The organism is Microbacterium sp. 2216-1, from assembly GCF_046507855.1.
Taxonomy (GTDB): Bacteria; Actinomycetota; Actinomycetes; order Actinomycetales; family Microbacteriaceae; genus Microbacterium; species Microbacterium esteraromaticum_C.
This window is the reverse complement of sequence record NZ_JBKFTM010000001.1, coordinates 1,540,752-1,597,441: the sequence shown is the minus strand read 5'-3', so window position 1 is coordinate 1,597,441 and position 56,690 is coordinate 1,540,752. Positions and strand designations below refer to the sequence as shown.

The window sequence follows — 56,690 nt, the reverse complement described above, 5'->3', positions numbered from 1 at the left end:
TCGGAGGCCCTGCGGAATCCGTCTCCGAGAACGCGCAGATCTCCGAAGTTGTGCAGCGAGAAGTCGTGCAGCGGGCTCAGCCATCCAGCCCGCGCCGCTTCAACAGCGGGCCGATCTCGGCATCCCTCCCGCGGAACTCGCGGTAGGCCTCCAACGGCTCCTTCGAACCGCCCACACCCAGCAGCAGGCGACGGAACCGATCACCGTTCTCGCGCGTCAGGCCGCCGTGCTCGCGGAACCACGCCACGGTGTCGGCATCGAGAACCTCGCTCCAGATGTACGAGTAGTATCCCGCGCTGTAGCCGCCGGAGAACACATGGGCGAAGTAGGTCGACGAGTACCGCGTCGGCACCACCGGGTTGAGCAGGCCGATGTCGGCGAGTGCCGCACGCTCGAACTCCGCGACCTCGGGGAGCTCGTCGCTCGTGCCCATGCGGTGCCAGGCCTGGTCCAGCCACGCCGCCGCGAGGTACTCGCTGGTGGCGTGTCCCTGGTCGAAGGTCGTCGACGCCTGCAGGCGCTCGACCACCGCACGGTCCAGCGGCTCATCGGTCTCGTGGTGCCGGGCGTAGTTGCTGAGCACCTCGTCCCACAGGATCCACATCTCGTTGACCTGGCTGGGGAACTCGACAAAATCGCGGAACACGTTCGTCCCCGAGAAATGGGGGTACGTCACGCGCGCGAACAGGCCGTGCAGGGCGTGCCCGAACTCGTGGAAGAGCGTGGTCACCTCATCCAGCGTGAGCAGAGTGGGCTGTCCGTCGCCCGGCCGGGACACGTTGAGGTTGTTCGCGACGACCGGTAGCTGGCCGCGCAGTGCGGACTCGCTCACGATCGGATTCATCCATGCGCCGCCGCGCTTGGAATCGCGCGTGTAGAGATCCAGTACGTAGAGTCCGACCGCGGAACCATCGGCGTCGTGCACCTCGAAGACGCGGGCATCGGGATGGTACGCCCGCAGATCGTCGCGCTCGGTGAAACGGATGCCATAGAGCTGCGACGCGGCGAAGAACACACCGTCGACGAGCACCCGCTCGGCCTCGAAGTACGGGCGCAGGGCGGCAACGTCGATATCGAACCGCTGCGCGCGCACCTTCTCGGTGTAGAAGGCCCAGTCGTGTGCCTCCAGAGCGAACGGCTCGGGTTCGACCGTGTCGATGATGCGCTGCAGCGCATCGCGCTCGCGTTCGGCGTTGCGTGCCGCCGGTACGGCGAGTTCGCGCAGCATCCGCTCGACCGCATCCGGTGACCCTGCGGTCTCATCTGCTGTGACGTACGCGGCGTGGGACTCGTAGCCCAGCAGGGTCGCGCGCTCGGCGCGCAACCCGACGATCTCGGCGAGCACCGCGCGGTTGTCGTGCGCGTTTCCGCGCGCACCCCGCGCGAGAGATGCGGTGAGGATGCGCCGGCGGCTCTCGCGCACGGTGAGGGCGGCGAGATACGGATGCCCGGTGAACAGCGGCAGCGTCACCAGGAAGCTGCCCTCCAGGCCCCGATCGGCGGCGGCGCGCGCGGTGGCGCTGAGTTCGCCATCCGAGAGGCCGTCGAGGTCGGCCGCGTCATCGAAGACGACGGCGAGGTCGTTCGTGTCGTTGAGCAGGTTCTTCTCGAACGCGGTGCTCAGCGAGGACAGGCGCTGATTCAGCGCGGTGAGCCGGGCCTTCGCATCGGCGTCGAGCGCGGCGCCGGCATGCGTCATCTCTCGGAAGTGGCGCTGCACGAGATAACGCTGCTCGGCGGTGAGGTCCGGCCGGGCGTCGAGTGCGTCGTGCACCCGGGCGACACGCCAGTACAGCTGCTCGTCGAGCAGGATCGCATCGTGATGAGCGGCCATCAGCGGGGCGAGCTCTTCGTCGATGGCCTGGATCTCGGGCGTGGCATCCGCCGAACTGACGGTGTAGAAGGCGTGGGCCACGCGGTCGAGCAGTTCACCGCTGCGCTCCAGCGGCTCGATCGTGTTCTCGAAGGTGGGCATCGATCGCACCACCGTCAGCGACCGGATCTCGCCGAGCTGTTCGTCGAAGCCCTGGCGGAACGCCGGCATGTAGTGCTCGGGCCGGATCGCGGCGTAGTCGGGAAGCCCATACGGCAGCGACGAAGGGGACAGGAGCGGGTTGGTGTCCACGGTCATCCGTCGAGTCTAGGTCGGGATGATGCTCCTGCCCCCTTCCGCCACTACCCGCGCCGTGTTGTCGCCGTGCGGCGCGTCGCGGGGCGCTGGCGGCGGCGCGTGGCGCCCGGCCAGTAGCGGCGCAGCAGACGACTCCAGTCGTTGTGGTGCAGGTGCGGGTAGAGCAGCGCCGCCCCGATGCAGTACTTGCTCACGGAGTGCGGGCGGATGCCGTGCTGCAGCAGCAGCCGGTCGAGGTCTCCGGCGCCGTCGGGGGACTTCGTCTCGACCAACACGTCCTGCGGGCCGGTGACCTTCTGCTCATCGTTCTCGCAGTCGAGATCGGTGTCGAGGGTGACCCGCTGCTCACCGAGGCTCAGTGTTGTGCGGTGGTAGTAGGTCTGCAGCACGGGCTTCAGATCACTGCCGTCCGAGCCGATCAATGACGACACGTACTCGCGGTCCGAGGCATCCAGAGCATCCGAGCGATCGACATCGTGCGGGCGGCGCTCCTTCAGCGTGCGACCGCGCAGTCCCTTCGACTTCACCTCGAGCATGCACGTGCCCGACTCGGTGTATGTGCGGGTGCGCACCTTGTAACGGTGGCGGCGCCGCTGCACGTGCTGGCGGAAGAACGTGAACTCGGGGGAGTCGAAGTACACGGTGCGGTACAGGAAGGTGCGCGCGCCGCCGATCTCCAACACTCGCAGCCCCTGCATCTCGCGCAGCAACGTTCCCAACAGCTCGCGTGGCACGAAGTACTTGCGGTCGACCCGATCCAGCAGCGCGGCCGCGCCGGAGAGCTCCTCCAGCGAGATCGGCTCGAGGTCGGCGATCACCTCGTCGAGGGCGTTCATGCGGGCATCCGATCAGCGGCGGTCTCGGCGACCAGTCGCTGGTCGGCCGTCGGGCGACCGGTGGGGCGAGCGGGGTCGCGGCGGTAGCGCACGTCGACGACGGTGGTCTCGCGCACCAGATCGAGCTCCAGCAGCTCCACGCGGACGGTCGAGGCTCCCAGCAGAGCTGCGACGGCGGCCTTCAGCTCGGTCTCATCGGTGTAGGCGCGGTCGAGGGTCAGCGTCTGACGGCGGTGGTTGCGTGCCAGCAGGGGGCTGTCGACGACGGCCATCACGATCAGCATCAGTGCCGACAGCAGGGGCATGAGCCACGCGGGTTCGGGCCGCAGACCGGCCAGAAGGCCGAGCGCCAGGGCGGTGAAGTAGTACGCGATCTCCTGCTGGGTGATCTGGTCCGAGCGCAGGCGGATGATCGACAGGATGCCGAACAAGCCCAGCCCGAGGCCGATGCCCGCCTCGACCGAGCTCAGCGCGATGGTCACGGCCATCACACCGGTGTTCAGGGCGACGTACGACAGCATCAGGTCGCGCCGGCGGTGGCGCCGGAAGTACAGCGCGTAGGCGAGCACGGTGATGGCTGCGACGTTGGTGGCGATGGCGATCGTGGTGATCATGGTGAACTCCTCGTGAACGGTGATGAATTCACGATGACGACTCGGGATGAGTTCAGAATGAGGCGTGAATGAGGACTCTCTCATTCACTCAGGCGCGCCATCACCTGCTGCAGTCCGTCGACCACGACGCGTACACTACGCCGCCGGAGCGTCTCGGGGCGTGCCAGTACATCGATGAGGCGATGGTTGCCGACGCCCCGCAACGGCAGTCGCACGATGTCGCGGTCGTCGACGCTGCGTGAGGTGAAACGCGGCAGCATGCCGATCGCGTCACCCGCGGCGACCACGGCGGCGACGGCGCCGTAGTCATTGATGCGGTGCTGCACCTGCGGGGATCGATTTGCGACGGCCGCGATCGCGCCGAGCACATCGTCGGGGGAGTATCCGACCCGGCTAGTGACCCAGCGTTCTCCGGCGATGTCGGCGGCGGTGACCGCCGCACGCCCCGCCAGCGGGTGGGTGACGGCGACGGCGATGTCGAGCGGCTCGCGCACGAGGGTGAGACTGCGGATGCCCTGTGTCGGCCAGGGCGGTGAATGCTCCATGCGGTGCGCGAGCACGAGGTCGTACCGGGCGGTGAGCGCGGGGAACTCGTTCTGCGCGACGTCCTCGTCGGTCAGCTGCACCGCCGGTGTGGCCTCGGCAGATGACAGTTCGCGCAACAGGGCGCCGAACAGCGCCTGCCCGACGCTGTGGAAGCCGCTGATGGTGACGGTTCCCGTGCTGTCCTGCTCGTACTCGTCGAGTGCGCTGCGTGCGGCGGCCATGGCATCGATGGCCTCAGCGCCGGCGGCGGCGAGCACCTCACCGGCTGCGGTGAGCGCCAGGGTGCGTCCCTGCTTGCGTGTCAGCGGCGTGCGGAAGCCCCGTTGCAGAGCGGTCAGCTGCTGTGACACGGCCGAGGGGGTCACGCGCAGTGCTTCGGCGACGGCGGTGACGCTGCCCAGGGTGCCGAGCTCGCGAAGGATCTGCAGCTGATGGAGTTCCATGCCCAAAGTTTAGTTCTTGCTTAATCCACAGTGCAGTGTTTGGTGATTGCTCTACAACGTCGGGTGGAGTGAGATCGAAGTATGAAGGCACTTTTCAAGAGCGGTCCGCATGAAGGACTGGAGATGGTCGATCGGCCGGATCCGGTGGCGGGTACCGGCGAGGTCGTGATTCGCGTGCTGCGCACCGGCATCTGCGGCACCGACCTGCACATCCGACGGTGGGACGATTGGGCGGCATCCGCCATCGAGGCACCGCTGATCCCCGGACACGAGTTCTACGGCGAGGTCGTCGAGGTCGGTCCGCTCGTGCACGACATCGCCGTCGGCGACCGCGTCTCGGGCGAGGGGCACATCGTCTGCGGCACCTGCCGCAACTGCCGTGCCGGACGTCGCCAGATGTGCATCCGCACCATCGGTCTGGGCTTGCAGCGCGACGGCGCATTCGCCGAGTACCTCTCGTTGCCGGCGACGAATGTCTGGGTGCACCACGACGACGTCACCCCCGAGCTCGGCGCGATCTTCGACCCGCTCGGCAACGCCGTGCACACCGCCCTGACCTATCGTGTCGTCGGCGAGGACGTGCTGGTCACCGGCTGCGGGCCGATCGGACTGATGTCGATCGCCGTGGCGCGCCACGCCGGTGCCCGCTACATCGTCGCGACCGACGTCAGCGCACCGCGCCTGGAGATGGCCAAGGTCATGGGGGCCGACGAGGTCATCGACGTCTCTCAGCGGGACATCCGCGAAGCCCAGCGCTCGCTGGGCATGCGCGAGGGCTTCGACATCGGCTTTGAGATGAGTGGTGCACCCACCGCGCTGCCCGCGATGATCGACAACATGAAGCACGGCGGTCAGATCGCCATGCTGGGGCTCCCCAGCAGCGGATTCGACATCGACTGGGGCAAGCTCGTCACCCATATGCTCACGATCAAGGGCATCTACGGTCGCGAGATGTTCGAGACCTGGAACGCGATGGGCGCCATGCTGCACACTAGCGCGACGCTGCGCGATTCGATCAGCCGTGTGATCGCGGACTGCATTCCCGCGCGCGACTGGGAGCGGGGCTTCGCCGCCGCCGAGGCCGCCGGCACGGGCAAGATCATCCTCGACTGGACTGAGCTGTAGGAGCCGACATGTACACCACCTTCAAGAACCACCTCGCCGATGAGCTCGCGGGTATCGAAGCAGCCGGGCTGACCAAGCGCGAGCGCGGCATCGCGGGTCCGCAGCAGGCAGAGATCACGACGGGCGGCGCGCAGGTGCTCAACTTCTGCGCGAACAACTACCTCGGTCTCGCCGACGACCCGCGCATCCTCGCGGCCGCGAAGGGCTCGCTCGACACCTGGGGCTACGGCCTCGCCAGCGTGCGATTCATCTGCGGTACCCAGGACCAGCACCTTGAGCTCGAACGTCGCCTCGCCGGCTTCCTCGGTACCGACGACGCGATCCTGTACTCGTCGTGCTTCGACGCCAACGGCGGTGTGTTCGAGACGCTGTTCACGGCCGAGGACGCCATCATCTCGGACGAGCTGAACCACGCGTCGATCATCGACGGCATCCGCCTGTCTAAGGCACGCCGTCTGCGCTACCGCAACCGCGACATGGCCGATCTCGAAGAGCAGCTGAAGGCGGCTTCGGATGCCCGCTTCCGCGTCATCGTCACCGATGGCGTGTTCTCGATGGACGGCTATATCGCCCCGCTGCAGGAGATCTGCGACCTCGCCGAGCGGTACGACGCGCTCGTCTTCGTCGACGACTCGCACGCCGTCGGGTTCGTCGGTGAGCACGGCCGTGGCACGCCCGAGCTGTGCGGCGTCGAAGGGCGGGTCGACATCTACACCGGTACCTTCGGCAAGGCGCTCGGCGGGGCCTCGGGTGGATACGTCGCCGCGCACCGCGAGATCGTCGCCCTGCTGCGCCAGCGCTCGCGCCCGTACCTGTTCTCGAACACGCTGGCGCCGTCGATCGTCGCCGGAACACTGACGGCGCTCGACCTCGTCGAGGGGTCGGCCGACCTTCGTGCCCGTCTGCGCGAGAACGCCGCGCTGTTCCGCGCCCGCATGACCGAAGAGGGCTTCGAGCTGCTGCCGGGAGAGCACCCGATCGTCCCGGTGATGTTCGGTGACGCCGCGCTGACGGCTCGCATCGCCGACGAGATGCAGAAGCAGGGCGTGTATGTCACGGCGTTCAGCTTCCCGGTCGTTCCGCGGGGGCTGGCGCGCATCCGCGTGCAGCTCTCGGCGGCGCACACGCCCGAGCAGGTCGAGCGCTGTGTGGCCGCGTTCGTCGCGGCACGCGCCGCCGTGAGCTGACGCTGTCGCTGCCATGAGGTGAGGCGCCCGCCGACACCCCGTGTTATCGCCGAGACCCCGTGCTGCAGACGTCTGCAGCACGGGGTCTCGGCGTGAAGTGGGGGTGTCGGTTCAGTCTTCGAACGGGCGTGCGATGACCTCGCCCGTCGAGCTGAGCAGAACCTCCCACCCGGCGTCGAGCTCGGCGATCGGCCGGCCCTCCAGCCAGGTGAGGGTCCAGTGCCCGGTCAGGCCCCGCGCCTCGACCTCGGTGATCGCGGGGTGCAGCTCGGCCGGCACGGACGCCGGCGGCTTCGCCCCGGTCGCCCAGCGCGTGCCGAGTTGCATCACGCCTCCACCGGGGCGAGCTCGATGGCCGTGACCGTCAGCTCGTCGGCATCCGCGAAGCTCAGCTCGGCGATGCGCCCGACCGCACGCAGATCATCGGCCGCGGCGCGCAGCGCCTCGACCTTCGCCGCCGGGGCGGCGATCGTGGCACTGGACACCGGAGTCTTCTGCGAGGCCTTGGCCTCGGTCTTCGCGCGGCGGATGCCGATCAGCGCCTCACTGGCGGCGTCGAGCACCGCGGTGTCACCGTCGATGCCCAGCGGGGACGGCCATGCGGCGGTGTGGATCGAGCCCTCTTCGAACCACGACCACGCCTCCTCGGTTGCGAACGACACGATCGGCGCCAGCAGGCGCAGCAGCGTCGACAGCGCCAGGCGCAGCGCCAGGGCGGCGGATGCCTGACCGACGTCCGTCTGGTCGTAGGCGCGCTCCTTCACCAGCTCCAGGTAGTCGTCGCAGAAGGTCCAGAAGAACGCCTCGGTGACCTCCAGCGCCTTGGCCTGGTCGTAGTTCTCGTAGGCCTTGGTCGCGTCGCGCACGACGGCGTCCAGTGCGGTGAGCATCGACGCATCGAGTGCGTGCGTGACCTCAGCGCCCTCGGGGACCGGGAACGACAGCACGAACTTCGCCGCGTTGAGGATCTTGATCGCCAGGCGGCGACCGATCTTCACCTGCGTGGGATTCTGCGGGTCGAACGCCGCGTCCATTCCGAGACGGCTCGACGCCGACCAGTAGCGCACCGCGTCGGAGCCGTGCTTGTCGAGGATGTCGGCCGGGGTGACGACGTTGCCCTTCGACTTGGACATCTTCTTGCGGTCGGGGTCGACGATGAAGCCCGAGATCGCCGCGTTGCGCCACGGCGACCGGTGGTCTTCAAGCGTCGAGCGCAGCATCGTCGAGAACAGCCAGGTGCGGATGATGTCCTGGCCCTGCGGACGCAGGTCGAACGGCGCCACGAGGTTCCAGAGGTCCTCATCGCGCTGCCAGCCACCGGCCAGCTGCGGCGTGAGCGAGGACGTCGCCCAGGTGTCGAAGATGTCCTTCTCAGCATCGAAACCGCCCGCGACGCCACGCTGCTGCTCGGTGTATCCGTCGGGCACATCGGTGGTCGGATCGATCGGCAGCTGAGCAGTCGTCGGAACGAGCACGCGGTCGTAGTCGCGCTCGCCGTTCTCGTCGAGCGCGTACCAGACCGGAATCGGAACGCCGAAGAATCGCTGACGCGAGACGAGCCAGTCGCCGGTCAGGCCGCCGACCCAGTTCTCGTAGCGCACCCGCATGAAGTCGGGGTGCCAGGCCAGCTCGCGCCCGTGCTCGACCAGCTGGTCGCGCAGTTCGGCGTCTCGTGCGCCGTTGCGGATGTACCACTGACGTGTCGAGACGATCTCGAGCGGGCGATCGCCCTTCTCGAAGAACTTCACGGCGTGGTTGAAGGGCTTGCCGACCGCCGTCATGTCGCCGGTCTCCTGCAGCTTCTCAACCAGCGCCTTGCGAGCGCTGAACACCGTCTTGCCTGCCATGCTCTCGGCATACCAGGTGCGTGCGTCGGCATCCGCCACGGTTTCGGGGGCTTCGGGAAGGAAGCGTCCGTCCAGCCCGATGGTGGTCATGTTCGGCAGCTCGGCGCCGGCCGTCGTGCGCAGCTCGCGCCACCACACGATGTCGGTCACGTCGCCGAACGTGCAGACCATCGCGGCCCCGGTGCCCTTGTCGGCCAGGGCGAGGTGGTGCCCGTGGATCTCGATCTCGGCGCCGAAGAACGGCGTGCGCACCTTCGTGCCGATGAGGTGCTTGTGCGGCCCCTCGGGGTGGGTGACGATCGCGATGCACGCCGGCAGCAGTTCAGGGCGCGTCGTGTCGACCGCGATCGAACCCGAGCCGTCGGCGAAGGGGAACTCGATGGTGTGGTAGGCGGCCTGCTGGTCGCGGTCCTCAAGCTCAGCCTGGGCGATCGCCGAACGGAAGTCGATGTCCCACAGCGTCGGCGCGAGCGACTGGTACGCCTCGCCCCGCTCCAGGTTGCGCAGGAACGCGAGCTGGCTCTGGCGGATCGTGTCGTCCGAGATGGTGCGGTACGACTGGGTCCAGTCGACGCTCAGGCCGAGTTGGCGGAACAGCGCCTCGAAGTGCTTCTCGTCCTCGACGGTCAGCTTCTCGCACAGCTCGATGAAGTTGCGGCGACTGATCGGCATCTGGTCGGCCGCGCGCGAGGACTTGCCGCCGCCCTCGAGCGGGGGAGTGAAGTCGGGGTCGTACGCGAGGGAGGGATCGCAGCGCACCCCGTAGTAGTTCTGCACGCGGCGCTCGGTGGGCAGGCCGTTGTCGTCCCATCCCATCGGGTAGAAGACGTTCTTGCCGCGCATGCGCTCGAAGCGCGCCTTGATGTCGGTGTGGGTGTACGAGAACACGTGGCCGATGTGCAGGCTGCCCGACGCCGTCGGCGGGGGAGTGTCGATCGAGTAGACGCCGTCGCGGCCGGATCCGGTCGCACGCGCGCGATCGAACAGGTAGGTGCCCTGCTCGGACCAGGCCTCGCCCCACTTCGCTTCGAGACCTTCGAGTGCGGGCTTATCGGGAATGCTGGACATGGAGGTCTCCTTCGAGCGATGTGTGCGGCACTGTGTGAGCGTGCCTGAGTGTGGGTTGTCGGGTCAGTCTACCGGGCGCGCTCGACGGGGCGACGCCGGCTACCAGCGGTGATATCTCGACGCCGTCCAAGAATCGACGGTAGACTTGGCCCAACCCGTCTCTTCTTCCTGAGGATCACTATGCCCGCATCCACCGTGCGCCGACTTCTTCCGCTCGCGGCGCTCGCCGCAGCATCCGCCCTTCTGCTCTCCGCCTGCGCCGGCCCAGCCTCGGACGGTCAGAACGACGCACAGGGCGCCGCCGACCCGAACGGCGAACTCGTCTGGGCCATCGAAGGGGCGAACCTCGCGGCCGGCCACATGGACCCCCAGATCAGTCAGCTCGACGTGTCGGGCATGGTGCAGCGCCAGGTGCTCGACTCCCTCGTCTTCCAAGAGGCCGACGGATCGTTTTCGCCGTGGCTCGCTACCGATTGGACGGTGTCCGAGGACGGCACCACCTACACCTTCCGCCTGCGTGACGACGTCACCTTCCACGACGGGGAGCCCTTCGATGCCGCCGCCGTCAAGGCGAACTTCGATCGCATCATCGATCCCGACACGGTCTCGGCGCAGGCGGCGAGCATGCTCGGTGGCGACTACTACGCGGGCACCGAGGTGCTGGGGGAGTACGAGGTCGCCGTCAGCTTCACGCAGCCCTACGCACCGTTCCTGCAGGCGGCGAGCACCGCGCAGCTCGGCTTCTGGTCGCCGAAGGTGCTCGAAGAGGCCGGCGATCAGCTCAAGGCCGGCGGACCCGGCATCAACGTCGGTACCGGTCCGTTCGTGCTGACGGAGTACACCCCCGACCAGGAGCTCGTCTACTCGCGCAACGACGACTACGCGTGGGGGCCGCACGGCGACGCCGCCGCCGCGTTCGAGACTCTGCGCGTGCAGATCCTCCCGGAGGCATCGGTGCGTGCAGGCGTGGTGGGCAGCGGCGAGGCCGACCTCGCCAGCAACATTCCGCCGAACCAGGTCGCAACACTCCCCGACGACGTCGAGGTAGAGGCGATCGAGTACCCCGGTCTGCCGTACTCGCTGTTCCTCAACGAGAAGCACGGCGTGTTCGCCGATGAGAAGGTGCGCCAGGCGTTCGCCAGGGCGATCGACATCGACACGGCCGTCGAGGAGATCTTCTACGGTCAGTTCCCGCGCGCGTGGAGCGTGCTGTCTGCCTCGACGCCGGGCTACGACGCCGCCGTCGAGGGCACCTGGGCATTCGATCAGGACGTCGCGAACACGCTGCTCGATGAGGCCGGCTGGACCGAACGCGGCGACGACGGCATTCGGATGAAGGACGGCGAGCGGCTGACCGCCGACTGGATCGCGTGGACGCCCGTTCCCGATGACCGCACCGCTCTGGCCAACGTCGTCCAGTCCGACCTCGCCGAGGTCGGGTTCGAGATCACCCGCGACGTGCTCGAGCCGGCCGCGTACAACGAGCGCTACGGTCCCAAGACGTTCGACATCACCGACTGGGGCTTCTCGGGTGTCGACGCCGACCTGCTGCGCAACCACCTGCACAGCGAAGGGTTCCAGAACGCCTCGCAGGTGAGCAACGCCGAGATCGATGCGCTGCTCGAAGAGGGGCTGGCTGCCCAGCAGCAGGCGGACCGCGACGCGGCCTACCAGCAGGTGCAGGAGTGGAACGCGGCATACACTGCCATCGTGCCGCTCTACACTCCTTCGCTCATCACCGCCGGGGGAGCCACCGTCGACGGGCTGACGTACGACCTCTACGGTCGTCCGCTGTTCTACGAAGCCACCGTCGCCACGCCGTGATCCGCCGGGTCGTCGAGCTCGTCGCATCCGCGGTCTTCGTACTGTGGGGTGCGGCGACGCTCGCGTTCCTGGCCTTCCGGGTGATTCCCGGTGACCCCGTCGATGTCATGCTCGGACCGCTCGCGCAGGTGTCCGAGGCGACGAAAGACGGCATCCGCGACGAACTCGGCCTCACCCGCCCACCGCTGCAGCAGTACCTCGACTACCTCGGCGGACTGCTGCGGGGCGACCTCGGGGAGTCATATCAATTGCGGATGCCGGTAGCCGAGGTGATCGGACGGAATCTCGCCCCGACCGTGCAGCTGACACTGCTGGCGCTCGTGATCGGCGTGGTACTCGCGCTGACGGTCGCGCTCCTGGCCCGCCGCGGCGTGCCGCGCGCCATCGCCAGCGCCGTCGAGCTCGTGGTGCTGTCATCGCCGGTGTTCTGGATCGGACTGATTCTGCTGTCGGTCTTCGCGTTCGGTCTCGGATGGTTCCCGGTCGCGGGCACGCGCAATCCGGCGACGATCGTGCTTCCTGCCATCACGCTTGCGCTGCCGGTGGCGGCACTGATCGGGCAGGTGCTGCGCGACGGCATCGAGCAGGCTGAGCGGCAGCCCTTCGCCGAGACGGTGCGCGCGCGAGGCGCTGGGCCGGTGCGGCTGACCCTCGTACACACTCTGCGGCACGGGGCATCCGGTGCCTTGACGCTGACCGCCTATCTCGTCGGGTCGCTGCTGGGCGGCGCGGTGCTCGTCGAGACGGTGTTCGCGCGCCCCGGCCTCGGCCGGGTCGCCCTCACCGCGATTCTTGATCGTGACCTGCCGGTCGTCACCGGCATCATCATGCTCAGCGCGCTGGTCTTCGTCGTCATCAACACGATCGTCGAACTCGTGCATCCACTGATCGACCCCCGATTGCGCGTCGCGCGACGCCGGAACGACGCGACGCCGACCGACGCGACGCCGGCCGGAGCGGGGGAGCCGCGATGACGGTCGCAGAGGTGACCACGCGGCACCGGATGCGCCCGACCGACGCGGTGCTGTGGGCGGCCCTCGCCTTTCTCGCGCTGATCGCCGTCGCGGCGCTGTTCCCGGCACTCTTCGCCACGCACGACCCGCTGGAGACCGAGGTGCGCGAAGCGCTGCGCCCACCGAGCGCTGCCCACCTGTTCGGCACTGATCAGAGCGGACGTGATGTCTTCTCTCGCGTCGTGTACGCGGCGGGCCCGTCGGTCGGGATCGGTGTGCTCGCCACGGGCCTGGCGCTCGTGGGCGGGCTGGTGCTCGGCTCGCTGGCCGGGGTGGCACCGCGGGGTGTCGACGCCGTCGCGATGCGGATCAACGACATCGTGCTGGCCTTTCCCGAGTTCCTCATCGCACTGATCATCGTGGCGCTGCTCGGGCCGGGGCACATCAATGTCGCGATCGCCGTGACCATCGCCGCCGTGCCGGTGTACATCCGCCTGGCCAGGACGAGTACGCGCACGTTGCGCATCGCCGAACACGTCGAGGCGGCGCGCATCCTCGGGGTCGGGCCCGCGCGCGCCTTCCTGCGTCATGTCGTTCCCGGCGTGCTCGGAACGCTGAGCGTTCTCGCCACGATCGGCATCGGATCCAGCATCCTCGCGGCCGCAGGCCTGAGCTTTCTCGGCTTGGGGCCCGTCGAACCGACTCCGGAGTGGGGCCTGATGCTCTCGGGTGGGCGGAACGTGCTCGGTACCGCATGGTGGGTCTCGGTGTTCCCCGGGCTCGCGATCTCACTCACGGTGATCGCCGCGACCATCGTGGGGCGGCGACTGCGCGCCCGAATGGACGGGGTCCTCTCATGAGCGTCCTTGATGTGCGCGGTCTGCGTATCTCTTTCGACGGCACCGTCGTCGTCGATGACGTCTCCGTCACCGTCGAGCCCGGTGAGTGCGTGGCGATCGTCGGCGAGTCCGGGGCCGGTAAATCCCTCACCGCCCGGGCCCTGCTCGGTGCGGCACCGGCGGGAGCATCCGTCGCGCTCGATGCGCTCACGATCGGAGACACGGATGCCACCGGCCTCGCCGAGTCGGCGTGGCGCCGACTACGCGGGCGCCGGATCGCTCTGGTCTCGCAGGACGCGCTCGCTGCGTTGGATCCGCTGCGGCGCGTCGGCGCCGAGGTCGCCGAGCCGCTGGAGATCCACGGGATCGCGCGGGGGGAGCGCCCGGCGCGTGTGCGCGAGCTGCTTGAGCGGGTGGCCATGCCGGATGCCGAGCGTCGCGCCCGCGCCTACCCCCATGAACTGTCTGGCGGGCTGCGGCAACGTGCGCTGATCGCCTCGGCGCTCGCCGCAGAACCCGACGTGCTGGTCGCCGACGAGGCGACAACGGCGCTCGACGCCACGGTCCAGGCCCGCGTGCTCGCGCTGCTCCGCGAGATCGCCGACTCTGGAACCGGTGTGCTGTTCATCAGTCACGACTTCGCCGCGGTGAGCCGGGTCGCCGATCGTGTCATCGTGATGCGCCACGGGCGGATCGTCGAACAGGGGACGGTGGCCGACATCTTCGCCGCCCCGCAGGAGGACTACACGCGTCGTCTGATCGCCGCGACGCGGCACGAGGTGCGTGAAGCCGGCGCGGCAGGGCCGACGCTGCTGGACGCTGTCGGGGTGTCGAAGACGTTCGACCGGCCCGTCCTGCGCGACGCGACGTTCCAGGTGCAGGCCGGTCGTACGCTCGGCATCGTCGGGGAGTCGGGATCGGGGAAGACGACGCTGGCGAGGATGCTGGTCGGCGTCGAGCGCCCCGACGCCGGTGCGCTGCGGTGGACTTCGCCCCAGCGCGTGCAGCTCGTGCACCAGAACCCCCTCGGTGCGTTCGACCCGCGATGGCGCACGGAGCGCTCGCTGCACGAGGCGCTTCAGGCGGCCGGAGTGCCGCGCGCGCAGCGTTCGTCGCGGGCGGCGGAGCTGATGCGGGAGGTCGGTCTCGACCCGGAGCTCGGTCGCCGCCGCCCGTCGCAGCTGTCCGGAGGGCAGCGGCAGCGGATGGCGATCGCACGCGCGCTCGCCGCGGACCCCCAGGTGCTCGTGCTGGATGAACCGGTGTCGGCGCTCGACCCGACGGTGCGTGAACGCGTGCTCGCTCTGCTGCGGCGTCTGCAGCGGGAGCGTGAACTGACCATGGTGTTCGTGTCGCACGACCTCGATGTGATCGCCGCGGTCAGCGACGATGTCCTTGTCATGAGAGACGGCGAGATCGTCGAACAGGGCCCGGTCGCACGCGTGTTCGCCGATCCTCAGCATCCGTTCACGGCCGAGCTGCTGGCAGCGGGCCGCCCCGTCTGAGACGGGCCGCGCGCGGATTATCAGCGACCTCCCAGCTTTGCTACCTTTGGGGCAATGGTGACGCCGAGGTCACCGCCGGAAAGGAAGCATCAACCATGTCTCCCGTTCTTCTGATGACGATCGGGCTCGCGGTCTTCGCCTGCGGATACTTCTTCTACTCACGGTATCTGGCCAACCGGGTGTATCGACTCGACCCATCATTCAAGACTCCCGCGCATGAACTCAATGACGGCGTCGACTATGTTCCGACGAACAAGTTCATCCTCTGGGGACACCACTTCACCTCTGTGGCGGGTGCGGCGCCCATTGTCGGGCCGGCCATCGCGGTGATCTGGGGGTGGGTGCCGGCCTTCCTGTGGGTCACCATCGGAACGGTTTTCTTCGCCGGTATGCACGACCTCGGCGCGCTCTGGGCGTCGAACCGCAACAAGGGCCGGTCGATCGGTGCCCTGTCGGCACGGTACATCGGCAAGCGCGGGGCGAGCCTGTTCCTGGTCGTCATCTTCCTGCTGCTGTTGATGGTCATCGCCGCGTTCGCCGTCGTGATCAAGAACCTGCTGATCAGCACGCCGACCGCGGTCATCCCCGTGTGGGGCGCGATCGTCGTGGCGCTGCTGGTGGGTGTCGCGGTGTACCGGCTGCGCTGGCCGCTGCTGTGGGTCACCATCGTCGGCGTCAGCGCGTTGTACGGTCTGATCGTGCTCGGCGACAGCATGCCCGTCGTACTTCCGGATGACTTCCTCGGCATGGGGCCGGCGACGTTCTGGATCGTCGCGCTGTTCGTCTATGGGGCGATCGCCTCGCTGCTGCCGGTGTGGGTGCTGCTGCAGCCGCGTGACTACATCAACGGCGTGCAGCTGTTCATCGGACTCGGTCTGTTGTTCGGCTCGGTGCTCATCGCGACACTCTTCTCTGCCGACGGGCTACAGATCGTGGCCCCCGCGATCAACACGGCCGTTCCCGAAGGGACACCGAGCATGGTGCCGCTGTTGTTCGTGACCATCGCCTGCGGCGCGATCTCGGGCTTCCACGGCATGGTCTCGTCGGGAACCACGTCGAAGCAGCTCGACAAGGAGACCGATGCACGCTTCGTCGGCTACTTCGGCGCCGTCGGTGAGGGTCTGCTCTCGCTCGGTACGATTCTGGCCGTGATCGCCGGGTTCCGCACGGTTGCGGAATGGGAAGAGGTGTACAGCTCCTTCGGTGCCGGCGGTGTCACCGCGTTCGTCAACGGCGGCGGCGCGATCATGAACGCCGGGCTCGGGCTGCCGGTGTCGCTCAGCGCGACGGTGCTGGCCACCATGGCCGTATTGTTCGCAGCGACCACCATGGACACCGGAATGCGACTGCTGCGCTTCGTCGTGCAAGAGATCGGCGACTCGATGAAGGTGCGCATCACCAAGGTGCCGGCGACTCTCATCGTCGTGGCCGTGGGGCTCGGTCTGACCTTCTCGCAGGGCCTCGGCGGCGACGGCGGTCTGCGCATCTGGCCGCTCTTTGGTACGACCAACCAGCTGATGGCATCCCTCACCCTGTCGATCGTCGCGGTCATGCTGCTGCGCAAGCGTCGAAACCCGCTGCCGGCATTGATTCCGCTGGTACTGGTGTTCGGGTTGTCGTTCTGGGCGGCGATCCAGCAGCTCACCGCGTTCGCCTCGCCGACCGACCCGGACTGGCTGTTGTTCACCTTGGATGTCATCATCATCGCCGCGAGCGTGTGGGTCGCCATCGAAGCGGTGCTCGCCATGCGACGTGCAGCCACCGGGCCCGCCGAGGATGAGGACGAGGACGCCCAACTCCAGGCGGTGCGTGAAGAGGTCTGATCCGTGTCGGATGTGAGCGCGGCCCGGCGCTGGCGACAGCGCTGGGCCGCCTTCCGGGAGGGGCTCGCGGAGTACTACGCGGGCCCCTACCGGCAGACCCTTGCCCGTGAGCAGAGGGATGAGGACGACCTGTTCGCCCTCATCGTGCTCGGTGAGGCTCTGGGCGTACCCGATCCCGCCGCGTACTACAGCGCTGAGCTGATGCCCTTGCTCGCGACGGACTTCCACGACTGGCACCGCCGCATGGGCATGCCCCGATCACCTCTGGACCACGTGGCATGTTGCTAGAAGGACTCCGCCGTCGGATGCTGTTCATCGGCGGCAAGGGGGGTGTGGGCAAGACTTCGCTGGCCTCGGCGCTCGGCTTGGCCAGGGCACGTGCGGGGGAGCGCGTGCTGGTGGTGTCGACAGACCCCGCCCACAACCTCGGGCACCTGTGGGAGCGCGAGGTGGGCGATGCCCCGGCGCAGCTGGCTGTGTTCGAGTCGGGCGAGCTGCACGGTGTGGAGATCGATCCGCACGCGATGATCGCGCGTCATCTGGCCGCTGTCGAACAGACGATGCTGCAGCTTCTGCCCGAGCAGCAGCACGGCGCTGCGCGGGCACATCTCGACCGGGCCCGTGAAGCTCCGGGCAGTCATGAAGCGGCGGTGCTGGAGCGCATCGCCGAGCTGTCAGAACTCGGGCGCACCGACTATGACGCCGTGATCTTCGACACCGCGCCGTCCGGGCACACTCTGCGTCTGCTGGCGCTGCCCGGGCAGCTGGCGGGATGGACCGAGACGCTGCTGCGCAACCGGGATCGTTCAGAACGTTTCTCGGCGGCGATGCGCGGTCTCACCGGGCGCAGCGACCCGCAGGCCGACGCGCAGGCAGAGTTGCGGCGCACCCTGCAGCGGCGACGGGACCGCTTCGACGCGTTGCAGAAGGCGATCGCCGACCCGGAGCGCGCGGGATTCGTCGTCGTGTTCACCGCTGAGACGCTTCCGGTCGCCGAGACGCTCGAGGTCGTAGACAGCCTGCGTGCGATGCACGTCGAGGTGACGGCGCTGATCGCCAACCGGCGCTCGCCAGCCGACGCCGGCGAGCTGTTGCGCATTCGACGCCGCGGTGAGGACGTGCACCTTGCCCGCGTTCGCGACCGGGTGCCCAGCGTGGCCCTTCTCGAGGTGCCTCTCGTCGCGGGCGAGTTGACCGGAGCGGATTCACTGGCGCGGATCGCCGATCTGCTCGAGGCCGCCGGCTGACGCGCTCGCGGGTCTGTCGGTGCCGTTCGCGGTCGAGCTGCTGGCAGCGGGCCGCCCCGTCTGAGAGGGCCTGCCGTGGTCAGTCGAGAACGCGGATGCCGGCCGCCGCGGCCAGTGCGGGCGCGAGCATCTGCACCTGGTGCCCGTCGAGGGTCGCGCCGCGCAGGGACGTCACGTCGATGTACGAGAGTGCGTCGAGGCCGCGCAGATCGACATCGGTGGCGCGCATGTCACGGGGGTCGACCTCATCGGATCGGGTGTTCTCGAACGCGACGCGCGACAGCACGGCCTGCGGCACGTCGAGTGTTGTGATGCTGCAGCCTGTGACCTGCAGATGGTCGACCCGGGCGGCCCCGAGATTGAGGTAGTCGATCCGCACGTCGCGCAGCTCGATCTCAGACAAGCGAGCGTCGGTGAGGTCAAGAGTGCCGATCCGGCCGCCGACGATGCGGATACGGCGGCCGTTCAACGCCCTGGCCTGGAGTGCTGCGACGCGGATGTCTGCGAGCTCGACGTCGAACATCGTGCTCCAGCGCATGTCGACGTCTGTCGCCTGCCCCTCGATGATGCACTGCTCGACGGTGGCGTGGGTGAGGTCCGTGGTGTCCTGCAGAGTGATGCGCGCGGCAACGATGTCCGCACGTGGGGCAGGGGCGGCATCGGCCAGCTGACGCGGCAGATCGGGGGCGGATACGACGGGGGGCTTCGGGGCGGGAGTGCGGGATGCCATGGGCCGACCCTATGCCGGACCGGCGACATGGTGTGCACCGCCGGAACGACGTAGAATGGGCGCACCAGCGCAGATCCGGCCATCACCGGGGAGCTCTCGGAAGAACGCTTCGACCAGCAACGCGACCGAAGTCAGTAGAACCGAGCGGGGCAGGCCCGTCATCGCCGCAGTGAGAGTGGTTCGCGCGTCCGCGTGCGAGCACGTGAGGTGGTACCGCGGTTCGCGCGACAGCGCGGGTCGTCCTCGCAGCAGCATCCGACACGATCCCTGCGAGATGACATGACCTACCCGCGCACCTCCGCCGCCTCTGGAGCGCAGAGCTCCTTCGGCCCGGCCGCCGTCACTCCGAGCCCGCGCTTCCCCGAGATCGAGCGCGACGTGCTCGACTTCTGGAAGTCCGATGACACCTTCCGCGCCTCGATTGAGCAGCGCGAGGGCGCCGACGAGTGGGTCTTCTACGACGGCCCGCCGTTCGCGAACGGACTGCCCCACTACGGCCACCTGCTGACGGGCTACGCCAAAGACCTGTTCCCGCGCTTCCAGACCATGCTCGGCAAGAAGGTCGACCGCGTCTTCGGGTGGGACACCCATGGCCTGCCCGCCGAGCTCGAGGCGATGAAGCAGCTCGGCATCACCGAGAAGAGCGAGATCGAGGCGATGGGCATCGATGTCTTCAACGCCAAGGCCCGTGATTCTGTGCTCGCCTACACGCACGAGTGGCAGGACTACGTCACCCGTCAGGCGCGCTGGGTCGACTTCGAGCGTGGGTACAAGACGCTCGACCTCGGCTACATGGAGAGCGTGCTGTGGGCGTTCAAGACGCTCTACGACAAGAACCTCGCCTATGAGGGCTACCGCGTGCTGCCGTACTGCTGGCGTGATGAGACGCCGCTGAGCGCCCACGAACTGCGCATGGACGACGACGTGTACCAGATGCGCCAGGATCCATCGGTGACCGCGACATTCCCGCTCACCGGCGCCAAGGCCGAATCGCTCGGGCTCACCGGAGTGCGCGCGCTCGCCTGGACGACAACGCCCTGGACTCTGCCCACCAACCTCGCGCTCGCCGTCGGCCCCGACATCGAGTACGTCGTCGTGCCGGCCGGCCCTCAGGGTGCTGCCGACATCGTGCCGGGCGACGACGTCGCCGAGAGCGCGGCGCACCGCTACCTGATCGCGCGCGAGCTGCTCGGCGGCTACGCCAAGGACCTCGGGTACGAGTCGGCCGACGAGGCGCACGCCGCGATCGAGGCAGCGCATCTCGGAGCGGCGTTGCAGGACGTCACCTACGACCGCCTGTTCGATTACTACGCGGATGCCGAGACCTGGGGTACCGAGAGCGCGTGGCGCCTGCTGGTGGACGACTACGTCACCGTGTCGGACGGTACCGGAATCGTGCACCAGGCTCCGGCGTACGGTGAGGATGACCAGCGCGTGGCGAACGCCGCCGGCATCCCCACGATCATCTCGCTCGACGACGGCGGGCGCTTCCTGTCCAGCGTCACCGACGTCGCCGGTGAGCTGTGGATGGACGCCAACACCCCACTGGTTCGCCTGATCCGTGCCGCCGGGCGCCTGCTGCGTCTGCAGAGCTACGAGCACTCGTACCCGCACTGCTGGCGCTGCCGCAACCCCCTCATCTACAAGGCGGTCTCGAGCTGGTTCATCCGCGTGACCGACATCAAGGACGACCTGCTGGCGAACAACGAGCAGATCACCTGGGTGCCCGAGAACGTCAAGCACGGTCAGTTCGGCAAGTGGCTCGAGGGCGCGCGCGACTGGTCGATCAGTCGCAACCGGTACTGGGGCTCGCCCATCCCGGTATGGAAGAGCGATGACCCCGAGTACCCGCGCGTCGACGTCTACGGGTCTCTGGAAGAGCTGGAGCGCGACTTCGGCGCGCTTCCGACCGGTCCGAACGGCGAGGTCGACCTGCACCGGCCGTACATCGACGACCTGACGCGGCCGAACCCCGACGACCCCACCGGCAAGAGCACGATGCGCCGCATCGAGGACGTCTTCGACGTGTGGTTCGACTCGGGCTCGATGCCGTTCGCGCAGGTGCACTACCCGTTCGAGAACCAGGACTGGTTCGACGCACACGCGCCGGCCGACTTCATCGTCGAGTACATCGGACAGACTCGCGGCTGGTTCTACGTCATGCACGTGCTCTCGACCGCGCTGTTCGAGCGTCCCGCCTTCACCGGTGTGAGCTGCCACGGCATCGTGCTCGGCAACGACGGGTACAAGATGTCGAAGTCGCTGCGCAACTACCCGGACGTCAGCGAGGTGCTCGACCGGGACGGGTCGGACGCCATGCGCTGGTTCCTGATGTCGAGCTCGGTGCTGCGCGGAGGCAACCTGGCCGTCACCGAGGAGGGCATCCGAGCGGGCGTGCGCGAGTTCCTGCTGCCGCTGTGGAGCTCGTGGTACTTCTTCGCGACCTACGCCAACGCGTCGGGCGGCTACGAGGCCTCGTGGCGCACCGATTCGACCGACGTGCTCGACCGGTACATCCTGGCGCGTCTCGGTGATCTGGTGAGCGAGGTGCGGGCCGATCTGGAAGGGCTCGATTCGACCACGGCCGCGGCGCGGCTGCGCGAGTTCGTCGAGGTGCTCACCAACTGGTACATCCGTCGTTCGCGCGATCGGTTCTGGGAGGGGGTGAACGACGATCCGGCCAGCCGCGAGGCCTTCGACACGCTCTACACCGTGCTCGAGACCCTCACCCGCGTCGCGGCCCCGATGGTCCCGCTGATCAGCGAGCGCATCTGGCAGGGTCTGACGGGCGGGCGCAGCGTGCACCTGACCGACTGGCCCGACGCCGACGCGTTCCCCGCCGCGGATGATGTGCGTGACGCGATGGATGCCGTCCGCGAGCTGTCGAGCGTGGGCAACGCCCTGCGCAAGCGCGAGAAGCTGCGTGTGCGCCTGCCCCTCGCACGGTTGACCGTCGTCTCGCCGCTGGCCGCTGATCTGGCGCAGTTCGAGGGCATCCTGCGCGAAGAGCTCAACGTCAAGGCCGTCGAGCTGGTCGCACAGCAAGAGGGCACTGCCGGCGAGTACGGCATCAGCCACCGCCTCAGCGTGAACGCCCGCGTCGCCGGCCCGCGCCTGGGCAAGGAGGTGCAACGGATCATCCGCGCCGCGAAGGACGGCTTCTGGACCGAGCAGGACGGCGTGGTCACCGTCGACGGCATCGCGCTGGAGCCCGCCGAGTACGAGCTGGCGCTGGAGACCTCCGGACGCCCCGAGGGCGAGGCCCTGGCGATCGTCCCCGGCGGGGGGTTCATGCTGCTCGACACCGTGACGACGCCCGAGCTGGAGGCCGAGGGGCTTGCACGTGACGCGATCCGGGTCGTGCAGGAGGCGCGCAAGAACGCCGGCCTCGACGTCAGCGATCGCATCGCGCTCGCTCTGAACGTCGCCCCGGCCGACGCTGCCGCGCTCCAGGCGCACGCCGCGCTGATCGCCGCTGAGACTCTGGCGGTCGGATTCGCGGTGCAGGCGACCGAAGACATCGACCAGCTCGTCGACGACGTCGAGAGCTCCGGCGACGGCGTCTTCCGCAGCGGAGCACGCGCGCTCGGCTCGGCGAAGTCGCCGATCGTCGTCACGATCGACCGCACCGTCTCCGAGGAGGACGCATGAGCGACACGCAACGAGCGGATGCTGTCTACGAGGCGCTGCTGAGCCGGGCGGGGGAGCGCTGGGTGCAGCCGCGCAAGGAGCGTGTCGAGCGCATCCTGACGTTGCTCGATGACCCGCAGCGCACGTACCGGGTGGTGCACATCACCGGCACGAACGGCAAGACGTCCACGGCGCGCATGATCGAGAGCCTGCTGCGTTCGCACGGCCTGCGCACCGGCCTGTTCACCAGCCCGCACCTGAAGCGGTTCACGGAACGCATCATGATCGACGGCGAGCCGATCGCCGACGCCGCGATCGCCGATGCCTGGGACGAGATCGAGCCTTTCATCGGGATCGTCGACGCCGAACTGCAGACGGGCGGCGAAGAGCCGCTGACGTTCTTCGAACTGCTCACGGTGCTGGCATTCGTGGCGGCATCGGATGCCCCTGTCGATGTGCTGGTGCTGGAAGTCGGCATGGGCGGGTCATGGGACTCGACGAACACCGCGGATGGTGATGTCGCCGTGTTCACGCCGATCGACCTCGATCACGCCGATCGTCTCGGCGCGACCATCGCCGAGATCGCCGAGGTGAAGGCGGGCATCATCAAGGATGGCGCCGCGGTCGTCTCGGCCGCGCAGCCCTCCGAGGCCGCCGAGGTGCTGAGGCGGGTCGCCGCCGAACGTCAGGCGAGCATCGCCTTCGACGGCCAGGAGTTCGGTCTCGCGGCGCAGAAGCTCGCCGTCGGCGGGCAGCTGCTGACGATCAAGGGCATCGCCGGTGAGTACGTCGATGAGTACCTGCCGCAGTACGGCGCACACCAGGGGCACAACGCCGCGCTGGCTGTCGCTGCGGTGGAGTCGCTGATCGGCGGCGCGGAGCGCGCCATTCCCGGTGAGATCCTCACCGACGGCCTGCAAGCGGCTACTTCGCCCGGGCGCCTGCAGCTGGTGGGCATCGCGCCGACCGTGGTCGTGGATGCTGCGCACAACCCGCACGGTGCGGCCGCGCTCGCGCAGTCGCTGGACGACAGCTTCGACTTCGACGAGTGGGGCCTGGTGCTCGGTGTTCTCGACGACAAGGATGCCGGAGGCATCATCGACCGGCTGCTGCCGGCCGTCGCCGAGGTGTTCGCGACTGCACCCGAGTCGGCGCGCGCTGAGGAGGGCGACGCCATCGCCGACCTGGTCGAGGCACGGGGGCGTCGCGCCACCGTGCATGCGACTCTGGCGGATGCCGCGGATGCCGCGCGCGAGTGGGCGGCGTCGTCGGAGCGCCGCGCGGTCGTGATCGCCGGATCCATCGTGCTGGCCGGTGAGGCGTTGCTGCTGTCCGAGGAAGAGGACTGGAAGTCGGGGTGGCGGGCGTGAGCGCACGTCAGGCGCGGCCGCCGCGCACCCTTGTGCAGAAGCTCGGCGCGATCGTGCTCGGCTCCGAGGCCATCGTCGTCATCCTGGCAGGGCTCACAGTATTCGGTCTGCGCGCAGTGCCCGGTGACATCCCGCAGTGGTGGGGCATCGCCGGCGGCTTCATCGTGGCCGTGGCGCTGATCGTGGTCGCCGGCGCCATCACGCGCCCCTGGGCGATCCCGGCAGGCTGGGCGCTGCAGGTCGTCATCGCCCTCGCAGGCCTGCTGGTACCGGCGATCGTCGTGGTCGCTCTGATTTTCGGCGGCATGTGGGGGTATGCGACGATCGGTGGGGCCCGCATCGACCGACAGCGTCCGTCGGGCCCGCCGGCAGAACCTCACACAGAGAGCGAATGACATGGCCACTGAAGAAACCCTCGTCCTCGTCAAGCCCGACGGCGTCGCCCGCGGCCTGACGGGAGAGATCCTCGCGCGCATCGAGGCGAAGGGCTACGCGCTCGTCGACCTGCGACTCGTCGAGCCCGACCGTGACCGGCTCGCCGCTCACTACGCCGAGCATGAGGGCAAGCCGTTCTACGAGCCGCTTATGGAGTTCATGATGTCGGGTCCGTCGGTGGCGATCCGTCTCGCCGGCAACCGCGTCATCGAGGGCTTCCGTTCGCTCGCCGGCACCACCGACCCGACCACGGCCGCTCCCGGCACGATCCGCGGCGACCTCGGCCGCGACTGGGGCCTGGCCGTGCAGCAGAACCTCGTGCACGGTTCCGACAGCCCCGAATCGGCGGCTCGCGAGCTCAGCATCTGGTTCTGACGCAGAACACGAAGAAGGGGACGTCCTGCGGGACGTCCCCTTCTTCGTGCCCGGGGGCGGCTCAGTCGGCCCGGGTCAGAACAGCATTCCCACGACCTCGCCGAGCAGGTCGAGGCCGGCCAGCTGCGCCATCGCGATGACGATCGCATAGGCGACGATGGTCATCAGCGGAACCCAGGCCATCAAGCGCTCGGCGAGAGCTCGCGTCTGCGCGTTGCGGGTGAGCGTGCCGTTGCGCAGCAGATGCACCACGGTCGCGAGGAAGGTCGGGATGGTGACCGCCCAGGTCGCCATGCACCAGGGGCAGAGCACCGAGAGGTTGTAGATGCTCTGGTAGATCAACCAGCCGACGAACACGACGGCGCCGGTGACACCGGCACCGAACAGTGCCCAGAACCAGCGGGGGAAGCGGATGCCAGCGATGACGGCGACGCCCATGACCAGCACGGCCATCCACCCGGTGAGGCCGATGATCGGGTTCGAGAAGCCGAACACCTCTCCCTGCCACGAGCTGAGGTTCTTGTCGCACTGCAGCATGACGCTGACATAGCAGCTGGTCTGCTCACCGGGATTCTCGAGCAGGAAGAGCTTCTCGACGGTGAGCTGAAATGCGGCCCACCACCCCAGGACAGCCGCGACGATGAGCCAGATTCCGTATCCGAGATAGCGGGGACGCTGCGTGGTCATGCCGCGATTATCCCAGCGTCTCCTATGTACCCGCGGCGAGGCGCGACGCGCGCCGTGAACCGGGGTGCGACGTGCGAGCCCACGTAGTGCGATAGAGACGGATCGGCCTGAATCGTCCCGCTATTTCTGAGATTCAGCGGAACTCTCAGGCCAACAGTAGCAAGGTGGACGTAGATCACGGCCCACCTCACGGTCCACCAGTACTGTCAGCTCATGGGATACACACCTCCGCTGACTCAGGCGATGTACGACGCACAGCAACGGAACGCTCATCGCCGGGAATCCGCGCGAGCTGCTGATGCCGCGGAGTCCACTGACCAGCGCATGGCCAACCTCGTGGAAGCGATGGAGGCTCAGCTCGAACTGGCGAAGGCAGCACAGGCCTCCGCGGATGCGGCTCAGCGCTTCTCGAAGTGGATCTCGATTAGCTCGCTCATCGTCGCGGTGGCCTCGCTGGGTGCCGCAGTCGCGGCGGTGGTCGTCACGCTCCAGTGAGTGCCAGCGTGGTTAGCGCCCGACGTGGGCTAAATAATCCCAGTTCGGCAGAGATATCTTCTGCCCGTCGTGCGCTAACCTGGATGCAGCGCCCTCCTCGGTCATCGGTTTGTCACTGAACTCTGAGGAGGGCGCTTCACTATTTCCAGAATCAGCCGCTAGTGCGTACTCAGCACTTATTGACGCATCGCACAAAGGGAATTGTGCACACTACGCCCGATCCGCGGCAGAGCTTGCACATGGGCTCCGCTCTGACGTGCGATGTCATCGACAAGCCGGTGGCATCAGTGACCATCCGGCGAGGTCCCCGAGATCCCGGTGTAGTACCCAGGCCGGACGCCAGTGTCAGACATCCCAAGACGAGCTGGCCGTCGCGAAGTCGGTGCCGGGCCACAACTCGCCACGTCTCCATCCTGGATGCGGGCTACTCGTCGTGGCCTCTCACTCATGGTCTGAGGGACAAGCGCTGGAACCCGGCATGCGCGCGTCCCGGTGAGTGAAACGAACCGAGCGCGCACTATGCCCTCTTCTGGAGACCCGTCATGGCTGAAATCGACTGGACCGCCGAGTTCGCGGCTCTCGCCGCGGACCGGCTTGAAGCCGAGAAGGCCTCCGCAGCCATGTGGCAGCGCAGGCGCAGCATCGAGCGTGAGCATCAGCAGCGTGGGCGAGATCTGGCAGAGCATGAACGTCGCCGACAAGCAGCCGTGCGATTCTGCCGGAAGGCAGGCGTCAAGGGCGTGGGCAAGGATGCCTTCCGGGACCGCACCAAGAACCAGCTCCTGATTCTCATCCGTGAGGCTGAAGCGGTCGTTTCTGGATCTCAGCGTTAGCGCGAATCGACATCAAGACCCGAGGTTGCCGGAGGTCGCCAGAAAACGCATCTCAGAGATGTGTTGATACTTTGGATATGGCCGCAGAGATCACCCCAGCACCCGTTCGACGGGGGCATCGCTGTGGAGTGTGCGTACTCAGCTCCGAAGCCCGCACCCGGCTGGAGACGCAGCTCGCCTCCGGCCGGAGCATTTCCCGCATTTCTCGTCAGACGTGGGCACTCGGGCGCGACTCGATCCGCTTCCACGTCCGCGCGCGCCACCTCCCCGCACAGACCCAGGGAGCCGTGGAGCGCGTCACCGGCCTGGACACAACCACCGTGTTGGACAGGGCCAGCGACATCGCCACACGAGCCCGCACGGCCTCTCTGGAGGCCGAGGAGGCTGGAGCCGTGCAGCCGTTCTGAAGGCTGGAGACGCCGAGCTGAGGGCGCTGGTGATGCTCTCCGCACACGGGGAGACCAGCGAGGCCGACATCGAACTCCGCGACGCCTTCGCAGCCATCTCCGGTGCCGTCTACCTCTCCGCCCGACGCGGCGAGCGCAACATTGTCGAGACCATCGCCGCCGAGCTGCACGACATGGGCCGCGGCGAGATCGCCGAGGACATCTTGGACCAGATCCCCAATTCCAGAAATGAGATCAGCGCGTCAAGCCTCAGGTGCGACCACGACGTCGTGGTGTTCGTCCACAGGAAGCGGTGACCACATGACGTTGATCCCCATCGGCAGGCGCTTGGTCTCCGCCGATGCTCGACCTCTTGGCCGTGACGCTGTGGTGGATGCCGTGCTCGCGGTGAAGCACGCACGCGAGACCCCGACGCCGGATCTGCTTGATGCCCTGCGCAGCGTCGGCCCGGTGCCCGCGGATCTCGTCGTCACGGGGCGGGAGTGGATCGACGGTCGCCCGGTGCTCACCTTCGCTGTCGAAGACTACGCGCCCCCGGATGACGTGCCAGGTTGCCATTACCGCTACGCAGAGACCGCCGCGGGTGTGTGGTGGAGCGGATCACGGTTCGATGCTTGGCGCGAGGGCTCCGGACGTCACGAGGACCCAGCATCTGGATGTCCGACTCTGTCCAGCTCGCCGTGCTGGACAGCTTCCGGTGCAGGTTCGGACGCCAGTACGCGCCCTGGAGTACGTCGCCCTGGCGCACCTCTGAGATACGTCTCACTTAGCAACTAGGTGAGACAGTGCCGAGCCCCCTCGATTGTGTTTCAACGGGACGAGCAAACACAGCATCTGAGATGAATCTCATCTATTGCGTCACAAATGCAGTAGCTAGTGACGCTTGTGTCATGGCGACCAGTAGCGAGACACTATCCACCGGCTACACCTGGGAATACCGGCGGGTGTCCTCCGTGCAGCAGTCGTATGAACGGCAGACCAAGGCGCTGCACGACGAGGGTATCCGCGAGGATCGAATCTACGAGGACAAGCTCAGCGGCAAGACGATGGACCGCCCCGGGCTGACCGCTCTCCTCCGTGTTGCGCGTCCCGGCGACACGGTCGTCGTCTCCTCGCGCGACTGCCTGGGCCGCACAGTGCTTGGCACACTCCAAACGTCCGAAGAGTTGGAAGAAGCGGGCATCCATGTACGCAGCCTGAAGCCCGGCGAGCAGTTCGAAGGCATCACCGGCAAGCTCCTGCGCAAGATCATGCTGTCCATCGCAGAATGGGAGCGCGAGAACATCAAGGAACGCGCAGCCGATGGCCGCGCAGCACTTGCCGCGAAGGGCGAACGGAAGCCCCGCCCCAAGACCGCCCTGCGCCCCGAGAAGGTGGCCGTTGTGCGGGCTCTCCGAGCACCGGGCTGGACGATTGACCGCATCGTGAAGAAGGAAGAGATCTCGCGCGCGAGCGTCTACCGCGCCCTCGCCGATTAGTGGCGCTGGTCACGCTCCCATGCGTATGGATAGGATTCCGGAAATGGCTTGAATGCGAGGGGGAGACATGCCGGAGCGGGTAACTATCGACTGGGCGGACCTTGCGGATCTGGATCTGGACCCGGATAACCCGCGTCACGAACCGGGCATGTCTAGGCGTGACATCATCCGCTACCTGGTCGACAAGGAAAGCGTCCTCGGGCTCGCCCGCGACATCGCCAAAGTCGGTCTGAGCCCGCTGGACATGTTTGGAGCAATCGCAGCCCCTGAGGGCGGCTACGTCATCTTGGAGGGCAACCGTCGCCTCTGCGCGCTTATCCTCTTGCATGACCCGACCCTGGCTCCGCCCAAAGAACGCAAGATCTTCGAACGCCTGAGCCGCGATCTCGACCCCGACGAGATCGTCATCGAACTGACTGTCTTCGATGACGAGGACGAAGCGGACGTCTGGATCGACCGGAAACACGCCGGTCCCGGCAACGGCAATGGCCCGAAGCCATGGAACCCCGTTCAACTGGCCAGGCGCTACGGTGACCGAACCGGCAACGCCCTTGCCCTCGCTCTCCTGGAGTACGGACAGAGCCACGGGATGCTCACCAAGGCGCAATCCACGGACATCCTGACCACGATCACCCGTTTCATCTCCAACCCGTTCGTTCGTAAGCACGGTCTCGGAATCACGACAAGCGCCTCCGAACCCGAGTTCAAGATCTTGGGCACCCAGTCGCTCTTCGATCTCCGCCTGCAACGCCTCCTCAGTGACATCGTCGCCCGGGCAAACGGAGCGACATCCCGAACGAACAGCGCTGATCGCGCGAAATACGCGCAAGAGAACCTCGTGAACATCACGGAGCCGGTCGGCCCGACTCCCGATGACGCCGAGGAGAGCGCGGACGACACAGAGCCGTCCGCGGGATCTGGCGAGAAGACTGCCGACAACGGCGATGACGCGGCATCAGACGAACCGTCCGCCGACGACGGAGCGGACGACTCCGAGGGGAGTTCAACGTCCGGCAGCGGGACTCACCCCGACAAGCGCCTGAAACTTGTGCCGGAAGCGTTCGCGCCGAGCCTTCGCGATGAGCGCCTGAAGCGAATCCTTGCGGAGCTGAAGTCGGTTCGCCGGTTCAGCCCGTTGGCCGCGGCGCTGATCGTGCGAGTGTTCCTGGAGTCCGTCACCGTCAAGTATCTAGAGACTCGTGGCACACAGATTGGACAGAACGACAAGCTGCACCTTCTGGTTCACAACGTGCTGACCCACATCGAGAAGGAAAAGAAGAGCGGTGCGATCCACCTCACCAAAGCTGAGGCGGGAGCGCTTGGCCTTCTGAAGGGGCAGGTCTCGAATCAGACCTACGTCTACAGCGCCTTCTACCTGGGCCTCATCGCCCACGGCTCGGCCTTCCCCGACTGGGCGACGCTAACTAAGAAGTGGGATGAGGTCGAGCCGATCCTTGGTTTCATCGCGTCGAACGCTGAGCCGCCCATTGAGCCCGCGCAAGCGTAACGGAGGCGGGCTGGCCAACGTCGCCGAGACGCTGTAACGTTCGAGAGACCCCGCTAGCAAAACGAAGTGAACCCATGCCCATCACACCCTCACCTCTTCGGTATCCGGGCGGCAAGACCGCGTTGTTCAAGCTCGCGTCACCGCTCCTTGAATGGAACGGTCTGCGCAAGACGACCTACGCCGAGCCGTTCGCTGGGGGCGGCGGGCTCGCACTGTCCCTCCTCTTCGAAGGAGTTGTTCGCCGGATCGTTCTCAACGACATCGACCCCGGCATCTACTCTCTCTGGGACGCGATGCTCAACGAGACCGACGAGCTGGTTCGCCTCGTTTCCGACACACCGGTGACGATGGATGAGTGGTACACGCAGCGCGAGACCTATCGGGCAATGAAGGATGAACCATCGCTCGAACTCGCATTCGCCACCCTCTTTCTCAACCGGACGAATCGCTCCGGAGTCATCAAAGGCGGTGTTATCGGGGGGATAGACCAGACGGGCAACTACAAGTTGGACTGCCGGTTCCCCAAGGACGTCATCGTGGACAAGATCGAGCGCATCGCGCGCTACAAGCGCTCCATCTCGATCATGCGGGAGGACGGCAAGGACTTCCTGCGCGGCATGTCCGAGCGGTCAGATCGAGTTGTGCACTTCATCGACCCGCCTTACTACGGCAAGGGATCGGGCCTCTACACGAACTTCTACACACCCACCGACCACGCCGAGTTGGCCACGGTTGTGCGCGGGCTAGAGCAGCCCTGGGTGCTCACGTACGATCTCGTACCCCAGATCCAGGAACTCTACGAGGGATACCCGCAATACGCCTTTGACCTCAACTACACCGCCGCAGTGAAGCGGGTAGGTACCGAACTCATGGTCACGAGCCCTGACATCTCCGTTGCTGGGATACCTCAGCTCAGGACCGCCTCAGCTGCCTGATCGCGTTCTAGAGGTTTCGCTCGCAGCAGCGGCCCTCTCAGCCTTCCGTGCGTGCCATCGCCGCCGATCCGCTTCTCGTCGCCGGGCGGTGCGCTCGTCCACCACATCATCCTCATGCGGAGAGCGCGGCAGCGGTGGCAACGTCTCGCCACGAGCAGCAGCTCCGGCAGCCTTGTCCAGCTCGATTACGAGCCCAACGTCCGAGCGGATGGCCGCGTCCGCCTCAGCCCACAAAGCGGCGAACCTAGCACTCATCTCGTCGGCGGTCGGACGGTGGGGAGTGCGTAGGGTCTCGTCGTCGTTCACGTGGCATTTCGCTCTCCGGCGAGCGCGGTGGTCAGGTGCTCGCACTGCCGTCCCATCATCACGGAATCATCTCCGCCATCTTGTGCATCAGCGCACGATTCCGATCACGAGAAGCGTGCTGGTAGCGGCGCGGTTCGGAAGTCGCTGTGGCCGCCCCTCGCCATGATCTCGGAGAGGGTGGCTCCGGTCTTGCCGAAGGCGGTCAAGCTGAGGTGGCGGAGATCGTGGATCAGGAGGTCATCCAGCCCTCGGGAGGAGCGGGTGCTGTCGAACGTCCTGCGGGCTCGGTCGTAGCCCAGACGGCCTCCTCGCGTGCTCACGAAAGCACCGGCCCGGAGTTGCTCGCCTGCGTCTGGAGAGCCTTCAGGGCCTGGGGAGTGATCGTCAGATAGCGGACCTGATCCGGGTGAGCCTTGGTGCCCTCCAGCCTCTCGGTATTCACCATATGGTGAGAGACGGTGATCTCGGAGTGCTCGAAGTCGATGTCCTCGACGTTGAGCGCGAGGGCTTCTCCGATGCGGCGCCCAGAGCCAGCGGGCACCCAGAGGAGCGCTCGTTCCGGATCGGTCGCCGCGGCGTCCAGGAGGACGTGGAAGTCGCTCCCAGCTCCACGTGGGCCTGCGCTTCGTCTTCGTCGCGGCGACGCCCTCCACGATGCAGGGGTTAGACGCGATCTCCTGCATCTTCACCGCGCGGATCATCACCATGGAGAGGATGCTGTAGCGCTGACCGTTCGAGGGTGAGCCCTTGGGGGAGTACCTCGTTGAACCATCGATCCACGTCGCGGGGCGTGATGTCGCGGAGCTTCATCTCTCCGAAGGTGGGCACCACCCACTTCTGGAGCATGTTGTTGTAGTTCTGCCAGGTCGAGAGAATGACCCGGCGCTTCCGGTCCATGAGGGTGCGTTCCGCGAAGGTGACGAACAACTCGCCGCCCTTGGCCTTGTCCTCGATGACCTTCGGGACCTTGCCCTGGCTGCGCTCCAGGCGAGCCTGCGCTATGACCACGTCCCGCTCCTCCAGAGTGTCGTAGTCCCCCACATCATCGTGCTTCTTCGTCGCCGGATTCCAGAGCCTCGCGCGGTTCTTCTTGGTGGACATAATGTGCGCCCTTCACCCCGTGACAGGACTGAGAGCGCGCCGTCATCCAGGGTCGGAGCGGGAGACCCTTGCCCACCCGTTTCGGTCCACTACCCCGACTCGCATACTCCTGACTGGCAAGTAGGTACTTTGGTTCGGAGGTGCGATAATGACTGCAGAGGACGTCGCGATCACTCGCGATGGCATCGACGAGACTTCGGGGCCGAATGCCCCTCGTGATCCGGCAGGAGCCGATCACACGCCGATTGATCAGCGGCGCAGTTCGCCGCACGAATTTTCGCGGAGCACGCAGTGCCCGCTCAGGGAGCAAGCCAGAGATGGCCGAAGAGAACGATGACAAGAACACCCCTACCCTCGACGCGACGCCGGCTCAGCCGGTAGTCGAGGGCGCCGCAGTCGAGGCATCGGCTCACGCCGAAGTCGTGACGGATCCGCTGAAGGTGGTTCCCGACGAAGAGGCCGCGCCGGTGGCATCCGCGCCCGCCGAGCCCGAGGAGCCCCAGCCGGTGACGGCGGTGAGCCTGGGCCTGATCCCCGAGGTGTTCGTCTCGCGGGTGTCCACCCAACTGCACTTCCACGCCCCGCAGATCACGGCGCTGCCGGCCCGTCCTCGGCGCGACGACGTCGACGAAGACGAGCGCGGCCCGGGAGGATCCCGCCGCGGACGTCGTCGTCGCGGATCCGAGGGTGACGACGGTCACGAAGAGCCGCGTCAGCGCCAGCGCGCGGTCGAGTACATCACCGAGCCGAAGGCGATCAAGGGCTCCACGCGCCTGGAGGCCAAGAAGCAGCGCCGTCGTGACGGCCGCGACGCCGGTCGGCGGCGCGCTGTGGTGACCGAGGCGGAGTTCCTCGCGCGACGGGAGTCCGTCGACCGCATGATGGTCGTGCGCGCCAAGAACGGTCGCACGCAGATCGGCGTGCTCGAGGACGACGTGCTCGTGGAGCACTATGTCGCACGCAACCAGGACGCGTCGCTGATCGGCAACGTCTACCTCGGGCGCGTACAGAACGTGCTGCCCAGCATGGAGGCGGCATTCGTCGACATCGGCCGCGGTCGAAACGCCGTCCTGTACTCGGGCGAGGTCGACTGGGACGGTGTTCAGACCGGCAACCAGCCGCGCCGCATCGAGCTCGCGCTCAAGCCCGGCGATCGGGTGCTCGTTCAGGTCACGAAGGACCCCGTCGGCCACAAGGGTGCTCGTCTGACCAGCCAGATCTCCCTGCCGGGACGCTACCTGGTGTACGTCCCCGGTGGATCGATGAACGGCATCTCGCGCAAGCTGCCCGACAACGAGCGCGCGCGCCTCAAGCGCATCCTCAAGGAGGTGCTGCCCGAGTCGTCTGGTGTCATCGTTCGCACCGCTGCCGAGGGGGCGACCGAGGAGCAGCTGACCCGCGACGTTCAGCGCCTCACCTCGCAGTGGGAGCACATCCAGAAGCAGGTCGCCTCACAGCAGGCGCCGGCGCTGCTGCACGCCGAGCCCGACCTGCTCGTCAAGATCGTCCGCGACGTCTTCAACGAGGACTTCACCCGCATGGTGATCCACGGCGATGACGCACAGCGCACCATCCGCGCCTACCTCGAGAGCGTCGCCCCCGACCTGCTCGAGCGCGTCGAGACCTACACCGACGACGTCGACCCGTTCGACGCGTACCGCATCACCGAGCAGATCGAGAAGGCGCTCGACCGCAAGGTCTGGCTGCCCTCGGGCGGCTCGCTGGTGATCGACCGCACCGAGGCGATGACCGTCGTCGACGTCAACACGGGCAAGTTCGTCGGCTCGGGGGGAAACCTCGAAGAGACCGTCACCAAGAACAACCTCGAAGCGGCTGAGGAGATCGTCCGACAGCTGCGTCTGCGCGACATCGGCGGCATCATCGTCGTCGACTTCATCGACATGGTGCTCGAGTCCAACCGCGACCTGGTGCTGCGCCGCCTGGTCGAGTGCCTGAGCCGTGACCGCACCAAGCACCAGGTCGCCGAGGTGACCTCGCTGGGGCTGGTGCAGATGACGCGCAAGAAACTGGGCCTCGGACTGCTGGAGACCTTCAGCGAGGCGTGCGAGGTGTGCGCCGGTCGCGGCGTGATCGTGCATCACGACCCGGTTGTCAAGCACCGTGGTGGGGGATCGAATGGCGGTCAGGGCCGTCGTTCGCGCGGCGGATCGCAGTCCTCCTCGCAGCAGCAGAACCAGAATCAGAGCCAGAACCAGCAGCAGGCCTCGCAGCCCGCGGCGGCCAACGGTGGCACCCACAGCATCACCGAAGGCGCCAAGTCGGCTCTTGCCGCGATCGCCGCATCCACCATCGCACCGACGGCGGACGCACTGGCGACGGACGCTGCCGTGGCCGATGAGAAGCCAGCGGCCGAGCCGGCCGCCGAGCGGCCGAAGAAGCCGCGCAAGAAGCGCAACACCGAGCGCAAGGCCCCGCGCAGCGAGGCCGAGCAGCTGCTCGACTCGGTGCTCGATGCGCTTCCGGAACCCAAGGCCCCGGGGCAGGGGCGCAACCGTCGTCGTGTGACGACCGCGATGCTGACGCCTGGGTCGGCGTCCGCCTCGGGCTCAGAGCAGTCGACGCCGGTCCCGGGCTCGGACGCGCAGTCCTGACCCGATCAGCCGCCGAGTGAGCTCCTTGCCGCTGACATGCTGTGCACCCGCTTCGCGCAAGCGGGGCACGGCGTCGGCGGGAACGTCGTAGTGGTCGCGATCGAAAGCGCGTTGCGGAATGCCCTGCGCGGCCGCGAACGCGTGCAACTCGTCGAGGCTCTCGTCGCTGACGAGGTGCGCCCACAGCCGGCCGTGCGCCGGCCACATCGGGTCATCGACGAGTACGGCCATACGCCGAGCATACGGCTGGAGCGAATGAGTGACGTCGACTTTGCGGCATCGGGCAGCATCCGGTAAAGTTGTCCTTTGGTGCGAGACCCCTGTCGGCTTTTGACGTTTGCAGGAGAAGTCTTGCGTCCGCACCCGTCGCGATGGCGTCGAACGCAAGCAACAGTCTTCCCGTGAGATTCTCGGAGCGACTCGCTCCCCAACGAAACAGGTATGAAGTGGTTTACGCAGTAGTGCGCGCCGGTGGACGGCAGGAGAAGGTCGAGGTCGGCACGATCGTTCAGCTCGACCGTGTTCAGGCTGCCCAGGGCGAGAAGATCGAACTTCCCGCCGTGCTCCTCGTCGACGGCGCCACGGTGACCACCGACGCTGACAAGCTGGCGAAGGTCAAGGTCACTGCCGAGGTTATCGGTGACCTCCGCGGCCCGAAGATCGTCATCCAGAAGTACAAGAACAAGACCGGCTACAAGAAGCGTCAGGGCCACCGCCAGGAGCTCACGCGCGTCAAGATCACCGGCATCAAGTAAGCACGGAAGAGGCTCAGACATGGCACATAAGAAGGGCGCGAGCTCGACCCGCAACGGTCGTGACTCCAATGCACAGCGACTCGGCGTGAAGCGCTTCGGCGGTCAGACCGTCAACGCCGGCGAGATCCTCGTCCGTCAGCGCGGCACCCACTTCCACCCCGGCGCTGGGGTCGGTCGTGGTGGCGATGACACGCTGTTCGCCCTCGAGTCGGGCGCCGTCGAGTTCGGCACGAAGGGCGGCCGCAAGGTCGTCAACATCGTCGCTGCCGCTCAGTAAGCACAGCAGACTCTCACAGACGGGGCGGGCTTCGGCTCGCCCCGTCTGCGTTTTTTCACCCTCGCGTCGCGGGGACTCCCACAGGAGGAGCAGCCACATGGTCAGTTTCGTCGACACCGTCACCCTGCATCTGCGTGCAGGCAAGGGCGGCAACGGCTGTGTCTCGGTACGGCGCGAGAAGTTCAAGCCACTGGGTGGCCCGGACGGCGGCAACGGCGGCGACGGTGGCGACATCGTCCTCGTCGGCGACCCGCAGGTGACCACACTGCTGTCGTATCACCACTCGCCGCACCGTAACGCCGGCAACGGCGGGTTCGGCATGGGAGACCTGCGCTCCGGCGCCGCCGGTGAGACCGTCGAGTTGCCCGTTCCGCTGGGTACGGTCGTGAAGACGCTCGACGGCGATGTCCTGCACGACATGCTCACGCCAGGGGAGCGCTTCGTCGTCGCGGCCGGTGGCCGTGGTGGCCTGGGCAATGCGGCGCTGGCATCGCCCAAGCGCAAGGCGCCGGGCTTCGCCCTGTTGGGCACCCCCGGCGATGAGAACGCCGTCGTCCTGGAGCTGAAGACGGTCGCCGATGTGGCGCTTGTGGGCTACCCCTCAGCGGGCAAGTCGAGTCTGATCGCCGCGATGTCGGCTGCACGGCCGAAGATCGCCGACTACCCGTTCACCACCCTGCATCCCAACCTGGGTGTTGTGCAGGCCGGTGACAGCCGGTACACGGTCGCCGATGTGCCGGGGCTCATCGAGGGCGCCAGCGAGGGCAAGGGCCTTGGCCTGGAGTTCCTGCGCCACGTCGAGCGCTGCTCAGCGCTGCTGCACGTGCTCGATTGCGCGACGCTGGAGCCGGGCCGCGACCCGCTCTCCGACCTTGATGTGATCCTCGCTGAACTCGGTGCCTACCACGTCCCCGAGGGGCAGACACCTCTTCTGGAGCGGCCGCAGCTGGTCGCGCTGAACAAGATCGATGTTCCCGAGGCGCGTGACCTCGCCGAGCTTGTGCGCCCCGACCTCGAAGCGCGCGGCTTCCGGGTGTTCGAGATCTCGACGGTGTCGCATGAGGGACTTCGCCCGCTGAGTTTTGCCCTGGGTGAGCTGGTCGATGCGCATCGCGCCGAGCAGGCAGTCGAGGTGCCCGCCGAACGTGTCGTCATCCGCCCCCGGGGCGCGACCGCTCAGTTCGAGATCAAGGTCGAGGGCGGCACGTACGGCAACCTGTACCGCGTGCTCGGCGAGAAGCCGGTGCGCTGGGTGCAGCAGACGGACTTCCAGAATGAAGAGGCCGTCGGCTACCTCGGTGACCGACTTGAACGACTTGGCGTCGAGGATGCCCTCTTCAAGGCGGGCGCGACGCCGGGTTCGACGGTCGTCATCGGCACCGGCGACAACAGTGTCGTCTTCGACTGGGAGCCCTCTATCCAGTCGACCGCCGAGCTGGCGACCTCTCCGCGTGGAACCGACATCCGTATCGGTGGCAGCAGCCGTCGCACGACGCAGGAGCGTCGTGAGCGGTACTACGAGCGCATGGACGCCAAGGCCGCTGCACGAGAAGAACTCGAGGAGCAGCGCCGCGCATCCCGCGAGGGCGAGGAATGACCGCGCTCTCGCGTGCGGATCTCGCCTCGGCATCGCGGATCGTCGTCAAGGTCGGCTCCTCGTCGATCAGTGGCGAAGCCTCGTGGCGTATCCCGATGATCGTGCAGGCGCTGTCATCCGCGCATCGTCGCGGCACCGAGGTGATTCTGGTGTCCTCCGGGGCGATCGCCACGGGCATCCCCTTCCTCTCGCTCGACGCGCGCCCCACCGACCTCGCCACCCAGCAGGCCGCTGCCGCCGTCGGGCAGAACGTGCTGGTCTTCCGGTACCAGGAGGCGCTGCGCCCGTTCGGGATTGTCGCCGGGCAGGTGCTGCTCACCACGGGGGATCTCGAGAATCGCACCTCGCGCAGCAATGCCCAGCGCGCCATGGATCGGCTGCTTTCGCTGCGCATCATGCCGATCGTCAACGAGAACGACACGGTCGCCACGCAGGAGATCCGCTTCGGCGACAACGATCGATTGGCCGCGTTGGTCGCCCAGCTGGTGAGCGCCGATGCCCTGGTGCTGCTCAGCGACGTCGAATCGCTGTACACCAAGCCGCCCACCGACCCCCAGGCGCAGCCCATTGACGTCATCGCCGCGGATTCCGACCTGGCGGGTCTGGAGTTCGGCGCGTCGGTCGTCAACAGCGTCGGCACCGGGGGAGCGGCGACTAAGGTGTCCGCTGCCCGGATGGCGGCTTCGTCGGGTATCGGTGTGCTCGTCACGAGCGCCGACCTCGTCGGCAAGGCCCTCGAAGGTGCCCCGATCGGCACGTGGTTCGAGCCGATCCTGTCGGCCTGACCCTTGTTCCGCGGCATCCGCGGTCACACGGCCCGCGGCGCGCTGACGCGTCGCTACACTGACCGGATGAGCACCACGATCGCATCGGACGCGTCCACCGACACCGCCCAGGATCGTCTGTCGCGAGCGAAGGACGCCTCGCGATCGATCGCCCGACTGACCAGCGACGACAAGCAACGTGCCCTCTCGGCGATCGCCGGGGCGATCGAGGCGGGCGTCGACAGCATCCTCGAGGCGAACGCTGTCGATATCGCACGGGGGCGCGAGAACGGCATCGGCGATGCGTTGATCGACCGTCTGCGTCTCGACGCGGGACGCGTCGCGGCGCTGGCCGCCGCCGTGCGCGACGTCGCGGCACTTCCCGACCCGATCGGTCAGGTTCTCGGCGGACATCGGATGCCCAACGGCGTCGCCCTGGAGCAGGTGCGCGTGCCGTTCGGTGTTGTCGGTGCGATCTATGAGGCGCGGCCCAACGTCACCGTCGACATCGCCGCGCTTGCGCTGCGCGCCGGCAACGCGGTGGTGCTGCGCGGTGGCAGCGCCGCAAGAGAGTCGAACACGGTGCTCGTGCAGATCATGCGCTCTGCGTTGGCGGGCATCGGGGTGGATGCGGAAGTGATCCAGACGGTGGATGACTTCGGTCGTGACGGCGCGAAGGCGCTGATGCACGGTCGCGGCCTCGTGGACGTGCTGGTCCCGCGCGGAAGTGCCGCGCTGATAGAGACAGTGGTCACCGAATCGACCGTCCCGGTGATCGAGACCGGCTCGGGTGTGGTCCACATCGTTCTCGACGAGTCGGCACCGATGGACTGGGCACGCGACATCGTCGTCAACGCCAAGGTGCAGCGCTCCAGTGTGTGCAACGCCGTCGAGACGGTGCTGGTGCTGCGGCAGGCGGCTCCGCAGTTGATTCCGGTCGTCGCCAGCGCGCTGCAGAGCGAGGGTGTGGCGATTCACGGTGACGAAATGGTCGCCGGGCTGGTGTCGAACGTCATTCCGGCGACCGAGGACGACTGGCAGGCCGAGTACTTGAGCCTGGACGTGGCGATCAAGGTCGTCGAGGATCTCGACGAGGCACTCGACCACATCCGCCGCTACAGCACGGGTCACACCGAGGCGATCGTGACCACCGACTCACGCAATGCCGAGAGGTTCCTCGCAGAGGTGGATTCCGCGGTGGTGATGGTCAACGCCTCGACGCGCTTCACCGACGGCGCCGAGTTCGGCTTCGGCGCCGAAGTGGGCATCTCGACCCAGAAGCTGCACGCACGCGGCCCGATGGGCCTGTCGGAGCTGACCAGCACGAAGTGGTTGGCGCGCGGATCCGGCCAGACCCGCGGGTGAGGACTAGACTGGACAGGCTTTCCCCTGTCAGGTCAGAAACGGAGTCAGGATGAACCTCGTCGCACAGATCGCGATGGCCGCAGCCGAGTCGGAGCACGGAAACGTCGCTGCCGAAACCTTCATCTTCGGTGTGATCGCGGCGATCGTGTTCGCGGGGATGGCGGTCGTGGCACTGTCGTACCGTCACGTCGCCAACCGTCACTCGGCAAAGGCCGAGGCGTACGCAGAGCGTCACGGCAAGGACGGCCACGGCCACTAGGACTACATGCACGACTCCACGGCCCGGGCACCGCGCATTGGCGTGATGGGCGGCACCTTCGACCCCATCCACCACGGGCACCTGGTCGCGGCCAGTGAAGTCGCGCACTCGTTCGACCTCGATGAGGTCGTGTTCGTGCCCACCGGGCAGCCGTGGCAGAAGCACGATGTGACGCCGAGCGAACACCGGTATCTGATGACGGTGATCGCGACGGCATCCAATCCGCATTTCACGGTCAGCCGTGTGGATGTGGACCGTGCCGGTCCGACGTACACGATCGACACGCTCCGTGATCTCAAGCGCGAGCGTCCCGATGCTGAGCTGTTCTTCATCACCGGAGCGGATGCCGTAGCGCAGATTCTCAGTTGGAGGGACCATGATGAACTGTGGGATCTCGCCCACTTCGTCGCGGTCTCCCGACCCGGACACGTACTGAGCACCGACGGCTTGCCGACCGATAACGTCAGCCAGCTGGAGGTGCCGGCGCTGTCGATCTCGTCGACGGCGTGCCGTGAGCGAGTGGCAGAGGGACAGCCCGTCTGGTACCTCGTGCCCGACGGAGTGGTTCAGTACATCGCGAAGCATCATCTGTATCGGAGTAGGACATGAGCACATCGAACCAGGACGGTCAGGCACGTCTCACGCGCAAACAGCTGCGTGAGATCCGTCTGACCGGTTCGACGCCGGTCATCACCGACGAAGAGGCATCCGCCGACGCGACGCCCGAGGAGCCGGAGCAGACGGCGCCGGCCGATGTCGCGTCGCCCGCTGCCGCACCGGTGACGTCGGATGCGACGGAATCGACTCCGGAGCAGCCGTCGGCAGAACCGCACGTTCCGCTCACGCGCCGCGCGGCGCGCGCTCAGGAGCGCATCCGTACGGGTTCGGTCCCGTTGCCCGAGCAGGCGGATACTGTCGCACCGGCCGCCGACGCAGAGCCGGCGCAACCGAGGCCTGTTGAGCGCGAGAACGTCGTCTCGGCGGTTCCCGGGTTCGCTCCCGCGGAAGAACCCGCAAAGCCGGCAAGCCCGGCAACGGACGCCGCGGTGTCGGCGCCTGCCGAACAGGGGCATTCGTCACTGAAAGAACTCTTCGCCGCTCGTGCGGCCGAGGCCGGACTCGCCGTGCCGGACACGCACGAACACGAGCCCGCGGATCGTCCGAAGGTGGGTGCGGCGTTCGGCATCGGTGTTCGCCATGACGAGCATTCGCAGCATCCGACGGCGTTCGACGATCTGCTCGGTGGGGGATCCTCAGGATCGCACAGCGCATCGACGGCGCTGATCTTCACGCCGTCTCCCGGCGTCGGCTCGCTCTCGGGTCCGGTCGCCTCCACGGGTGAGCTGCTGATCACCGGCACCTACGCGCTGCCTGACGGTCTCGGCTCGCAGGGCCACGCCGTCGGTACGACTGACGGGAAGGAAGCCGACGCCGTGCTCATCGATGGTGAGCTCGCACCGGCTTCCTCGCCCACCCCGATCGCCGCCGCATCAGCGGTTGCGACCTCGAAGCCGGCCGGCGAGGTCATTCGCCCCCCGGCGCCCGACAAGGGCAACAAACTCATGCTCACCCTGGCGATCATCGCCGGTGGACTCGCGCTCGCGCTGGCCGCTGCTCTGATCATCGCCTTCACCACGAGAGTTCTCGGTTGATGCAAGCACTACAGTCCGCAGTCGAAATGCTTCAGATCGCCGCAGACGCGGCGAGCGACAAGGGCGGTGAGGACCTCGTCGCGCTCGACGTGTCCGGCCCGCTTCCGCTGGTCGACATCTTCCTGCTCGTCACGGGAAACAGCGAGCGCAATGTCGCCGCGATCGCCGACGAGATCGAGGACAAGCTCATCGAGTCGGGCCACAAGCGCGTGCGCCGGGAGGGGCGTGCTGAGGCGCGCTGGGTGCTGCTGGACTTCGGTGATCTGATCGTGCACGTGTTCCACGCGGAGGAGCGCGTCTACTACGGGCTGGAACGCCTGTGGAAGGACTGCCCGCTGGTGCCGATCGAGCTCAGCAACCCCGTTCCGGAAGCGAACAACGGGATGTGACGCGCGCCGTCCGGCCGGCGACACACCCGGCCGGACGGGGCGATTCGCAACCGATGAGCGCTCCGTAGTATGCTGATCTAGTTGCCGGGGCAGAAACGCTTCGAAAACAAAATGGGCCTGTGGCGCAGCTGGTAGCGCACCTGCATGGCATGCAGGGGGTCAGGGGTTCGAGTCCCCTCAGGTCCACCACATACAAGAAGAGCCCGACCAACAGGTCGGGCTCTTCTGTGTTTCCGGGGTGGCGGTCGCGACGGATGCCGAACGCGGGCCTGATCCGGCGGATGTGTCGAATCAGGCCCGCGCCGTGTTCCGGCGTGCGGGGCGGCGTCGCGCCGTCAGGCTCTGTGACGCCGTCGCGCGATGAGGATGCTGGCGGCTCCTGCGACCAACAAGATGAGCGCCAGTGCCGTGGCAAGGGTGGCGCCCGCCATGCTGGTGCCCGTCGCAGCCAGCTCCTGGTCCGAGTCGGTTGCGGGCTCCGGGGTGCTCGGCTCGTCTCCGCTCGAACCGCCATCGTCAGGGTCCGTGGCGGCGACGACGCGCACAGCATACGTCTCGGTGGCTGCGTCGTGACGGGTGATGTCGGTCAGCGCTACCGCGTACTCACCCACTCGCGACGGCGTGCCCACGAGCTCACCCGTGCTCGCGTCGATCCAGAGGCCCCCGAGGTCGGCGGTCTCAGCCGTCGTCCCGAACAGCGCGCCGTGCCCCGGCGAGTCGACCAGCGGTGAACGATGCGGTTCGCCGATGACAAGCTCGATGAGCGGTCGCGTGTGGAGTGCGGACGGCGCCGATTCCGCCTCGATGGTGAACTCACGTGGCGTGGCGAAGGGGTCAGCCCGATCGGCGACGACGAACCGGCTGGTGCCGGCGTGCTGCGGTGTCCCCTCGAGCCTTCCCGTGGACGAGTCCAGCGAGACACCGTCGGGCAGTGCGCCGTCGATGATCACGAGGTCGAGCGTTGGCGTGGGCGTGGTGATCAGGTCGGCAGTGAGCATGCTCCCGAGGGTCGCGGCGATCACTGAGTCGTCGGCAAAGGTCGCAGTGGTGCGGTGGACGACGAACGTGAAGTCGGCCTCCTCGCCTGCGCCTGCGGCGTTGCCCACTGTGAACGCGAACTCGCCTGCGACCGCCGGCACACCCGTGAGGTGTCCATCGGGAGCCAACGTGAGCCCCGGGGGCAGCGTTCCCGCGGTCACGCTCAGATCGACACCGCTACCGTCGGCGGGCGTGCCTGCGAGATCAGCATCCGCCACCAGCATCCGGTCCACGGAACCGTCCTGCTCGGCGCTCATCAGTGCGCGAGAGAACGACGCGGCGGTCGGCTGGGCGGGAGCAGCGCTGGTGGACGCGGACTCTGGGTGCAGATCAAGGCTCGCGGCAACGGTCGCCGGCTCAGACTCCATCCGATATGCGTCACCGAGTTCGGTTACGCGCACGCCGAGAAAGCGGTGCGCGGCAAGGAACGACTCCTCCTGCAAGACGTACGAAGCCCGCGTTGCCCCGGGAATGTCGGTATGGGCTCCCTCTTCGTTCACGTAGTACCACTGGTAGCCCCAGACCGGATCGCTCGAACCCTCGGGCGCTGTGGGCGGCGGAACGTCCCACGTGCCAGGGCACGCGTAGACGAGGACGCCGACCGCCGCGGTGGGTCTGGCCGGAGTATCAGACGCGCAATCGCCCGACGTCCCGGCGAGCACGGGGAGTGCGTCGTTGACCGCCTTCGGCCCGGCGTAGCAGTTCTTCTTGGTCTGAGTCACATTCGCGGTAACCGTCTGCATGTCGGCTCCGCCGACGCTTGCGGGGTAGGACGAGCTGACATGTGAGATGAATCCCGTGTCGTTGCCACGAAGGCTGTACTTCCAGTCGCCCTCGAGCGTGTACACGGTGCCGCTCCACGAGTACATGAAGTAGTAGCCGTGTGGGATGCTGACGGTGTCCTCCACTGTCCGAGAGACTGAATCGCTCTCGGTTGTCGCCGTCTCGTGCTCGTATGTGTATGAGACCTCGGTGCTCGCCTCCCACACATCCTTCACCCCGCCGCTCACGCCGATGCTGATCGAGCCGCTATGCGTATCGCTCGTCGTGCTCGAGTGGCTGCTCGTCATAGTGGTGCTGACCGCGTGGTCCTGCTCGTTCGGGCCGTTGTTCTGGAAGAACGCCGGACCGTGGCCGTTCGGTGCGCCGCACCCGAGCAGCCGTTCTGTCTGCACGCCGCTAGCGGCGATCGCGGAGTCGCTGGGAGCCAACCATGCGGTCGACCCTGGCAGTCGTACCTGGCACGTTGCCCCTCCGCTGGCGACGCAATCGAACGCGCCCTGCGCCATCGCTCGCTTCAGCAACCAGGACCAGTGCACCCAGAGTCCTGCCGAGTCCTGGGCATCGTTGTAGATGCCGAAGGACTGGGCCTTGGGATCGACATTGACGCGGATGGCATCCGGCGTGTCGAATGCGTTCGGCTTCAGGTAGTGGTCGGCGCCGCACTCGATGAACCCGCGCATCGGCGTCTGGGCGGCGCGCGGGTCTGACGGCAGGGTGTTGCCGTAGCCGTTCAGTCCGTCATAGCGGCTGAAGAAGCACTTTCCACTCGCCACGCTCACGATGCGGAACTGGTGCTCGGAGGGGGTGCTGTCGCCCGCAGGCGATTGCGCCAGGGGAATGATCATGAACTGTTGTTTGGTGTTGACGGATGAACACGTCTGTCCGATGTGATCCCAGACGCGGTCGCCGAAGTAGTTGGCGTTGCTGTAGGTCCACTGGTCGGTCAAGCATTGGCCGTTCTCCAGCACGATGCGCACGTACTGCGAGGCGAGGTCCTCTGCGCCTACCCGCATCGACACGGTCGGATTCCAGTCACGCTGAGTGGGGTCATCGGTGCTGAAGTGCGAAAGGACTTCCATGCCTTGGCCCGGGACGATGTTGGCCGCCGTGGTGTCGGACCACGCCGCTTTCGGGGTCGTCAGCGCCCCCGCCACGACGGCAACGGCCACACACAGTGCGAGCGCTCGCCGTATCGGCGGGGGCAGAAGCCGTTGCCCCTGTACATGTCGCTGTGTCATCGATCCACCTCTTCGCTGTCTGTGTGTGATCACGCCTGGCGCTATGTGGATAATTTTTATCACTTAGGCTGAGGCGCGTCAACGACCAGCTCCGCCCTCAGGGGTCTCGCGGTTGTTGCTATCGTCAGATCGCATGAGCGTTCCGCAACGTCCGCGCCCTGAGGTTTCCCGCAGTCGGCGCCTGATCCTCGATGCGGCCGAACGACTGTTCGCCGATGTCGGGCTCGAGTTCTCGCTGAATGACCTCGCCCATGAGGCCGGTGTGGGAGTGGCTACGGTGTATCGGCGGTTTCCGACACACGATGACGTTGTTCGCGCTCTGTATGAGCGCACATACGAGGCGTTCGTGGCCGTGTTCGATGCGCTCGAGGACGCACCCGATGGCTGGGCGGGAGTCGTTGGCTATCTCGAGCGCTCGGTGGCGATGATGAACGCGCACCCGGCGTTCGCCGCGGCCGCGCGCCGTATGGCGCGCATCGATCCTGCTTCGACGCTCGGCCACGATCTCGAGCAGCGCTTGAACGTGCACGTCGAGCGGGCGAAGGAGCAGGGCGATCTGCGAGCGGACGTGATGGCGGTTGACCTCGTGACGATGGTCGCGCAACTGGGCGTGCTGTCTGTGTTCCCGGAGCCCGCCCGCACGATGATGAGTGCGCGTCAGTTGAGCTTCCTGCTGCCGGGCCTGCGCGTGCACACACAGATGCTCGGAGGGCCAGCGGATCCCATTCCCACAACGCTGGAACGCCTACAGCAGCTCGCGGTTCAGGAGTCGTTCGCCGGTCGCGCCGACACCGGCCCGTCGTAGGCCGGCACCGCCGTCACTGGTCCGCAGCGCGAGCCGCACCGAGGATCTCGGCGTGACGCAGCAGGAACATCCGTTCGTCGAGCTTCTTGCGGCGCAGCCAAGCCGTGACCTCGTCGTTGCTCTTGCTGGCATTGCACGACGCGCACGCAGGCACCACGTTGGTGAAGGTGTAGCGGCCGCCGCGCGAGATCGGCTGGATGCAGTCGCGCTGCACGGCGACGTCGGATGCTGAGCAGTAGGCGCACCCGCCCCATGCGTCCCGCAGCGTCTCCCATTGCTCAGCGGTGAGGTCGTTGTCGGCACGCGCCACGCGGCGCTGGCGGCGCTTCGCGTACCGGGCGCGCGCGGCCGTCGACGTGGCGGCTGCGGGAACGGTACGGCGACGACGCATGTGGTCACCGTACCGCGGGTGCGGCGGGCCGGATGGCTACCGGGACGGTGCGCCGCTCACTGTTCCGATCAGGCGAACACGGTCAGCGCATACATCACGAACAGCATCAGATGGGCGGCCCCGTGCAGGGCGCCGGTCCGGCGACCCAGGAACGTCGCGATGGTCAACAGCATCGACACCCCCAGCAGCACCAGAGCGGCGGGGCTCTCGGCGAGGATGATCGGTCGCCCGGTCAGCATGCCGATCGCCAACACGACCGGGATCGTCAGCCCGACCGTCGAGACGAGCGCGCCGTGACAGAGGTTGCTCACGCGCTGCAGCTCGCCCGCATGAGCGGCGCGGATCGCGGTGATCGTCTCGGGCAGGAACACGATCATCGCGATCAGGATGCCGGAGAGCGCGACAGGCGCACCGAGGCGTTCGAGCCCGTCATCGAGCAGCGTCGCCATGTCGTGCGACAGCAACACGATCGGTGTCACCGTGGCGATCAGCAGCAGGGTGCGGGCGATGAGTTCACCCCGATGGCGGCGGATCACCTCGCGGATGCCGGCATGCGTCTCGGATGCCGCGGACGCGCCGATCTCTTGGAAGTCACCGCGTTGCGCGCCCATCTGTCGCACGAGGAAGAACACGTAGAGTCCCAGAGTCAGCACGATCACGGGGACGGCCTGTGCCGGCGTATAGGTGCCGCCGGAGCCGATCAGTGCGGGGAACGCGAACGCCGTCGCCAACAGGACGACCAGCATCGCCACGTACGCCGAGACCCCGGCTCCGTTCGCGCGGAGCGCCCCGTGCCGCAGCCCGCCGACCACCAGAGCGGTGCCCGCGACGAGGTTGAGGATGATCATCGACACGGCCATCACCGAGTCGCGGGCGATCGTGGGGTGCTCACCGGGCCCCAGCAGCACCGCCGAGATGAGGATCACCTCGATCAGGACGATCGACAGCGTGAGCACGAGCGTGCCATACGGGTCGCCGAGTCGCCGGGCGAGGTGTTCGGCCTCGGTGACGACGCCGAACGCGCTCACGGTGATCACCGTGATGATGAGCAGCAGCACGGGCCAGAGCACGAACGCCGGCAGAGGGCCGGTGAGCAGGGGAGAGAGCACCAGTAGCGTGCCGAAGAGTCCCCAACTCAGCCCGAGACGCAGGAGCGCGACCGGTGTCAGGACGGTACGGACGAGAGTGGATGCGAACATCGGGAGAAGCCGAATCTGCGGGGTCGTCCCAGCTCTGATCATCGCCCTCGGGTCGTCCCGCGGGTCGCCTACCCCGCGATTGTAGCAACGCACCCTCACCGCTACCCTCGAGATATGGGCCGCCGATTTCTCCGAGCCATGGCGGTCACTCTGATCGCGGGTGTGCTGACCGTCTCCTGCGCATCGACCGTCCCGCCTCGGGAATCGGCGTCTCCCAGCACCACGCCCACGGCGACACCGACCCCGACGCCGACGCCGGATCCGGTCGAAGAAGCCGTACGAGGGATGAGCACCGCCGAGCGTGCGGCCAGCGTCGTGATGGGGCACATCCCGACCGATGATCCGGACGCCGCTCGTGCCTACATGCAGTCCGGTCTCGGCGGCTTCCTGCTGATGGGGGCGAACATCACGGCCGGCCCCGAGCAGGTGCAGACGTTCAGCGCCGCGCTGACGATCGACCCCGCGCTGCCTCCGCTGATCGCGATCGACCAGGAGGGCGGCGTCGTCTCGCGGCTACCCTGGGATGACCTGCCCGCCGGTCGGGCGCTGCAACGCGCCGCTCCCGACGAGACCCGCCGCGTCTTCGCTGAGCGGGCCGCGCTGGTCGCCGCGGCGGGCGCGAACGTGAACTTCGGGATCGTCGCCGACGTGCCCGCCGACGCCGGGTCGTTCATCGCCTCACGTGCCCTCGGCGCGGATGCCGACGGTGCGGCCGACCGGACGGCGGCGGCCGTCGCAGGCGAACAAGGGCTCGTGTACTCGACGCTCAAGCACTTTCCCGGGCACGGCGCAGCACCGGGCGACTCGCATCACAGCATCCCGACCACCGCGCTCGCCCTCGCTCAGTGGCGCGAAAGCGACGCCAAGCCCTTCGCCGCCGGAATCGAGGCGGGCGCAGAACTGCTCATGTTCGGGCACCTCGCCTTCACCGACATCGATGCCGCACCGGCCTCGATGTCGGCGCGCTGGCACGATATCGCCCGAGACGAACTCGGGTTCGAGGGGGTCATGATCACCGACGACCTCGGCATGCTGCTCTCGTCCGGTGTCGCAGCATACGCCGACCCGGTCGGCAACGCCGTCGCCGCGCTCGCCGCCGGCAACGACATGGTGCTGATGGTGGCGGGCTCGACGCCCCAGACGGCGTCGGAGATGGTGTCGGGCATCATCGCGGCGGTCGAAGAGGGGCGGTTGCCCTCCGAGCGCCTGCAGGATGCGGCGGAACGTGTGATGGCTCTGCGGATGCAGCACGCTGACGCCACCGAGTGAGGACGGTCACGCGTCAGTCGGTAGCCTCGCCCAGCCAGGCCGTCAGAAGGTCGGCCCGCAGCGCGGCACCGCGTTCGGCGAAGACGCGCTGCTGGCGCACGTACTCGGCCTTGCCCGCTGCCGTCTCGATCGGCACCGGCTGCACGTCCCAGGCCGACAGATCGTAGGGAGCCGCCTGCATATCGAGCATGCGGATGTCGCGGGCCAGCTCGAAGGCATCCAGCAGCAGGTCCCCCGGCACGAGCGGACCGAGCTTGACCGCCCACTTGTACAAGTCCATCCCGGCGTGCAGGCACCCGGGCTGCTCCAGGTCGGGCTGCGACTCTCGGGTCAGCGCCAGCCGGTTGCGGGGGACGGCATCGTCCGTGAAGAACCGGAACGCGTCGAAGTGCGTGCATCGCAGGTCATTCGCCTCGACGACGGCATCCGTTCCATCCGCCCCCAGGCGCAGCGGGATCGGATGCCGGTGCTCGGCGGTGCGGTACACCATCGCCCACTCGTGCAGGCCGAAGCACCCGAACTGCGCGGGACGCGCGGCCGTGCGTCGCAGCATCCGCTCGATCAGGTCCGCGAGCTGCGGCTTCTCGGCGCGGAAGGCAGTGTCGTCGGGGACGACGTCGCCCGGCGCGTCGCCGGCGCGGTACCAGCGCCACTCGGCGCGTTCGGTCGCCTCGGCGAGTGTGACCCCGGCGCCCGGATGCCACCGGCGCAACTGCGACGGCTTGTACGCGTAGTACGTGAACAAGAAGTCGTGCACCGGGTGCTTCTCGCGTCGCTGCGCGCGCTCGCGGTGCGCCGCGGTGAGAGCGTCGGCACGTTCGGCATGGGCCGCTGCGCGCGCGGTCCACTCGTCGCGCGTGAGTCTGGTGACGGTCGTGCGCATGGCCGGCTCAGCTCGGGGAGTCGATGATGCCGACCTCGCTGAGCTTCTTGCGCAGTCCGGCGCCGTCCTGGGCGCTCACCCACGGCGTCTGGCCGGGCTGGTGGGGCACTCCGGGGGTGCGGCCGCCCGCGAGGACGGCCTCGGCGGGCAGGAGCCGGCGGATCGCGACGCCTGCGACCGACGACGGATGCTCCTGCTGGAACTGCGCGTAAATGCTCTCGTCGTGCTGACCGTCATCGCCGATCAGCAGCCACTGCATGTCCGGGAACTGCTCGGCGAGGCGTCGCAGGTTGGTGGTCTTGTGCTCGCGACCGCTGCGGAACCAGCGGTCGTGGGTGGGGCCCCAGTCGGTGAGCAGCATCGCGCCCGCCGGGAACAGATGGCGGCTCAGGAATCGCCGCAGTGTCGGCGCGACGTTCCAGGCGCCCGTCGAGAGGTAGATCACCGGTGCCCCGGGGTGGTCGCGGCGCAGCTGATCGAGCAGCACCGCCATACCGGGCACGGGGAGCCGGGCGTGCTCGTTGACGACGAACGAGTTCCAGGCGGCGATGAACGGCCGCGGCAGGGCGGTGACCATCACCGTGTCGTCCACATCGCACACGACGCCGAAGCGGGTGTCGTCGGCGACGATGTACGCCGTCGCCTCGATCGGCTGCTGTCCCTCGACCGAGATGGTGAACGTCTGCCACCCGGGCTCGAGGTCGGCTTCGAGCACCGTGTCGATGACTCCGCCGCGATCGGCGACGACGTCATGGCTGCGTCCGCCGATCTGCACGCGCACCGACGCGAAGCTGATCGGGATGCTGGCGAAGGAACGCCAGCCGCGCACCCCGACGCGCTCCGGGCGCCGACTGGCCGGCGAGGGCGGCACGATCAGCACGCGGCCGACCACGCGCACCCAGCCCGATCCGCCGTAGCCGGGGAAGGGCACGACGGTCACCGAACGGCCACGCCGGCGTGCGCGACGTTCGCGCCAGACGTGGATGCGGTGTTCGAGACGTGCGAACCAGTGGATCTTGGCCGCTGCTGCGGGTGACATCAGCTCCAGTCTTTCATGGTTCGGTGTGCGGTCGCTCCTCGGCGGACGCAGCGTCGGCGTCGTGTGCCATGTGCCGTGCCTCGATGCGGTGCAGCACTTTCTTGCCGATCACGACGGCCAGCAGAAGGGCCACGATGATCGCGACGAAGATGTACCCGGCGTTGTGCACGCGCGCGGACAGCTCGTCGTAGTTGCCGGCGGCCGTCGCGGCGACACCGACGTAGATCGCGGTCCACAGCACGCATGCGGGAAGAGTCCACGCGATGAAGCGCCGGTACGCGTAGCCGCTCATGCCCACCGTGAGAGGGACAAGCGAGTGCAGCACCGGCAAGAACCGGGAGAGGAAGATGGCCACACCGCCACGGCGCAGCACGTAGCGCTCCGCCCGCATCCAGTGGTCCTCGCCGATGCGTCGCCCCAACCAGGATGTGCGGATGTGCGGACCCACCCAGTGGCCCAGCCAGAACCCGATCGACTCCCCGATGAGCGCGCCGACGATCACCGTGACCCCCAGGATGATGCCCTCGGTCCACGAGGCGACGCCAATCGACGCCACCAGCACGACCGTGTCGCCGGGAACGATCAGACCGATCAGCACGCTCGTCTCGAGCATGACCGCGATCCCGGCCAGCACCGTGCGCAGCACCGGATCCACCGACTGCACCATCTCGATGGCCCATTGCACGAAGTCGTCCACACCACGAGCGTAGAACGTGCACCCGGGCTCTACGCTGTGAACGTGCCTGTACCCACCCCGCTGACCGTCCTGCCGCTCGTCGATGAGCCGCAGACCTCACCCCTGGACGTCGAAGCGCTGTTCCACGGGCTGTTCGGCACCGAACGGGCGGCGTTCTGGCTGGATGCCGGGGCCGACGCAGGCGACGGGTGGAGCATTCTGGGCGCCGGCGTGATCGAGGACGACCCCGACGTCGTGAATGCTGTGCCGCTCGGCGGGAATAACAGCGACGCGGACATTCGTGAGCCAGTGGTTCCGTTCCATGGCGGATGGGTGGGGTGGCTTCCCTATGAGACGGGCGCCGCCGCCTGCGGGGCGCCAACGGCAGCATCCGACGACGCCCCCGCATGGATCGCTGTGACGCACGCCGTCGCCGTCGACCACGCGACCGGTGGGATCTTCGCGCTCGGCGCGGCGGATGCTGTCGGCGCGTGGCGCAGCACCGTGGCTGACGCGCTCGAAACGGCACCCCCGCTGCCCGACCTGCCCGCCGCGGCAGGCATCACCGCCCATGCGCGCCACCACGTCGCCGACTATGCCGCCGCGATCGAGCGGTGCCGGGCGGCGATCGAGCGCGGCGACGCCTATCAGCTGTGCCTGACCACGCGGTTCACCTCGCCGCGGCCCGATGACCCGTTCACGGTGTACCGCCGCCTGCGCACGGCCACTCCGGCGCACCACGGCGGCTACCTGCGCGTGGGGGATCGCTTCCTGCTCAGCGCCAGCCCCGAGCAGTTCCTCGCGGTCGAGCGCGGCGAGATCTCCACGAGTCCGATCAAGGGCACCCGGCCTCGCGGTGCGACGCCCCAACTCGACGCTCAACTCGCCGAAGAGCTGCGCACCGACGTCAAGGAACGTGCCGAGAACGTGATGATCGTCGACCTCATGCGCAATGACCTCTCGCATGTGGGGGATCCCGGCAGCGTGCGCGTGGACCGGTTGTGGCAGGTGGAGAGCTATCCGGCCGTGCACCAGCTGGTCAGCACCGTCAGCGCTCGGCTACGCGCCGGGGTGACCTTCGGCGAGCTGTGCGAAGCGGCGTTTCCCGCCGGCAGCATGACCGGCGCCCCCAAGCTGTCGGCGATGACGATCCTGCACGAGCTCGAACAGGGACCCCGTGGCGTGTACGCCGGGTGCTTCGGACACGTCGGTCTGGACGGGAGGGTGGATCTGGCGATGGTGATCCGCTCGATCGTGATCGGCCCCGACGACGCCGTGGTCGGCGCCGGCGGCGGCATCACCTGGCTCTCCCGGCCCGACGCCGAGACGGCCGAGGTGGCGACCAAGGCGCGCGCCCCGCTGGCGGCGCTGGGGGTGCGGCTTCCGGACGAGTGGGCGAGCTTGCTGCCCTGACCGCCGGTCTCGGCGGGACGGCAACTCGCGATACCCTGGAAGCGCCCGATTTCCGGGTCGTTCCGCATCGTCAGATTGGTCGTTCCTTGTCCGAGCACTCGTCCGAATCACCCGCCGAGCCCACCGAGGGGATGTCCGCGCACGACATCCAGCGCAAGTGGCAGCAGTACTGGGCCGAGAACGAGACGTTCCTTGCCGGCGGCGACGATGACGACCGTCCGCGCAAGTACGTGCTGGCGATGTTCCCGTACCCCTCGGGCGATCTGCACATGGGGCACGCCGAGAACTACCTCTACAGCGACGTCGTCGCACGCTTCTGGCGCCACCGCGGGCACAACGTGCTCAACCCGATCGGATGGGACTCGTTCGGTCTGCCCGCCGAGAACGCCGCGATCCGTCGCGGCGCCGACCCGCGGGAGTGGACCTACCAGAACATCGCGCAGCAGAAGTCGGCGTTCCAGTCGTACGGCGTGTCCTTCGACTGGTCGCGCGTGCTGCACACCTCCGACCCGGAGTACTACCGCTGGAACCAGTGGCTGTTCCTGAAGATGTACGAGCGCGGGCTCGCGTACCGCAAGAAGAGCCCGGTCAACTGGTGCCCCAACGACCAGACCGTGCTGGCGAACGAGCAGGTGGTCGACGGCCGTTGCGAGCGCTGCGGCGCCGAGGTCGTCAAGAAGAAGCTCACGCAGTGGTACTTCCGCATCACCGACTACGCCGACCGACTGCTCGACGACCTCAACCAGCTCGAGGGCCGTTGGCCGCACAAGGTGCTGCAGATGCAGCGCAACTGGATCGGCCGCTCGGTCGGTGCCGACGTCGACTTCCGCATCGAGGGGCGTGACGAGCCCGTCACCGTGTTCACGACGCGGCCCGACACGCTGCACGGGGCGACGTTCTTCGTCGTCGCCCCCGACTCCGATCTCGCCTCCGAGCTGGCGGCGGATGCCCCGGCCGAGGTGCAGCAGCGTTTCACCGAGTACCTCGCTCAGGTGCAGAAGACCAGTGAGATCGACCGTCAGTCGACCGACCGCCCCAAGACCGGTGTGTTCCTGGAGCGTTTCGCGGTCAATCCCGTCAACGGCGAGCGGATGCCCATCTGGGCGGCCGACTATGTGCTGGCCGACTACGGTCATGGCGCTGTCATGGCGGTGCCGGCGCACGACCAGCGTGACCTCGACTTCGCGCGCGCCTTCGACTTGCCGGTCAAGGTCGTCGTCGACACCACCGCGCCCGTCACCGGCACGATCCCGGTGATCGAGACCGATGACGACGGCGTCGCTGTGGCGACCCTCGATGAGCAGCATCCGTCGCACACGGGTATCGCGTTGACCGGCGAGGGCCGGATGATCAACTCGGGTGAGCTGGACGGCCTCTCCAAGCGCACGGCGGTCGCGCGTCAGATCGAGCGCCTCGAGAAGGACGGTCTGGGCCGCGCAGCCAAGAACTATCGTCTGCGCGACTGGCTGATCTCGCGCCAGCGGTTCTGGGGCACGCCGATCCCGATGCTGCACACCGAAGACGGCGACGTCGTGCCGGTCGACGAGTCGGCGCTGCCGGTGCGCCTGCCGAGCGTCGAAGGACTCGACCTGTCGCCCAAGGGCAGCTCGCCGCTGGGCGCCGCTGAAGCGTGGGTGCGCACGGTCGACCCGAGCACGGGCGAGCCCGTGCTGCGTGACCCCGACACGATGGACACCTTCGTCGACAGCTCCTGGTACTACCTGCGCTTCCTGTCGCCGAACAGCGACCAGGTGGCCTTCGACCCGGCGCAGGCGCGCCGTTGGGCGCCGATCGATTCGTACATCGGCGGCGTCGAGCACGCCATTCTGCACCTGCTGTACGCACGCTTCATCACCAAGGTGCTGTACGACATGGGCCTGGTCGAGTTCACCGAGCCGTTCTCGAGCCTGATCAACCAGGGCATGGTGATCCTCGATGGCGCGAAGATGTCGAAGTCCAAGGGCAACCTGGTGCTGTTCCAGGAAGAGCTCGAAGCCTTCGGCGCCGACGCGCTGCGGGTGGGCCTGGCCTTCGCCGGGCCGGTGGAGGACGACAAGGACTGGGCCGACGTCTCGATGACCGGCGCTCAGAAGTTCCTGTCCCGTGCCATGCGCGTCGCCACCGACGTCGCGACGGCTCCCGGCACCTCGTTCGACGGCGGTGACGCCGCACTGCGTCGCGTCACTCACCACCTGCTCGCCGAAGCTCCGGGACTGGTCGAGCAGACCAAGTTCAACGTGCTCGTCGCGAGGCTGATGGAGCTCGTCAACGCGGTCCGCAAGACGATCGACACCGGAGCAGGCGCCGCCGATCCGGCCGTGCGCGAGGCTGCCGAGACGGTCGCCGTGATGCTCGATCTCATCGCCCCGCACACCGCGGAGGAGATGTGGGAGATCCTCGGTCACCAGCCGTCGGTCGGCCTCGTGACGTGGCCGCAGGCAGACCCGTCGCTCATGGTCGAGGACACCATCACCTGCGCCGTTCAGGTGGGCGGAAAGGTGCGCGCCACGCTCGATGTTCCGGCGAAGATCTCGGAGACCGAGCTGGAGGCACTCGCCCGCGCCGATGAGCGGGTGCAGCGTGCACTCGAGGGCAAGCAGATCGTCCGCGTCATCGTCCGCGCGCCGAAGATCGTGAACTTCGCCGTCAAGGGCTGACACACACAGATGCTGTACTGCCGCTGCTTGTCCACGAGGCGCACGTCTCGTGGACAAGCAGCGGTGTGGCAGACGGCATGAGAAACGCGGACGCACCGTCGCCATGGAAGGCGTACCGTGAATCGATCGGCGACAGGTCACCGCTGTTCGCCGAGATCGCTTCGGTGTGGGGCGTAGCGGACGCACTGTATCCCGGCAGCTACGTCGACCTCTCACCATCCTCAGCGATCCGGTCGGTCACGTATGTCGACACAGACAGACGTGCCGCCGGCTACTTCCGCGATGCGGATCGCGTCCAGGCTGACCTTGCCGAGGCGGCCTCGGGCATGGGGCACGTGGTCGAGTTCATCGGCTCTGATTACACGAAGCCGCTGCCGCTGTCGGACGACCGATTCGATCTGCTCATCTTGCTCTACGCCGGACCCGTCTGGGACAGCTGTCGTCGGTACGTGAAGCCGGACGGTCTGCTGCTGGCCAACACCAGTCATGGCGACGCCAGTATCGCCGCGCTCGATCCCGACCTGCAGTTGATTGCGGCGGTGCACCATCGCGCTGGTCGCTACCGTCTCGACGCCCAGGACCTGCACACATACCTTGTGCCGAAGGTCGGCGATGCCGCGAACGCCGAACGGATCCGCGACAGCGGACGCGGCATCGCGTACACGCGGTCCGCCTACGCGTACGTCTTCCGGAGGCTGTCGCCGCGGGGCTCGGCTCAGCCGTAGACGTTCCTCGAAGCGGCTCTGCGGGCTCAGGACACTACCGACTCGCTGATGCCATGCACAGCCGCGTCTCACGCGCGGGTTGTGCACAGCTTCCGGCTGGCCGGCGATCAGTACCCGCCGTGCGCGCATAGCGTGACGGAGTGCGTTCCGCTGATGACTCCAACTCCGAAGCGGCGGCGCGGCCGCGCCTGCGGATGGGCGTCGGCGTCGCCGTCACGGTGGGTCTCGTCGTGCTCTCGGCGGCGGTGGGCTGGGGCATCCTGCGCGGGCAGGCTGCGCCGATCGACAGCATCCCCGTCGATGATGCCGGGGTCGTGGCGTCCGATGGCTCGGACGTGCTCGGGGGAGCGGAACTGTACGTGCATGTTCTCGGCGAGGTCGCCAACCCCGGCCTGTACATTCTGGAAGCCGATGCGCGTCTGGTCGACGCGCTCGCGGCGGCGGGTGGCACGCGTGAGAACGCCGACCTGCAGGCGGTGAATCTCGCGCGCCCGCTCAGTGACGGTGAACAGGTCGTCGTTCCCGAGATCGGTGCGGACTCGCCGGCCGGGGCCGGGTCGGGAGGGGGCGGCGCGGATGGTCTGATCGACCTGAACACCGCCGATCAGGCGGCGCTGGAGACGCTGC

The 56,690-nt window shown here is 67.5% G+C and carries 52 protein-coding genes and 1 tRNA gene (1 of these 53 only partly in view); 36 read left to right on the top strand and 17 right to left on the bottom strand.

Going from position 1 to position 56,690, the window contains the following annotated elements:
* Nucleotides 1-76 precede the first annotated feature (76 nt).
* From ACLD0U_RS07435 to ACLD0U_RS07420, 4 genes are all read right to left on the bottom strand, one after another.
* Nucleotides 77-2,131, bottom strand: a complete 2,055-nt coding sequence (locus tag ACLD0U_RS07435; RefSeq protein ID WP_410340207.1) for a M3 family metallopeptidase — start codon at nt 2,129-2,131, stop codon at nt 77-79.
* 44 nt (nt 2,132-2,175) lie between these two features.
* The gene (locus ACLD0U_RS07430) at nt 2,176-2,967 is read right to left on the bottom strand and encodes a polyphosphate polymerase domain-containing protein (RefSeq protein WP_410340206.1); all 792 of its coding nucleotides are present in this window, start codon (nt 2,965-2,967) and stop codon (nt 2,176-2,178) included.
* Nucleotides 2,964-3,581, bottom strand: coding sequence for a DUF4956 domain-containing protein (locus ACLD0U_RS07425; RefSeq protein ID WP_206549617.1), 618 nt, complete (start codon nt 3,579-3,581; stop codon nt 2,964-2,966). The genes ACLD0U_RS07430 and ACLD0U_RS07425 overlap by 4 nt, the downstream gene beginning before the upstream one ends.
* 80 nt (nt 3,582-3,661) lie before the next feature.
* Nucleotides 3,662-4,570, bottom strand: a complete 909-nt coding sequence (locus ACLD0U_RS07420; RefSeq protein WP_179410584.1) for a LysR family transcriptional regulator — start codon at nt 4,568-4,570, stop codon at nt 3,662-3,664.
* An 81-nt stretch (nt 4,571-4,651) separates the two neighbouring features.
* Here ACLD0U_RS07420 and tdh point away from each other — a divergent pair, with 81 nt between their 5' ends.
* Both tdh and ACLD0U_RS07410 read left to right on the top strand, forming a co-directional pair.
* Nucleotides 4,652-5,695 (top strand): L-threonine 3-dehydrogenase, encoded by a 1,044-nt coding sequence (gene tdh / locus ACLD0U_RS07415; protein ID WP_410340205.1) that lies wholly within the window; start codon nt 4,652-4,654, stop codon nt 5,693-5,695.
* Nucleotides 5,696-5,703: 8 nt separating this feature from the next.
* A complete protein-coding gene (locus tag ACLD0U_RS07410; RefSeq protein WP_206549618.1) occupies nt 5,704-6,882 on the top strand; it encodes a glycine C-acetyltransferase in 1,179 nt (392 codons plus the stop codon).
* Nucleotides 6,883-6,993: 111 nt separating this feature from the next.
* On the opposite strand, the gene ACLD0U_RS07405 is transcribed toward ACLD0U_RS07410, so the two are convergent.
* Complete coding sequence (locus ACLD0U_RS07405; protein ID WP_179410587.1) at nt 6,994-7,209, bottom strand: hypothetical protein; 216 nt, start codon at nt 7,207-7,209, stop codon at nt 6,994-6,996.
* On the bottom strand, nt 7,209-9,797 hold the full coding sequence (gene valS, locus ACLD0U_RS07400) for a valine--tRNA ligase (protein ID WP_410340204.1): 2,589 nt from the start codon (nt 9,795-9,797) through the stop codon (nt 7,209-7,211). The genes ACLD0U_RS07405 and valS overlap by 1 nt, the downstream gene beginning before the upstream one ends.
* A gap of 180 nt (nt 9,798-9,977) precedes the next feature.
* Here valS and ACLD0U_RS07395 point away from each other — a divergent pair, with 180 nt between their 5' ends.
* The 7 genes from ACLD0U_RS07395 (at nt 9,978) to ACLD0U_RS07365 (ending at nt 17,988) form a co-directional block, all read left to right on the top strand.
* Nucleotides 9,978-11,621, top strand: a complete 1,644-nt coding sequence (locus ACLD0U_RS07395; RefSeq protein ID WP_410340203.1) for an ABC transporter substrate-binding protein — start codon at nt 9,978-9,980, stop codon at nt 11,619-11,621.
* Nucleotides 11,618-12,595 carry an ABC transporter permease gene (locus ACLD0U_RS07390; RefSeq protein WP_410340202.1) on the top strand — a complete coding sequence of 326 codons (978 nt, stop codon included), beginning with the start codon at nt 11,618-11,620 and terminating at the stop codon, nt 12,593-12,595. The genes ACLD0U_RS07395 and ACLD0U_RS07390 overlap by 4 nt, the downstream gene beginning before the upstream one ends.
* On the top strand, nt 12,592-13,434 hold the full coding sequence (locus ACLD0U_RS07385; protein ID WP_410340201.1) for an ABC transporter permease: 843 nt from the start codon (nt 12,592-12,594) through the stop codon (nt 13,432-13,434). The genes ACLD0U_RS07390 and ACLD0U_RS07385 overlap by 4 nt, the downstream gene beginning before the upstream one ends.
* A complete protein-coding gene (locus ACLD0U_RS07380) occupies nt 13,431-14,918 on the top strand; it encodes an ATP-binding cassette domain-containing protein (protein WP_410340200.1) in 1,488 nt (495 codons plus the stop codon). The genes ACLD0U_RS07385 and ACLD0U_RS07380 overlap by 4 nt, the downstream gene beginning before the upstream one ends.
* A gap of 95 nt (nt 14,919-15,013) precedes the next feature.
* On the top strand, nt 15,014-16,741 hold the full coding sequence (locus ACLD0U_RS07375; protein WP_206820307.1) for a carbon starvation protein A: 1,728 nt from the start codon (nt 15,014-15,016) through the stop codon (nt 16,739-16,741).
* Between the two features lie 12 nt (nt 16,742-16,753).
* A complete protein-coding gene (locus ACLD0U_RS07370; protein WP_206551173.1) occupies nt 16,754-17,029 on the top strand; it encodes a cory-CC-star protein in 276 nt (91 codons plus the stop codon).
* Nucleotides 17,030-17,046: 17 nt separating this feature from the next.
* Nucleotides 17,047-17,988, top strand: a complete 942-nt coding sequence (locus ACLD0U_RS07365) for an ArsA family ATPase (protein ID WP_410340199.1) — start codon at nt 17,047-17,049, stop codon at nt 17,986-17,988.
* A gap of 79 nt (nt 17,989-18,067) precedes the next feature.
* Here the strand turns inward: ACLD0U_RS07365 and ACLD0U_RS07360 are convergent, their stop codons facing one another.
* Nucleotides 18,068-18,718 (bottom strand): pentapeptide repeat-containing protein, encoded by a 651-nt coding sequence (locus ACLD0U_RS07360; RefSeq protein ID WP_410340198.1) that lies wholly within the window; start codon nt 18,716-18,718, stop codon nt 18,068-18,070.
* A gap of 279 nt (nt 18,719-18,997) precedes the next feature.
* Between ACLD0U_RS07360 and ileS the strand changes: the two genes are divergently transcribed.
* The 4 genes from ileS to ndk are packed head-to-tail and all read left to right on the top strand — an operon-like array spanning nt 18,998 to nt 24,528.
* Nucleotides 18,998-22,369: an isoleucine--tRNA ligase gene (gene ileS, locus ACLD0U_RS07355; protein ID WP_410340197.1), complete on the top strand. Its 3,372-nt coding sequence runs from the start codon at nt 18,998-19,000 to the stop codon at nt 22,367-22,369.
* On the top strand, nt 22,366-23,718 hold the full coding sequence (locus tag ACLD0U_RS07350; protein WP_410340196.1) for a bifunctional folylpolyglutamate synthase/dihydrofolate synthase: 1,353 nt from the start codon (nt 22,366-22,368) through the stop codon (nt 23,716-23,718). The genes ileS and ACLD0U_RS07350 overlap by 4 nt, the downstream gene beginning before the upstream one ends.
* Nucleotides 23,715-24,113: a DUF4233 domain-containing protein gene (locus ACLD0U_RS07345; RefSeq protein WP_224817970.1), complete on the top strand. Its 399-nt coding sequence runs from the start codon at nt 23,715-23,717 to the stop codon at nt 24,111-24,113. Before ACLD0U_RS07350 ends, ACLD0U_RS07345 begins: the two co-directional genes overlap by 4 nt.
* A gap of 1 nt (nt 24,114) precedes the next feature.
* On the top strand, nt 24,115-24,528 hold the full coding sequence (gene ndk / locus ACLD0U_RS07340) for a nucleoside-diphosphate kinase (RefSeq protein WP_179410596.1): 414 nt from the start codon (nt 24,115-24,117) through the stop codon (nt 24,526-24,528).
* Between the two features lie 75 nt (nt 24,529-24,603).
* Here the strand turns inward: ndk and ACLD0U_RS07335 are convergent, their stop codons facing one another.
* Nucleotides 24,604-25,215, bottom strand: coding sequence for a vitamin K epoxide reductase family protein (locus ACLD0U_RS07335; RefSeq protein WP_206549629.1), 612 nt, complete (start codon nt 25,213-25,215; stop codon nt 24,604-24,606).
* 213 nt (nt 25,216-25,428) lie between these two features.
* On the opposite strand from ACLD0U_RS07335, the gene ACLD0U_RS07330 reads away from it, so the two are divergent.
* The 6 genes from ACLD0U_RS07330 to ACLD0U_RS07305 all read left to right on the top strand — a co-directional run bounded on the left by ACLD0U_RS07330 (nt 25,429) and on the right by ACLD0U_RS07305 (nt 30,870).
* Entirely contained in the window at nt 25,429-25,710 is a 282-nt protein-coding gene (locus ACLD0U_RS07330; RefSeq protein WP_410340195.1) for a hypothetical protein, read from the top strand.
* A gap of 542 nt (nt 25,711-26,252) precedes the next feature.
* Nucleotides 26,253-26,543 carry a hypothetical protein gene (locus ACLD0U_RS07325; protein ID WP_410340194.1) on the top strand — a complete coding sequence of 97 codons (291 nt, stop codon included), beginning with the start codon at nt 26,253-26,255 and terminating at the stop codon, nt 26,541-26,543.
* Between the two features lie 439 nt (nt 26,544-26,982).
* Nucleotides 26,983-27,246 (top strand): hypothetical protein, encoded by a 264-nt coding sequence (locus ACLD0U_RS07320; protein ID WP_410340193.1) that lies wholly within the window; start codon nt 26,983-26,985, stop codon nt 27,244-27,246.
* A 594-nt stretch (nt 27,247-27,840) separates the two neighbouring features.
* Entirely contained in the window at nt 27,841-28,428 is a 588-nt protein-coding gene (locus tag ACLD0U_RS07315; protein WP_410340192.1) for a recombinase family protein, read from the top strand.
* Between the two features lie 67 nt (nt 28,429-28,495).
* Nucleotides 28,496-29,935 (top strand): hypothetical protein, encoded by a 1,440-nt coding sequence (locus tag ACLD0U_RS07310; protein WP_410340191.1) that lies wholly within the window; start codon nt 28,496-28,498, stop codon nt 29,933-29,935.
* Between the two features lie 74 nt (nt 29,936-30,009).
* Nucleotides 30,010-30,870: a DNA adenine methylase gene (locus tag ACLD0U_RS07305; protein ID WP_410340190.1), complete on the top strand. Its 861-nt coding sequence runs from the start codon at nt 30,010-30,012 to the stop codon at nt 30,868-30,870.
* A 622-nt stretch (nt 30,871-31,492) separates the two neighbouring features.
* On the opposite strand, the gene ACLD0U_RS07300 is transcribed toward ACLD0U_RS07305, so the two are convergent.
* Nucleotides 31,493-31,717: a hypothetical protein gene (locus tag ACLD0U_RS07300; RefSeq protein ID WP_410340189.1), complete on the bottom strand. Its 225-nt coding sequence runs from the start codon at nt 31,715-31,717 to the stop codon at nt 31,493-31,495.
* Between the two features lie 122 nt (nt 31,718-31,839).
* The gene (locus ACLD0U_RS07295; RefSeq protein WP_410340188.1) at nt 31,840-32,277 is read right to left on the bottom strand and encodes an N-terminal phage integrase SAM-like domain-containing protein; all 438 of its coding nucleotides are present in this window, start codon (nt 32,275-32,277) and stop codon (nt 31,840-31,842) included.
* Between the two features lie 248 nt (nt 32,278-32,525).
* On the opposite strand from ACLD0U_RS07295, the gene ACLD0U_RS07290 reads away from it, so the two are divergent.
* Nucleotides 32,526-34,889 (top strand): Rne/Rng family ribonuclease, encoded by a 2,364-nt coding sequence (locus ACLD0U_RS07290; RefSeq protein WP_410340279.1) that lies wholly within the window; start codon nt 32,526-32,528, stop codon nt 34,887-34,889.
* On the opposite strand, the gene ACLD0U_RS07285 is transcribed toward ACLD0U_RS07290, so the two are convergent.
* The gene (locus tag ACLD0U_RS07285) at nt 34,845-35,120 is read right to left on the bottom strand and encodes a DUF4031 domain-containing protein (protein ID WP_206549630.1); all 276 of its coding nucleotides are present in this window, start codon (nt 35,118-35,120) and stop codon (nt 34,845-34,847) included. The two genes, ACLD0U_RS07290 and ACLD0U_RS07285, sit on opposite strands and share 45 nt — an antisense overlap.
* 215 nt (nt 35,121-35,335) lie before the next feature.
* Between ACLD0U_RS07285 and rplU the strand changes: the two genes are divergently transcribed.
* From rplU to ACLD0U_RS07235, 10 genes are all read left to right on the top strand, one after another.
* A complete protein-coding gene (gene rplU / locus ACLD0U_RS07280; protein WP_179410599.1) occupies nt 35,336-35,644 on the top strand; it encodes a 50S ribosomal protein L21 in 309 nt (102 codons plus the stop codon).
* Nucleotides 35,645-35,663: 19 nt separating this feature from the next.
* Nucleotides 35,664-35,921: a 50S ribosomal protein L27 gene (rpmA, locus tag ACLD0U_RS07275; RefSeq protein ID WP_179410600.1), complete on the top strand. Its 258-nt coding sequence runs from the start codon at nt 35,664-35,666 to the stop codon at nt 35,919-35,921.
* A 97-nt stretch (nt 35,922-36,018) separates the two neighbouring features.
* A complete protein-coding gene (gene obgE / locus ACLD0U_RS07270) occupies nt 36,019-37,518 on the top strand; it encodes a GTPase ObgE (RefSeq protein WP_179410601.1) in 1,500 nt (499 codons plus the stop codon).
* A complete protein-coding gene (proB, locus tag ACLD0U_RS07265) occupies nt 37,515-38,303 on the top strand; it encodes a glutamate 5-kinase (RefSeq protein ID WP_179410602.1) in 789 nt (262 codons plus the stop codon). Before obgE ends, proB begins: the two co-directional genes overlap by 4 nt.
* Before the next feature lie 66 nt (nt 38,304-38,369).
* On the top strand, nt 38,370-39,647 hold the full coding sequence (locus ACLD0U_RS07260; RefSeq protein ID WP_410340187.1) for a glutamate-5-semialdehyde dehydrogenase: 1,278 nt from the start codon (nt 38,370-38,372) through the stop codon (nt 39,645-39,647).
* Nucleotides 39,648-39,696: 49 nt separating this feature from the next.
* A complete protein-coding gene (locus tag ACLD0U_RS07255; RefSeq protein ID WP_179410604.1) occupies nt 39,697-39,906 on the top strand; it encodes a hypothetical protein in 210 nt (69 codons plus the stop codon).
* Between the two features lie 6 nt (nt 39,907-39,912).
* Nucleotides 39,913-40,515: a nicotinate-nucleotide adenylyltransferase gene (gene nadD / locus ACLD0U_RS07250; RefSeq protein ID WP_179410605.1), complete on the top strand. Its 603-nt coding sequence runs from the start codon at nt 39,913-39,915 to the stop codon at nt 40,513-40,515.
* The gene (locus tag ACLD0U_RS07245) at nt 40,512-41,558 is read left to right on the top strand and encodes a hypothetical protein (protein WP_410340186.1); all 1,047 of its coding nucleotides are present in this window, start codon (nt 40,512-40,514) and stop codon (nt 41,556-41,558) included. The genes nadD and ACLD0U_RS07245 overlap by 4 nt, the downstream gene beginning before the upstream one ends.
* A 26-nt stretch (nt 41,559-41,584) precedes the next feature.
* Complete coding sequence (gene rsfS / locus ACLD0U_RS07240; RefSeq protein WP_410340185.1) at nt 41,585-41,947, top strand: ribosome silencing factor; 363 nt, start codon at nt 41,585-41,587, stop codon at nt 41,945-41,947.
* Between the two features lie 113 nt (nt 41,948-42,060).
* Nucleotides 42,061-42,136: transfer RNA gene (locus ACLD0U_RS07235), tRNA-Ala, on the top strand.
* Nucleotides 42,137-42,282: 146 nt separating this feature from the next.
* Here ACLD0U_RS07235 and ACLD0U_RS07230 read toward each other — a convergent pair.
* Nucleotides 42,283-45,006 (bottom strand): Ig domain-containing protein, encoded by a 2,724-nt coding sequence (locus ACLD0U_RS07230; RefSeq protein ID WP_410340184.1) that lies wholly within the window; start codon nt 45,004-45,006, stop codon nt 42,283-42,285.
* Nucleotides 45,007-45,139: 133 nt separating this feature from the next.
* Here ACLD0U_RS07230 and ACLD0U_RS07225 point away from each other — a divergent pair, with 133 nt between their 5' ends.
* On the top strand, nt 45,140-45,811 hold the full coding sequence (locus tag ACLD0U_RS07225) for a TetR/AcrR family transcriptional regulator (protein ID WP_206549647.1): 672 nt from the start codon (nt 45,140-45,142) through the stop codon (nt 45,809-45,811).
* 13 nt (nt 45,812-45,824) lie between these two features.
* Here ACLD0U_RS07225 and ACLD0U_RS07220 read toward each other — a convergent pair whose 3' ends face one another.
* Entirely contained in the window at nt 45,825-46,202 is a 378-nt protein-coding gene (locus ACLD0U_RS07220) for an HNH endonuclease (protein ID WP_179410609.1), read from the bottom strand.
* Between the two features lie 68 nt (nt 46,203-46,270).
* Entirely contained in the window at nt 46,271-47,401 is a 1,131-nt protein-coding gene (locus tag ACLD0U_RS07215) for a calcium:proton antiporter (protein ID WP_410340183.1), read from the bottom strand.
* 285 nt (nt 47,402-47,686) lie between these two features.
* Between ACLD0U_RS07215 and ACLD0U_RS07210 the strand changes: the two genes are divergently transcribed.
* The gene (locus ACLD0U_RS07210) at nt 47,687-48,670 is read left to right on the top strand and encodes a glycoside hydrolase family 3 N-terminal domain-containing protein (protein WP_410340182.1); all 984 of its coding nucleotides are present in this window, start codon (nt 47,687-47,689) and stop codon (nt 48,668-48,670) included.
* A gap of 13 nt (nt 48,671-48,683) precedes the next feature.
* Here the strand turns inward: ACLD0U_RS07210 and ACLD0U_RS07205 are convergent, their stop codons facing one another.
* Genes ACLD0U_RS07205 through ACLD0U_RS07195 form a run of 3 tightly spaced genes read right to left on the bottom strand, consistent with a single transcriptional unit; the run spans nt 48,684 to nt 51,289 of the window.
* The gene (locus ACLD0U_RS07205; RefSeq protein WP_410340181.1) at nt 48,684-49,553 is read right to left on the bottom strand and encodes a 3-methyladenine DNA glycosylase; all 870 of its coding nucleotides are present in this window, start codon (nt 49,551-49,553) and stop codon (nt 48,684-48,686) included.
* 7 nt (nt 49,554-49,560) lie between these two features.
* Nucleotides 49,561-50,592 carry an App1 family protein gene (locus tag ACLD0U_RS07200; RefSeq protein WP_206820325.1) on the bottom strand — a complete coding sequence of 344 codons (1,032 nt, stop codon included), beginning with the start codon at nt 50,590-50,592 and terminating at the stop codon, nt 49,561-49,563.
* 13 nt (nt 50,593-50,605) lie between these two features.
* A complete protein-coding gene (locus ACLD0U_RS07195) occupies nt 50,606-51,289 on the bottom strand; it encodes a DedA family protein (RefSeq protein ID WP_206549652.1) in 684 nt (227 codons plus the stop codon).
* A 42-nt stretch (nt 51,290-51,331) separates the two neighbouring features.
* On the opposite strand from ACLD0U_RS07195, the gene pabB reads away from it, so the two are divergent.
* The 4 genes from pabB to ACLD0U_RS07175 all read left to right on the top strand — a co-directional run.
* Nucleotides 51,332-52,681, top strand: coding sequence for an aminodeoxychorismate synthase component I (gene pabB, locus ACLD0U_RS07190; protein ID WP_410340180.1), 1,350 nt, complete (start codon nt 51,332-51,334; stop codon nt 52,679-52,681).
* 131 nt (nt 52,682-52,812) lie between these two features.
* Nucleotides 52,813-55,338, top strand: a complete 2,526-nt coding sequence (gene leuS, locus ACLD0U_RS07185) for a leucine--tRNA ligase (RefSeq protein WP_206549653.1) — start codon at nt 52,813-52,815, stop codon at nt 55,336-55,338.
* Nucleotides 55,339-55,415: 77 nt separating this feature from the next.
* Nucleotides 55,416-56,063 carry a hypothetical protein gene (locus ACLD0U_RS07180; RefSeq protein WP_410340179.1) on the top strand — a complete coding sequence of 216 codons (648 nt, stop codon included), beginning with the start codon at nt 55,416-55,418 and terminating at the stop codon, nt 56,061-56,063.
* A gap of 140 nt (nt 56,064-56,203) precedes the next feature.
* Nucleotides 56,204-56,690, top strand: partial view of a helix-hairpin-helix domain-containing protein gene (locus ACLD0U_RS07175; RefSeq protein WP_410340178.1) — the 5' portion only. The gene runs 143 nt beyond the window's last position; 487 of the gene's 630 nt are visible here — the first part of the coding sequence; the start codon lies at nt 56,204-56,206; its stop codon lies off the right edge, out of view.

Coding starts and splice junctions, on each gene's coding strand:
- ACLD0U_RS07360 (WP_410340198.1), bottom strand. CDS start 18,718: ATGGCATCCCGCACTCCCGCCCCGAAGCCCCCCGTCGTATCCGCCCCC.
- ACLD0U_RS07260 (WP_410340187.1), top strand. CDS start 38,370: ATGAGCACCACGATCGCATCGGACGCGTCCACCGACACCGCCCAGGAT.
- ACLD0U_RS07285 (WP_206549630.1), bottom strand. CDS start 35,120: ATGGCCGTACTCGTCGATGACCCGATGTGGCCGGCGCACGGCCGGCTG.
- ACLD0U_RS07305 (WP_410340190.1), top strand. CDS start 30,010: ATGCCCATCACACCCTCACCTCTTCGGTATCCGGGCGGCAAGACCGCG.
- ACLD0U_RS07395 (WP_410340203.1), top strand. CDS start 9,978: ATGCCCGCATCCACCGTGCGCCGACTTCTTCCGCTCGCGGCGCTCGCC.
- ACLD0U_RS07205 (WP_410340181.1), bottom strand. CDS start 49,553: ATGCGCACGACCGTCACCAGACTCACGCGCGACGAGTGGACCGCGCGC.
- ACLD0U_RS07405 (WP_179410587.1), bottom strand. CDS start 7,209: ATGCAACTCGGCACGCGCTGGGCGACCGGGGCGAAGCCGCCGGCGTCC.
- ACLD0U_RS07320 (WP_410340193.1), top strand. CDS start 26,983: ATGCTCTCCGCACACGGGGAGACCAGCGAGGCCGACATCGAACTCCGC.
- ACLD0U_RS07410 (WP_206549618.1), top strand. CDS start 5,704: ATGTACACCACCTTCAAGAACCACCTCGCCGATGAGCTCGCGGGTATC.
- ACLD0U_RS07245 (WP_410340186.1), top strand. CDS start 40,512: ATGAGCACATCGAACCAGGACGGTCAGGCACGTCTCACGCGCAAACAG.
- ndk (WP_179410596.1), top strand. CDS start 24,115: ATGGCCACTGAAGAAACCCTCGTCCTCGTCAAGCCCGACGGCGTCGCC.
- ACLD0U_RS07295 (WP_410340188.1), bottom strand. CDS start 32,277: ATGTCCACCAAGAAGAACCGCGCGAGGCTCTGGAATCCGGCGACGAAG.
- ACLD0U_RS07430 (WP_410340206.1), bottom strand. CDS start 2,967: ATGAACGCCCTCGACGAGGTGATCGCCGACCTCGAGCCGATCTCGCTG.
- ACLD0U_RS07330 (WP_410340195.1), top strand. CDS start 25,429: ATGGGATACACACCTCCGCTGACTCAGGCGATGTACGACGCACAGCAA.
- ACLD0U_RS07425 (WP_206549617.1), bottom strand. CDS start 3,581: ATGATCACCACGATCGCCATCGCCACCAACGTCGCAGCCATCACCGTG.
- ACLD0U_RS07420 (WP_179410584.1), bottom strand. CDS start 4,570: ATGGAACTCCATCAGCTGCAGATCCTTCGCGAGCTCGGCACCCTGGGC.
- ACLD0U_RS07210 (WP_410340182.1), top strand. CDS start 47,687: ATGAGCACCGCCGAGCGTGCGGCCAGCGTCGTGATGGGGCACATCCCG.
- ACLD0U_RS07180 (WP_410340179.1), top strand. CDS start 55,416: ATGAGAAACGCGGACGCACCGTCGCCATGGAAGGCGTACCGTGAATCG.
- nadD (WP_179410605.1), top strand. CDS start 39,913: ATGCACGACTCCACGGCCCGGGCACCGCGCATTGGCGTGATGGGCGGC.
- ileS (WP_410340197.1), top strand. CDS start 18,998: ATGACCTACCCGCGCACCTCCGCCGCCTCTGGAGCGCAGAGCTCCTTC.
- ACLD0U_RS07200 (WP_206820325.1), bottom strand. CDS start 50,592: ATGTCACCCGCAGCAGCGGCCAAGATCCACTGGTTCGCACGTCTCGAA.
- ACLD0U_RS07350 (WP_410340196.1), top strand. CDS start 22,366: ATGAGCGACACGCAACGAGCGGATGCTGTCTACGAGGCGCTGCTGAGC.
- ACLD0U_RS07385 (WP_410340201.1), top strand. CDS start 12,592: ATGACGGTCGCAGAGGTGACCACGCGGCACCGGATGCGCCCGACCGAC.
- ACLD0U_RS07255 (WP_179410604.1), top strand. CDS start 39,697: ATGAACCTCGTCGCACAGATCGCGATGGCCGCAGCCGAGTCGGAGCAC.
- ACLD0U_RS07315 (WP_410340192.1), top strand. CDS start 27,841: ATGGCGACCAGTAGCGAGACACTATCCACCGGCTACACCTGGGAATAC.
- ACLD0U_RS07375 (WP_206820307.1), top strand. CDS start 15,014: ATGTCTCCCGTTCTTCTGATGACGATCGGGCTCGCGGTCTTCGCCTGC.
- ACLD0U_RS07335 (WP_206549629.1), bottom strand. CDS start 25,215: ATGACCACGCAGCGTCCCCGCTATCTCGGATACGGAATCTGGCTCATC.
- ACLD0U_RS07310 (WP_410340191.1), top strand. CDS start 28,496: ATGCCGGAGCGGGTAACTATCGACTGGGCGGACCTTGCGGATCTGGAT.
- rpmA (WP_179410600.1), top strand. CDS start 35,664: ATGGCACATAAGAAGGGCGCGAGCTCGACCCGCAACGGTCGTGACTCC.
- proB (WP_179410602.1), top strand. CDS start 37,515: ATGACCGCGCTCTCGCGTGCGGATCTCGCCTCGGCATCGCGGATCGTC.
- valS (WP_410340204.1), bottom strand. CDS start 9,797: ATGTCCAGCATTCCCGATAAGCCCGCACTCGAAGGTCTCGAAGCGAAG.
- tdh (WP_410340205.1), top strand. CDS start 4,652: ATGAAGGCACTTTTCAAGAGCGGTCCGCATGAAGGACTGGAGATGGTC.
- rsfS (WP_410340185.1), top strand. CDS start 41,585: ATGCTTCAGATCGCCGCAGACGCGGCGAGCGACAAGGGCGGTGAGGAC.
- ACLD0U_RS07365 (WP_410340199.1), top strand. CDS start 17,047: ATGCTGTTCATCGGCGGCAAGGGGGGTGTGGGCAAGACTTCGCTGGCC.
- leuS (WP_206549653.1), top strand. CDS start 52,813: ATGTCCGCGCACGACATCCAGCGCAAGTGGCAGCAGTACTGGGCCGAG.
- ACLD0U_RS07230 (WP_410340184.1), bottom strand. CDS start 45,006: ATGACACAGCGACATGTACAGGGGCAACGGCTTCTGCCCCCGCCGATA.
- ACLD0U_RS07225 (WP_206549647.1), top strand. CDS start 45,140: ATGAGCGTTCCGCAACGTCCGCGCCCTGAGGTTTCCCGCAGTCGGCGC.
- ACLD0U_RS07435 (WP_410340207.1), bottom strand. CDS start 2,131: ATGACCGTGGACACCAACCCGCTCCTGTCCCCTTCGTCGCTGCCGTAT.
- ACLD0U_RS07215 (WP_410340183.1), bottom strand. CDS start 47,401: ATGTTCGCATCCACTCTCGTCCGTACCGTCCTGACACCGGTCGCGCTC.
- ACLD0U_RS07380 (WP_410340200.1), top strand. CDS start 13,431: ATGAGCGTCCTTGATGTGCGCGGTCTGCGTATCTCTTTCGACGGCACC.
- obgE (WP_179410601.1), top strand. CDS start 36,019: ATGGTCAGTTTCGTCGACACCGTCACCCTGCATCTGCGTGCAGGCAAG.
- ACLD0U_RS07325 (WP_410340194.1), top strand. CDS start 26,253: ATGGCTGAAATCGACTGGACCGCCGAGTTCGCGGCTCTCGCCGCGGAC.
- ACLD0U_RS07220 (WP_179410609.1), bottom strand. CDS start 46,202: ATGCGTCGTCGCCGTACCGTTCCCGCAGCCGCCACGTCGACGGCCGCG.